This window comes from Falsiphaeobacter marinintestinus (assembly GCF_007923355.1).
GTDB classification, from domain to species: domain Bacteria; phylum Pseudomonadota; class Alphaproteobacteria; order Rhodobacterales; family Rhodobacteraceae; genus Phaeobacter_A; species Phaeobacter_A marinintestinus.
In genome coordinates this window covers 1-56,381 of sequence record NZ_VOGO01000012.1, presented here as the reverse complement: position 1 = coordinate 56,381, position 56,381 = coordinate 1, and the positions used below count along the sequence as shown (strand labels likewise).

The following is a 56,381-nucleotide window of genomic DNA, read 5'->3' as shown; positions in this document are numbered from 1 at the left end:
CGATCCCTGCGGCCCCCACCAGAAATCCGATGTATTTCCACGGGGCTGTATCACGCAGCGCACGATACCCTTGATCCGTGAGCAAACCCGCCACGGCCGGGCCGAGCCAGCGCATCACTGCAAAGCCAATTGCGACGATGATCAGAAAGATCGCGAGAAACTGAAGGTTTCGGGCTGATATGCGGCGGGCATTCTCGGGCCGTTCAAACACCGCCACAATCAGACCGCCAAACCCGATGAACCCGGCGGCCAGAGTCGGGGCAAGCGCATCGCCAATCGTGATCTGGCGGCGGACCTTTTCGATCATGCCGGTGGTGACGTCCGCCGGTACCCAGACACAGGCCACCAGCACCGCCATACCAACTGCACCCAGTCCAAGGATCAGATTTGCACGCTCAAAGGAACGCATGGGGGACCCCGCGTCTTTCGCAAAAGAGAAAGGCCCCGCAACAGGTGCGCGGGGCCTTTGATTTCGGAGTTACTCAGACGCGGCTTGCAACAAAGCGCCAGCGGCTTCGAAATCACTTTGGACAAGCGCCTGGGCATCATCACCGGCGATCACGGCAGCACCGCCGAAAGCCTTGGAAATCATGCCGTTTGACTTCGTGCCTTCGGTCGAGACAACCTCACCCACGGCGGCCGCCAGAGCATCGCGGGCTTCGGTGGGCATGCCGCCCGGGCCGATGATCAGGAAATAGCCGTCGGCGCTGAATGGTACGCCCAGATCGGCAAATGTCGGTGCGTCCGGGGTTTGTTTCAATGGCTCTGACAGGGCTGAAGCAAGGTTCACCAGGTCGCCTGCGGCAACGCCTTTGCCTTGAATGCCGGCCATAAAGCCAAGATCCAGATCTCCGGCGTTGACGCCGTTCATCACGCCCTTGCCGCCTTTGACGTTGACGATGTTGAAATCTACGCCCTGCGCCTTGCCCAACAGATAGGCCAGGTCGGCCAGTTTGGGGCTCATCGCGCCAAAGCGCAGCGATCCTGCTTTGGCTGCGGCGATCATATCATCGAATGTTGCCCAGCCTTTCGAGCTGAGTGAGACGACGCCCATCTGAAATCCGGCGGTGGTGGTTATTGCAGTGAAATCCGACGGGGCCACCCCGGCGTTGGCCACTTTCATGTTATAGCCCAGCGTTTCGGTCACAACGATGCCAATAACAGAGCCATCGTTAGGCTGATCCTTGATCGCCATGGCGAGGTTCATACCGCCCTTGCCGGTGACCTGTTCGGGGATGAATTTCCAACCCAGCTTGGCTTCCAGATCTTCGGCAATCAGTCGGGCCTGCGTGTCGGCCCCGCCCCCGGCTTTGAATGCGATCATGAGTTTGATTGGGCCGGGTGGGGTCCAATCGGACGCGAGCGCGCCAGTGGCAAGTGCCGTCAGTCCAACAGCCGTCACGGCGGCCCTGAGAAAGCGTTTCATGGTATCCTCCCTTATATTTTCCCAAAGTCAGCCACAGTTTTGTTGATCGGTCAACAAAAAAGTTGACGCGACAACTTTCTAGCGGAATGGTGGGGGCAAGGAGACCGATATGACCGCATCGCCAGAACCGTCAGCAGACGTGTCCGCAGCAGTGGGTGACTTGCCATTGCATCAATACCTGACCTTTCGCCTGTCGCGGGTGCAGGCCAAGCTGAATGCTCAGGGCGCGCGCGTTCTGATGAAAGCTGTGGGGCTTACGTTGACGCAATGGCGGGTCGTCGCCCTTGTGGGCGCGGCCGGGGAAACCCGGCTGTCGGACCTGGCGCGCGACGCTGCATTGGACAAAGGGTTACTGAGCCGAAACGTGAAAACCCTTGTTGAACAGGGGGTTGTCATCAGTACTCCGGATGAGGTCGATCACCGGGTTCAGCATCTATCGCTAAGCCCAAAAGGGCAGGACATCTTTGACCGTGCCCTGCCAGTGACACGCAAGCGGCAGAACTGGCTACGTGCCGGGTTGACCGACGATGAAATCACGCTGTTTCGCCGAGTGCTCGACAAACTTGAGATTGCCGCCGAAAAGCAGGATTTTTCCGAATGAGCCAATCCAACCTTCTGATCATCATGTCAGACGAACATCAGGCACGGGCGATGGGATGTGCTGGACATCCGTTTGTGCAAACCCCGCATCTGGATGGGCTGGCCGCGAGGGGGATTCGTTTTACCGACGCCTATACGCCGTCACCTATTTGCGTTCCTGCGCGTGCCAGTTTTGCCTCGGGCCGCCATGTCCATGTGAACCGATTGTGGGACAATGCGATGCCCTATATCGGCACACCCAAGGGCTGGGGGCATCGTCTGCAGGGGGCGGGTGTGCCGGTCGAAAGCATCGGCAAGCTGCATTACCGGTCTGACGAAGATCCGGCTGGCTTTGATGTCGAGCATATGCCGATGCAGGTGGTTAATGGGGTCGGCATGGTCTGGGCGTCGATCCGCAAGGAAGACGAGCGCGTCCCGCCGCCTGGCGGTGGCCGTATGTTGGGAGACTACATCGGCCCGGGTCAGTCGAAATACACCGAATATGATCGAGCCGTGACAGACCGAACTGGTCAGTGGTTTGCTGACCGCGCGGCGTCTGATGATGATCGGCCCTGGTGTCTTTATGTCGGGCTGGTGGCGCCGCATTTCCCGCTGGTCGTACCGCAGGAATTCTATGATCTCTACCCGCTGGACAGCTTGCCACCGGTGAAATTGCACCCCAAGGACGGCCACGCCCGTCACCCGTGGGTCGAAAAGCAAAACGCCGGGATGGACAGCGAAGGACGGTTCCACAATGCCGAGGAACGGCTGAGCGCGATGGCCAGTTATTACGGGCTTTGCAGTTGTCTTGACCATAATGTCGGGCAAATCCTGACGTCGCTTGAAGCGTCCGGTTTTGGCGACACCACCACGGTGATTTATACGTCGGACCATGGCGATAATCTGGGTGCGCGTGGGCTTTGGGGGAAATCGAACCTCTATCAGGAAAGTGTGTCTGTGCCGATGATCATGGCCGGGCCGACGGTGGGCACAGGCACTTGCGACACCCCGGTGTCACTTCTTGATCTGTCGGCCACGATTCCGGATCATTTTGGCATCGCGTTTTCCGGAGATGGTGCGCCGCTTACCGCAATTGCCGATGCACCTGTCGACCCTGAACGCCCGATCCTGAGTGAATATCACGCGGCGGGCGCTGTTTCGGGGGCTTTCATGCTGCGAAAAGGGCGTTGGAAGCTGAACTATTACGTCGGATTTCCGTCCGAGCTTTTTGACATGGTTGATGACCCCGAAGAACTTGTGGACCTTGCGGGACATCCGGATCATGAAAGTGATCTGGCGGATATGGAACAGGCCTTGCGGTTGATTGTTGATCCCGAACGCGCCGACCGTCAGGCGTTTGCTGACCAAGCCGCGCTGATTGCCCGACATGGCGGGCGTGAGGCCGCTTTGAAACTGGGCGCGCCCGGCGCAACCCCCCCACCGGAGGCCAAATCATGAAGCTTACGATCCTTGGGTCCGGTTCGCCCGAAGCTTATGTCCGGCGTGCCTCAAGCGGTTATCTTGTTGAGACAGGCGACGATGTCATCTTGTTTGACTGCGGAGGGGGCGTGTTCGACAACCTTGTTCGATCGGGGCGAAAACCATCGGACATCACGCATCTGTTTTTCACCCATCTGCATACCGATCACATGATGGATTATGCCCGGTTGGTGCATGCGGCATGGGACGAAGGTGCGCCGCCCTTAAAAGTTTTCGGCCCCGCGCCGATTGCGGGCATAACCGAGGGTTTCTTTGGTCTCGACGGGGTCTTGTCGCATGATCTGCGCGCCAGAACCGAATTGTTGCCAAGCCAGGAGGTCTGGAAAGCCCGTGGCGGGACCTTGCCACGACCATGGCCTGCTCCCGATGTGACCGAAATCACCGGTGGCTTTGCATTCGAAGGAGAGGGGTGGCACCTTTCATCCTGCACGGCACCGCATGCTCAACCGGTTCTGGATTGTCTTGGATTTGCCCTGAACGCGGAGGGTCGCAAATTTGTCTATTCCGGCGATACCGGGCTTTGTGACGGGATCGAAACCTTGTGTCGTGGGGCCGATCTTTTGTTGCACTGGTGCTATCGGCTGGATGGTGAAGAAGCACACCCAATGATGGTGCCGCTGACCCCGACGCCTTCTGAAATTGCTGCTATGGCAACCCGGGCCGATGTGAAGCGGCTGCTGTTAAGCCACTTCCGCATTCACATGGACGCCCCCGAACGCCACGCGGCGGCCCTTGGCGTTCTGGAGGCGGGCTTTGCCGGGGAAAGTGCGATTGTAGAAGACCTGGAGACCTATCTGATCTGATGGCCCGGGCGTCAGCCTGTTGGGGTCGAAAGCTCTTTCGCGCATTGCAGATAGTAATGGCGCGTTGGGCAATTGATCTGATCTTCGGCATGGTCCCTCAGGACGTCTGCCTTCAGTGACTTGGCCTTCGCGACATCGTGGCCAGCATAGATCAAACGGTCGATCAATTGCAGCGCCCACTGGTGGTCAGCATCCGCGCGTGCTTTGTGCACGGCCTGAAATACGGCATCCGCGCCACCGGCCAGATCAATAAAGCGTTGCGCTTCGTCATCAGGCGCCAGCGCACCCAACGAGGTCGGGTTGCCGTCAAACCAGCCCATCGTCCCAACGAAATAGGCCCGCACCGCAAAATCCACACGGCCATAGTATTCGCGCAAATGTGGTTTCGCGGCCATGTCCGGGGGGAGTTTGACGCTATGGGCCAGTTGATCGATGGTCCGCCCGGCATCCATCCCGGCGCGGGTTTCAGTCACGACATGGCGAATGGCGTCACGATAGTCGGTCAGAAGCTCTTTGATCTGATCGCCACCGATGACAGCCTTTGTGTGGCCCGGGGCAAGAACCTCGGGGTCAAAGGCCATAAGCTGGTCCATCGTGTCTGCCCAGGTGTCGAAATCGCGGTATTCGGTTCCGCGAATGGCATAGAGGTTCGGGAACGAGCGGTAGAAATTGTCGCCCGAAAACAGGACCTTCTTTTCTGGGTACCAGACGACCATGTGATCCGGAGTTTCACCCGGTGCCATTGCCAATTCCAGATCAACCCCGTGCAGGGTGATTTTCTCGCCCTCGCCGGTAATTCTGCGGGTCGGGGGCAGAATACCGGCCCCCATCCCCTTTAGTGGGCGATTTCCGGGGCCGACACCGATGCCGATGATCTCGTCCGGATAAGACAGCCCGATGCCGAACTGGCGCTTGGTGCGTGCCTGCATGGCTTTGGCCGCTCTTGGGTGTTTCGTCTGCACGATCAGGGGGTCTTCGGATGACCTGTCACTGGCCAGAACCTGCGGAGTTCCACCTTCGGCAAAAACGCTGGCGCCTGAAACGTGATCGCGATGCGAATGGGTGAGGATGATCGTCTTGACCGGCAAATCCGTAATCTTGCGGAACTCTGCCAGTATGTTTTCTGCAGCTGTCGTCGTCTCTGTCGTATCGACAATGATCACGCCATCGTCGCCGACGATCATGTACACATTGGAGGCTGCAAAACCAAAGGCCTGATAGACGTTGTCAGCGAGCTGAACGATTTCCTTTTGGAAGTATTCAGGGTGGGCCTTCAATTCCGGGTGCATTTGCGGGTCCTCCTCTTTGTGCTGGTGTGTGCCGCCAGTCGGGTCATGGCCGTGGATAACAGCGACGGTCTGTTGGTGCTGTGATCAAGCACGCGCCGTCGATCGAGTTGCTCAAGACTTGGCATAAACGGGATCCCAAAATCAAGACTTATCCGAATTTTCGGAACCTTGATCAAATATATTTTGATTTGGGATCCCATTTGTGCAGTATGGTGATGCGTAGCTGATTCTAGGAAATCGCATGGATTCATGATGCTCGCCCCGGGGAGGGGGCGGAACATGACCTTCGGCTCTCGCACTTGGGGGGACAGATGACGCATGAAATATGCACAGGGAGCGGGTCGCGCGCTTCACGGCAGTCGGGCCGCGCATCGGACAAAGGCGGACCCCGTCTGTGCTTGGGTTGCCTGACTAACATGTCGACAGCTGGCTGAGCGGAGTTCGGAGAATGTCACGCAAAAACATCCTTTTCATCATGTGCGACCAGCTGCGGTTCGACTATTTGGGATGTACCGGGCACCCCACGATCAAGACTCCGAACATCGACGCATTGGCCGCGCGCGGCGTTCGGTTCGCTAACACATATTGCCAGTCGCCGATTTGCGGGCCCTCACGGATGAGCACCTATACCGGGCGGTACGTGTCGTCGCATGGGTCACATTCGAACTTTGGCCCGCTGCGCATTGGCGAGCAGAACATTGGCCATCACCTGAACCCGCTTGGCGTGAAGACCGTGCTGGTCGGCAAAACGCATATGAAGGCGGATACAGAAGGTATGGAGCGCCTTGGGGTCGATCCCGATGGCGAAATCGGGGTTCATCACGCGCAGGCCGGATTTGTTCCGTATGAGCGGGATGACGGCATTCACCCGGACACGATGGTACGTCCCGGATTGGCGTATAACGAATATCTGAAGTCAAAAGGTTATACACAGGATGACAACCCCTGGCATTGGGCCGCCAATGCGGTCGACACCGAGACAGGGGTGCGGTCCGGGTTCTTCAATGACCGGGTCGATTTGCCTGCCAGAGTCCCAGACGAGGATTCTGAAACGCCTTACATGACCCGGCGTGCCATGGATTTTCTGGCCGAGGACGATGGTGAAACACCCTGGCTGCTGCATCTGTCCTATATCAAGCCGCATTGGCCCTATGTCGCGCCAGCACCTTACAATGACATGTACGGGGCCAAGGATGTCATTCCTGCGGTGCGCTCGGACAGTGAACGGGATGACCCGAACCCGCTTGTGAAGCATTTCATGGACCGTGTTGCGGGTAAGACATTTTCCCAGGACGAGGCCCGCGAAACGGTCATCCCTGTCTACATGGGGCTGATCACGCAAATCGATGATCAACTTGGCAATTTGTTCGACTTCATGGACAAGCGCGGTTTGCTTGAGGACACGATGATTGTGTTCACGTCGGATCACGGCGATTACCTTGGTGACCATTGGATGGGCGACAAGGACTATTTCCATGATCCGTCGGTGAAGATCCCGCTGATTGTTGTCGATCCGGACAGCCGCGCAGACGGCACCCGCGGAACCGTTGACGAGTCGCTGGTCGAGGCGATTGATCTCTTGCCGACCTTTGTTGAATTCTGCGGCGGCGATGTTCAGCAGAACATTCTGGACGGGCGATCTCTGATGCCGAAGATCCACGGCGAAACGGTCGCGTGGCGTGATTATGTGATCAGCGAATACGACTATTCCTGCCAGGTTTTCCGCCCCGAGACCGAAAAAATGCCATTGGATTGCCGGTCTTACATGGTGGCCAACGACCAGTGGAAATACGTCCATGCGCCGGGATACCCGCCGGTTTTGTTCGATCTTATCAACGACCCTGATGAGCTGATCGATCTTGGGCGCAGTCCCGACCATGCGGATGTCTGCCAGGCCATGTTCAACCATTTGGCCGGATGGTCACTGCAATACCGACAGCGGGAAACATGGAGCGAAGACCACAATATCAAGATGACCGGCATGGAGGAGAAGCTGGGCGTGTTGATTGGATATTGGGATGAAAGTGACGCGCAAGGAAAGGACCCGAAGATCTTGCCTGTGCGACGGCCGTTGGACCCGCGCTGACCTGCGCCAACGGATCCAAACTACCAACCGGAGGAGAAGAAATGTCTTTGAAGACCCTGAAAAACGCGGTGCTGGCGGGCCTGACCTGCGCAGTCCTGTCACCGCTGTCGGCGGCGGCAGAAACGAAAATCCTGTTCAACATTTTTGTGCCGCCCAGCCACTTTTACTGGGACGTGATGAGAGACTGGGCCGGTCAGGTTCACGACAAGTCCGAAGGTCGCCTGACCATCGAATTCACCCCGAAATCGGTGGCGCCGCCGCCTAAAGTCATGGATGCGGTCCGCAAGGGGGCAGCGGATGCCGGGTTCCTTGCCAATATCTATCTTGGCCCCAAAAACCCCGGTGCGCATGTCGGCATGATGCCATGGATGCATCAGGGCGATTCAGAGGCGACATCGGTCGCGCTGTGGAACACCTATCAGAAGTACTTTGCCGACGCCGAAGACTGGCGTGGGGTTCACCTTTTGGGCCTGTATCATTTTGGCGGTGGCGCATTGTGTTCTGTCACTGACGAAAAGATTGAAACTGCCGATGATCTGACATCGCGCAAGGTCTGGTCGCTTAAGGGCAACCTTGACAAGATCCTCAAGAACATGGGTGTTGCGACGGTCAATGGCCCGGCGGTCCAGATCCATGAAATCGTGTCGCGCAATGTCGTCGATGCCTATACCGGCATCACTTATGACTCGGTGCGTCAGTTCAAAATCGACGGCTATACCAAGTCCTGCGTTCAGCTTGAAAAGTCGCTGTTTTCGATCAACTTCAGCCACTTCATCAATCAGCGGGTTTGGGACGGCCTGTCGCCAGAAGATCAGCAGGTTCTGACAGATCTGTCGGGTGAGCATCTGGCCCGCATGATGGGGGCCAAGGTGAATGAACGCGCTTTGCATGGCCGGGACGAACTTGCCAAGACGGTTGAATACCATCCGCCATCAGATGCTCTGATGGCTGCGCTTCAGGAAAACTCGACTCCGGTTGCTGAGGCCTGGATCGCAAAGGTGGGTGGCATGGGCGTCGATGGTCAGGCCGCGCTTGATTTCATGCGTGCCGAGGTCGAACGCCTGAGCACCATAAACGCCAATTAATGGAACGGGCCGGGGCCCAGCTAACGGGGCCCGGCCCGTTTGACACTTTAGGGGACGACACATGTTCGACAAAGTCGTGGATTTTCTCAGCCGGATCGGGCTGATCGTCGGGTCGGTGTTTCTTGCCCTGATGATGCTGATTACCGTTGTCGATGTGTTCATGCGCTATGTGTTTTCCGCCCCGATTTCGGGAAGCGCCGAAATGACACAGATCCTTTTGACGCTGACGGTTTTTGCCGGCTTCATTCTGGTCAGCCGTGATGGCAGCCATGTAGTCGTCTCGATTTTCGAACCGGTTATCAGCCGGTTTTCGCCCAACCTATACCGTCTGGTCTATGCGGTCAGCAACACGGTGGGGACGGCCTTTCTGCTGTGGGTTCTGATCATGGCGGCCCGGGATTCTTACATCTACGAAGACGTGACCGAGGGTCTGGAAATCCCATATTTCTATATCATTTCCGCGCTTGTCCTCTTTGTTGCCGTCTCACTGGTGGCCGGGATCAGGGTGTTTACCAGTGGCCAGATGGGCCACGATTCAGCGGATTAGGGGCACCCATGACCAACGCACTTATCGGATTGGCAGTTGTGCTGTTTCTGAGCTTTATCGGCGTGCCGCTGGGCTTTGCGACGCTTGCAGTCGGCGTTGTCGGGTTTGCGGCTTACCGCGGACTGGATGCATCGATTGCAGTGTCGGGGCAGTGGATCATGGAAATGACCATGAATCTTGGCCTGTCCGTTGTGCCGCTGTTCATCCTGATGGGCACATTCATCCATCGCGCCGGAATATCGGACGAACTTTACGAGGCCTCTTATGCCTGGTTGGGGCGGTTAAAGGGCGGAGTTGCGATGGCCACCGTTTTTGCCTGCGCCGGGTTCGCGGCGGTCAGCGGGTCATCGCTGGCCACGGCCGCAACCATGAGCCGGGTTGCCATGCCCCCCATGCGGCGCTTTGGGTATAATGACGCGCTGTCGACCGGCACCATCGCGGCGGGCGGCACGCTTGGTATCATGATCCCGCCGTCGGTTCCCATGGTGATCTATGGGATCATCGTGGGCGAGGATATCGGCAAGCTGTTCATCGCCGGGATCGTTCCGGGCCTGATGCTGGTCTTGCTGTTTCTGCTTGGTATCGCCATTGTCGTGCGGCTGTTTCCGAACTCCGGCCCTCCGGGGGCGGCAACGACCTGGGCCGAAAAGCTAAGCGCCTCAAAGGCGACCTGGCCCATTGTCTTGCTGTTCATCGTTGTTCTTGGCGGTATCTATACCGGTATTTTCACACCGACGGAATCGGCGGCTGTCGGGGCATTCTTTGCGTTCATTTTCGCGATTTCCCGTGGGCGGTTGCGCAGCTGGCCTGAACTTTTGCATGTCTTTGCCGATACTGTGAAAACGACCGGGATGATCTTTACCATCGTGTTTTGCGGCATGATGCTGGCCCAGTTCGTGAATATCACCGGCATGCCATTTGAGCTGGTCGATATGGTTGAAGGCGACGGCGCCATTTCCGCCACTCAACTGGTTTTGGGGATCTGCGTAATCTGTGTCCTGCTGGGCATGATCTTTGAATCTCTTGGCATCTTGCTGCTGGTCGTGCCGGTGTTTCTGCCATCTTTGGCGGCTTTGAACGTGGATATGATCTGGTTCGGGATCATCATCATACTTGTTGTTGAACTTGGTCTGATCACCCCGCCCATCGGCATGAATGTGTTCACGGTTAAGGCCGTCATCAGTGACGTGGACCTTGCCAAGATGTTCATCGGCGTGACGCCGTTCATATTTTCGATGCTGCTTGGGCTGTTGCTGCTGTTTCTGGTGCCCGAGATCGCGACATGGTTGCCTGATCTGATGCGTTAGGGCGTGTGAGGTGGGGGGCGCGGCGAGGGCCGCGCTATTCGCCCATTACCATCGGTTCGGCCCCGGAATAGGCGATCAGGTCGGCCACCGTCAGGCTGTCGTCTTTACGCTCGAAGGTTCGGATGTAATCGACCATGGTATGCGAATGTTCGCGCATCATGCCCTCTGCCCGGACCTGATCGCCCTTTTCGATGGCTTCGTAAATTACCTGATGCTGGGCGTTTCCAAGGTGCAGGCGGAACAAGCCGCGCTCCATTGAATTGGACGAGTCGGTGATCGATCGATCAAACACCATCGAACCGGCGGCCAGCATGGGTAAATGGCTGATCTGGTCGCAGGTGAAGCCGACATAGTCATTGCCACAGGCTGCCAAAATCGTCGAATGGAACACCTTGTTGGCGGCTTGTGCTTCGCGTTTAGCGGCGTCATCCAGCTTGCCAGCCTTCAACACCTTGCTGATGGTTTCGATTGCACGGGCCATGTGCGGCAGATGCTGCGCGCGTGTTTCAGATTGCGCCATAAGCCGCGCCGCAAGGCTTTCCAGGTGGCCGCGGACCTGAACGGCCTGGAGGATTTCGTCGACCGTGGGGCTGAAAACGACATAGCCGCGCCCTTCGCCACGGCGAATGATCCGTTCGCGCTCCAGCAGGCGCAGGGCCAGTCGGATCGGGGTGCGCGATACCTCGTAAATTTCGCAAAGCCGCGCCTCGGACAGGCGCTCTCCTTCTTTGAAGGCCCCCATGATGATGTCCTGTCGGATTTGTGCGGCGAGTTCGGTGTCGATGGATTCCATTTCTTCATTGATCACGCATGGGATCCCAAAGTCAAGAAGACAGGAGGCGTCGAAATTGAGGCGCGTATCACTGTGGGTTTGGATCCCAAAGTTGATTTGGAGTGCGATAAGGCCCCGTTCGTTCAACTATTATCTTGCTTTGGGATCCCATATATGGTCAACATTTTCATATCAGCGACTCGGCCAGCGAGCTTGGCTTGCCAGCCTTGGGAATGGGATCCCAATGGCGAGGGCCGCGTTAAATGCTTGGGAGGACACCATGAAATTCACGCGTTTCACTCTAACCGCCGCGCTCGCACTCGGGCTTGGCGTTTCCGCACATACCGCGACCAGCGAAGAGCTGAGCGTTGCGACGTTCCTGCCGCCGCAGCATCACACCAATACCGGGATGTTCACATGGTTTGCCGAAGAAATCGAAAAACGCTCGGGCGGATCGTTGACCATGAAGCTTTACCCGGCAGGCCAGCTGGGCGCAGGCCCGGTGCAGCAGTACAAGCGCGCGGTTGAAGGCGTTGCTGACATCACATTTGGTGTGTCCGGTTACACGCCCGCCTTGTTCCCCAAGACGATGCTGGCGATCCTTCCGGGCACGTCGGAAACGGCCGATCAGTCGACGCGCGCGATCTGGGATATCTACGAAGACCACCTTGCCGACGAATATGAGGACGTGAAGGTTCTGGCGGTGGGCACCGTTGCTGGCAACCTGTTTGCGGCAACCCGTGACGTGTCGACAATGGAAGGCATGAAGGGGGTCAAGATCGTCCCGTTCGCGGCCATGACTACGCCGATCATCGAAGCGCTGGGCGCGGTGCCAGTGCAGATGCCGGTGACCGAAATGTATACCGGTCTGTCGACCGGCACGATTGATGCAACCACGGCGTCTTACAACAACATCACGCAACCGTGGAACTTTTGGGATGTGTCCACCTACATCGTCGAGAATGTTCCGTCGACGTTTGCCGTGACCTACGCTGTCATGAACAAAGAGCGTTACATGAGCCTGTCGGACGAACATCGCGCCATCATCGACGAAGTGGCGGGTTTGCCGATGTCGCTGGAACTCGCAAAGTCATTTGATGGTGCTGACGAAAGATCCAAGAAGATCATCGCCGAAACCACCGACAAAAACTATGAGTGGATCGTTGTTTCGGACGAAGAACGCGCCAAGATGGACGCTGCTGTTGCTCAGGGTCTGGACGCGATTTTTGCGGACTACGAAGGGCGTGGCATTGCGAACGTGCGCGACATCTATGGTGCTTTGAACCGCTGACTCCCACGCGCCCCGGAGGCTTTGTGCAGGCGTAACGTCCAGCACGTGTCCGGGGCGCATTTTCAAAGCGCTTCGAAATTCGGTCGCCGGTCGACCCAATCTCCAACCGTTTTCAAGCCATCAAGCACAGGGAAGTTAACGTGGTCGTCATTGTCCCAACAAATAAATCAGTCGAATCCCTCGAAGGGCTTCATCTGTATCACGGTGCGATTTCGAATTGTTCGATGCGGGTGCGCATGACGTTGATCGAAAAGGGGCTGGACTGGACCAGCCATCACATCGATCTGAAAAAGAAAGAGAACATCACGGACGACTATTTCGGGATCAACCCGAACGGTCTTGTTCCGACGTTAATTGATAACGGCGTCGTTCATATCGAATCCAATGACATCATCGATTACCTCGACGAGACCTATCCCGAGCCGTCTTTGCGGGCTGCCGACAACGACGAAATGATGGAGTGGCTGCATCTGGCCGCTGCCATCCACGTCCCGGCCTGCAAGCCGTATGTCTATGCGACCAAGATCGCCGCAAAGATCAAGAAGACCGCGGAAGAGCAGGACAAATACGACACCCTGCAAAAGAACGAGGAGTTGAAGAAATTCCACTCCAAGCATGCAGGCGGCAACGCGTTCAGCACCAGCGACTTTGACAAGGCCAAGGCGATCCTTGGGGCTTGTTTTACCAAGCTGGAGGTCACTTTGGAGGGGCGCGACTGGATCATGGGGGATCAGTTCACCCTGGCCGATATCTCGTGGATCCCGCTTTTCTTCGTGATTGATGGCTGTGGGTTTTCGTTTGAACCCTATCCCAACATTCGACGCTGGGCCGCAGCCTTTGACGGCAAAGACAGCTATCAGCAGGGCGTTCTGCAATGGTGCCCGGACTTTTCGAAAGTCTGAAACACCAAGGAAAAGGACTGATCAATTTGTCGGACAGAACTGAATTGCCCGGAATTATCCGACGTCTGGATACGGTGCTGACATGGGTTGCGCTGATCTGTGGTGGAGTGACCCTGGTGTTCATGACCGGGTTTTCCGTCTGGAACGTTCTGGTCATGCGCAAGGCGTTGAATGCGCCCATCACCGGGGCCGAAGATCTTTTGATCCTGGCGCTTGTGGTGATTGTGGCCTTGTCGATTCCACTGGGTGCGCGCACCGGGGCGCATATCGAAATCGAAGCACTGGAATCGCGCATGTCGGCTGGCTTTGCCAAATGGTCGATGATCGTGATCAAGTGTCTTGCGGTGGTGCTGCTTGGGTTCATGGCGTGGCGGCTGTGGCATGCGGGGGGAACGGCAAGCAAGTTTGGCGAGACCACGCAGCAATTGCTGATTTCCTATGAGCCGTTCTATTACCTTCTGTCGGTTTCGGCGGCTATTTATGGCGTGGTTGTGGTGCTGGATATCTGGCAGCTGCTGCAAGGGGACAAGGTTGTTCTGCTCCGCGTAGGAGGAGGCCAGCTATGATCAGCATGACGGCTCTGGGCCTTTTGGGCCTGCTGGCACTGTTCATTCTTCTGGCCCTGCGGATGCCGGTGGCGCTGTCGATGCTGGGCGTTGGGTTTGTTGGCACGGTGATTGCCAATGCCAACAAGTTTATGCTGATCGGCATGGCCGAAGATCAGGCCTGGGCACGGGGGTGGAAGGTCGCCTATTCCAACATCGCCGGTGAAACGTTCGAGGCGGCGTCAAACTATAACCTGCTGGTGATCCCGATGTTTGTTCTGATGGGCAACCTTGCCGGGGTGTCAGGCATGTCCAACGACCTGTTCGCCGCAGCGTACCGGTGGATGGGGCATTTGCGCGGCGGGCTGGCGTCGGCCACCATTGCGGCCTGTGCCGGGTTTGCGGCCCTGTCGGGGTCGTCGCTGGCTTCGGCTGTTACCATGGGCCGTGTCGCACTGCCCGAGATGAAGAAATACAACTATGCCGACAGCCTTGCTACCGGGTCGGTGGCGGCCGGGGGCACGCTGGGCTTTCTGATTCCGCCGTCGGGTGGGATGATCATCTATGCGGTGCTGACCGAACAATCCATCGGGCGGCTTTTCATGGCGGGTGTCTTTCCCGGCATCATCCTGACCTTGTTGTTCATTATCGCGATCTACTGGGTTGTGTTGCGCAATCCCGATGCCGGGCCGCGTGGAGAACGCTTTCCGCGCCGCGAGAGACTCGCATCGTTGTGGCGGGCGTTGCCGATCCTTGGCGTGGTGCTGGCCACCATCGGCGGGATGTACACCGGGTTCTTCACCCCGGTCGAGGCATCATCAGTTGGCGCGTTTTTCACCTTCCTGGTTGCCGTTTGGCGCCGGTCGCTGAACTGGCAGGCCTCGAAGGCGGTGATTTTGGAGACGATGAATGCGACGGCGACGGTGTTCATGATCATCATCGGGGCCTTTGTGTTCATCCCGTTCATGTCGTTGACCGAACTGCCGGCACAATTGGTGACGATCCTGACGTCGTTGCCCATCGGGGATATCGGCATCCTGTTGGTCATCGTCCTGATCTACATGTTCCTGGGCATGTTTCTTGAGGCGATGGCGATGCTGGTGCTGACCATCCCGGTCGTGATCCCGATTGCCATCGCGCTGGATTGGGATCTGATCTGGTTCGGCATCATCGTGGTGATCGTGCTTGAAATGGGGATGATCAGCCCGCCGGTCGGCATCAACGTGTTCATCGTGAAATCCATCGCCAAAGATGTTCCGATGGCCACGATTTTCCGCGGCATCTGGCCCTTCTGGTTCGCCATGGCGGCGATGATCGGGCTGCTCATCCTATTCCCACAAATCGCACTGTACCTCCCGCAAAAAGTTGTCGGTGGTTAGAAAACAGGAGAGGTCGCATGGACGGCAAAACAGATATCAGAACGCTTCAGCAGTTTATCGGCGGGGACTGGGTCGACGCCGAAAATGGTGCCACGTTCGAGGTGCTGAACCCACTGGACGACAGCCTTTATGCCCATGCGGCCAAGGGCACGGGCGCTGACATGCAGAGGGCGGTTGCTGCGGCCCGGGCGGCGTTCCCGGCCTATAAAGAAACCACGCCAACCCAGCGTGAACGCTGGCTGTTGCGCGTTGCCGAGATCATGGAGGCGCGTCAGGCCGAACTGGTGGATTGTCTGATCGACGAAATCGGATCGCCCATTCAGAAGGCGATGTTCGAATTCACCAAGGGTCTGACGATGATGCGCGCGGCGGCGGGCCTGTGTCGCAACGTGCGCGGCGAAACCATCCCGTCCGACCGACCGGGGACATTTTCGATGTCGATCCGCGAACCGCTGGGCGTGGTTGCGGTGATCACCCCGTTCAATGTGCCGCTGATCAAGACCACACGGCTGGTCGCCAACGCGCTGGCGGTGGGCAACACCGTGGTGCATCTGCCATCTGAAATGGCACCGCATCTGAGCCTGATCTTTGCTGACATCATCGCCGAGGCAGGATTTCCGGCGGGGGCCTATAACGTCGTAACCGGGATCGGGGCCGAGATCGGCGATGATCTGACCGGGCATCGGGATGTTGATTTCGTTACCTTCACAGGGTCATCGGTTGTCGGGCAGCACATCAACGAGATCTGCGCACGCAACAAGACGCCCAACACGCTGGAGTTGGGAGGCAAAAGCCCGACCGTCATACTGGCGGACGCCGATCTTGACACGGTTGTGCCGCTGGCGGCGCGGTCGATCTTCATGTTCGCGGGGCAGGCCTGTATCGGGTCCAGTCGGTTCTATGTCGAACGTCCGCTGTATGACGAATTCGTCAAGCGGTTCACGATGATTGCGGGCAAGGTGGGAATGGGCGATCTGCGTGACCCCGGCACGGTGATTGCCCCGATCATCTCGGATCGTCAACGCGAGCGGGTCAAGGATCACATTGCCGACGCGGTGGCCAAGGGGGCCAAGGTGGTCGCCGGGGGCGCGTGGGAGGGCAACCGGTGCCAGCCGACGCTGTTGACGGATGTTTCAGAAGATATGGCGGTCTGCAGGTCCGAGACTTTCGGCCCCGTGACGGCGATCTATCCGATCGATAGTTATGAGGAAGGGCTGGAAAAGGCCAACGACACTGACTTTGGCCTGTCGTCGTCGATCTTTACCAAGGACATCGACAAGGCGTTTCACTTTGCCCGCAACATTGACGCCGGGATGTGCCACATCAACGGGCCAACCATCCATGACGAAGCCCATGTGCCGTTTGGCGGCAATGGGGAGTCCGGTGTCGGGCGCGAAGGCACCGACGCCGATATGGAAGCCATGACAGAACTGAAATGGGTTACGGTGCAGCTATGACATTCACGCTTTATCATCATGGATCGTCGGTTTGTGCTGCCAAGGTGCGGTTCGCCATGGCCGAAAAAGACCTCGATTGGGATGGGGTCTATATCGACATCCTGAAGGGCGAACAGTTCGATCCGGAATACCAGAAACTGAACCCCAAATCAGTGGTCCCGACGCTGGTACATGACGGCACAGTGATCACCGACAGCACGGTGATCTGCGAATACCTCGACATGCTGGACCCGGAGACCAGCCTGCACCCAACCGACCCATGGGAACGTGCGCAGGTGCGGTATTGGACCAAGGCCGTGGACGAAGACCTGCACCCGGCGTGCGGCGCAGTGACCTTTGTCTGTTCGCACCGGCATACGGTTGCAAAGAACCTTGGGCCTGAGGGGGTGAAGGAATTTCTGGCCTCCACGCCGGAATTCTCGGTCACCGCAGACTGGAATACCAAGAAGAAAATCTTTGTGCGGGACGGTTTTGACGCGCCTGAGGCTCCGGAAAAGGTCAAGCTTTACGACAGCTACCTGCAAAAGATGGAAAAGGCGCTGGAGGGCCATGACTGGCTGGTCGGCAACAAGTTCTCGATCGCCGATGTGGCGATGACGCCTTACGTCAACCGGCTTGCCATGATGTCGATGCGCGGGATGTGGGAAAACGGACGCCTGCCCAATGTGGAAAAATGGTTCACCCGGATCGAGGCGCTGCCCAACTTTAAAAAGTGCTTCATTGACTGGGTGCCAGAAGATCTGACCAATGATCTGCGCGAAAACGGGGCCAAAAGCTGGCCGGAAGTCGCCAAAATTCTTGAAATCGAAATCTGAGTGGAGGAGCGCCCAATGGGACGATTGGAAGGAAAGACTGCCGTCATAACCGGAGCGGCACGCGGTATCGGGGCCGTGATGGCCAAGCGGATGGCGCAGGAGGGGGCCAATGTTGTGGTCACGGATGTGCTGGACACGACCGCAACAGTGGACGCGATCAAGGCCGCCGGCGGATCGGCGATTGGCGTGGCTGTGAACATCACCTCGGATGAGGATCTGGCGACCATGGTCGAAGCAACGGAAACGGCATTCGGCAGCCTGGATATTCTGGTCAACAACGCGTCGATCTTTGCGGCGCTGGACCCCAAGCCATTCATGCAGATCGACAATGACGAATTCGACAAGGTCATGACCGTCAATACACGCGGGGTGCATCAGGCCACCAAAGCGGTTGTCCCGGCGATGATGAAGGCAGGCGGCGGCAAGATCGTCAACATTGCATCCGGCACGTTCTATTATGGTCCGCCGGGCCTGTCGCATTATACGGCCTCCAAGGGGGCCGTGATCGCCCTGACGCGCTGCCACGGGCGTGAACTGGGCGACAAGAACATTCAGGTCAACGCAATCGCCCCCGGTCTGACCGAAAGCGAAGCGCTTCAGGGGCATACAGGGTTCGACCCGGCGCGCGGCCCGACCGTTCAATCCCGCTCGATCAAGCGCGAAATGGTGCCCGAGGATCTTCTGGGGTCGTTGATGTTCCTGATCACGCCCGACAGCGATTTCATGACCGGCCAGACGCTGAACGTGGATGGCGGCAAGGTGAACCTCTGAACAAGGATCGGACAATGGCCAAACGCTATTCCTATGTGCCCGCAGGCGGAGGTCAGGATTACGACTGGTCGGCGGATCATACTTACGTCAAGGTTTCGGCCGCCGACACCGGCGGGCAGTACACGTTGATGGAGGACAACCTGAAAGCCAATTTCAGGTTGGGTCTTCACCTGCACCGCTATCATGCCGAGACGTTTTATATCCTTGAGGGGTCGGTTGATTTCTATGTCGATGGCGACTGGATGACGGCCCAGCCGGGCACGTGCCTGCACATTCCGCCCGGCGTTGAACACGCCTGTGTCCTGACGCAGGGCTGCACGGCCGGTCGGATGCTGATGATCTATCAGCCGTCAGGGTTTGATCAGTATCTGGCCGAACTGGGGCAGATGACCGATGCCGATTTCGAAGACAGCGCCAAAATGGACGCGCTGAACCAGAGATACGACATCATCAATATCGGGCCGGTGCCGGATCGCCCGGCGGGGTGATCCACCGGTCCCAACTTACCCTCGACTGGAGACAACACCATGGCAAAACTTGGCCAGGACATCATCGGCACCAGCGGGTTGCCGCCTTTCTTCAAGGTGGCAAATGCGGATGAGGTGGGTATCGACGCGCCAGAGAACCGCAAAGGCGACGCGTTGCGCACCTGGGTGCGCAGTTTCAGCGGGTTTCAGAAAGAGGCGCTGGTGCGGTCGGCCAAGACCGGCGACACGTGGCGTCTGGTCAGCGACGAGGGCCCCTATCTGAACGGCCATGACGCCGCGCCGTGCCCGCTGGCGTTTCTGTCGACCGGGATGGTCGCCAGCTTTATGAATGAAATCATCGCACTGGCCGACCAACACGGCATTGAGATCCGCAAGCTGAAGCTGATCCAGAACAACTATTACACAATGAAAGGGTCGATGCCGAAGCGCACCATGATCGGCGGAGCCGAGAATATCGAACTTGAGGTTCAGATTGATTGCGATCTGGAGGATGCCGCGCTGAACGAATTCCTGATCAATGCCACCTATGCGTCGCCGTTGAACGGCCTGATGCGCGGTCAGTTGGACAGCCTGTTCAAGCTGGGCAAGAACGGGGTCGAATTGCCCACCGCCAAGGTATCCGAGCTGAACGCCGCTCTGTTTCCCGATCCGGGGAACCATTTTGCAACGGCCACGCCCGAACCCAGCGATTTGACGTTGATGCAGCCGGTTGGCCCGACGCCCAGGAAAGAGGTTGCCAAGGGCACCGCAACCGGCGGGTCGTCGCTGTCGGATGAACAGGACCGGCGGCTGAACATCGGGGCGGTTGCGGTATTGCGCGAGGATGGTCTGAAGGACATCCAGCAGATGCAATATTCGCCCTATGGCACGTCGTTCCGATTTCTCAGCGCGGAAGACGGACGTGCGCCCGACGCCAACACGCTGATCAGCGCGGGCATCGGGTTTTGCTTTATGACCCAGTTCGGGCGCTTCGTGTCGATGCTGAAACTGGATCTGCCGGACTATCGCATTGTGCAGGACACGCATTTCAGCCTTGGTGGCGCGTCGGGCGGAACCGGCAAGGCGGGCGGGGCCGACCCGATTGAAACGCATGTCTATCTGGAGACAGGTGAAAGCGACGAGACCGCGCAAGAGATGCTGGATATATCCGAGCAAACCTGTTTCCTGCACGCTTTCTGCCGCACCGACCTGAAAACAAAACTCAAGGTCGTGCGGGTGTAACGACTTCAAGACCGCGGCCCGATGCCATTTGTCGGTCGGGCTGCAACTGGGGATCACACCATGATGCCGCCCAGAATTGAGGACGACAGTCGTTTTTTCACGATGTCGTTGCGTTTGTGTTGGCGATACGTGAAGGGCATGCAGAGCAAATGAGCAGGCAGCTTTTCTTGATGATCGGTGCGAGGGGCAGATTAGTCCGCACGGCAATTCAAGTGTTCAGTCTCAATGACATCAAGGGAACGTCTTAATCGGGCCGCCCCATCAGCCGGTCGATCGGGGCATAGTCGTCGGTCAGAATTTGACCGCGCGCATCGGCGAGTTGTGACACGATGCCGTTCGAAAGGGCCCCAAAGCGTGTCAGGTCCGGGGCGGGCACGGTGAAGGAATTGACGTGTGTTTCAGATTTGCCGCCAACAACGACAAACACCATGCGCTGACCCGGAGCGGGTTGCACCTGCTGGGTCCAGACCTCGACGACCGGGAAAACCGTTCGCATCGTCGCCACGATCGAGGACAACGCGCGCAACCGATCTTCATGGTCGATCACATTCATCATGAATGTTCCATCAGGCGTCAACCTCGTGGAAGCGAGGCGAAAGAACTCTTGCGTGACGAGATGCACAGGAACCACCACGTCGGTAAACGCATCACCGATGATCGTGTCATAGCGCAGCTCAGGCCGGGTCAACAGCGCGCGCCGTCCATCTTCGTGCAGAACATTGGCGGTTGCGGGATCGAACCAAAACCCCTTGATGGCAAGCGCTGTGACCGCCGGGTCAATCTCGGCAACGGTGATCGCGCCGCTACCCCGCGCCGCAAACGCCCGGGGCACCGCATAATTGCCGCCGCCGATATGGAAACTGGTGAAGTCCGGGCGAGGGGCCCGCAGCATCGACAACTGGTCAAGCATCGCCGTGTGTTCGGTGAACTGGACCTCGGGCAAATCCCGGGCGCTGATGCCGTGCGCCAGATGATCGATCACCATAAGGTGCACCGGCTGGTCCGGGTCGGCTGACACGTCGTCCTGGCGCAGGCAGAAGTACCGGCTTTCCACATCGCAAGGTGATGGGGCAGCAAGTGCCAGTCCGGAAATCCCTGCCACCAGCAAGGTGACCAGAAGCGCGATCCACCGCCCTGCCATCTGTCCAAGCCATAAGAAATACAGCCCTGTCGCGGCATAGACGCCCGAGACCACGACAAGCGTCATCGCCGATCCAAGCCAGGAAATGAAGAAAAACCCCGCCAGAAGTGTTCCCACGATGGCCCCGATCGCCCCGGCGGCAAACATCGCCCCAAGCGCCTGACCCGTGCGCTCGGCGCTGGTCACCGCGATTTTTGTAAGGACCGGAGCGGGCATCCCGGCAAAAAACGAGGGCAGAAAGAAGACCAAAGCCGTCAGACCGGTAATTGACCAGACCGGATCAGACAGGGTTGCCAGCACCGGCCCCGCCAATGCAGGCAACAGAAGTACCGCACCTGACGTGGTCACAGCACCCGCAAGAAGGGCGCCGCCGGTCCAGCCAAGCGACGCGCCTACGGGTTTCTCAGCCAGCCGCCCACCCCACCAGTGACCGGCAGAAAACCCCGCAAGAACCACCGCAATCACAGCTGTCCAAGTGTAAAGTGACATTCCCACGTGGGGCGCCAGCATGCGTCCGGCCACGATCTCAACCACAAGAGACGCGGCACTGATCACACCCTGCAGAAACACCAATTGCCATATCGCAATACTGCGCGTCATCCACGATCCTTCATGTACGGGTGATCCGTGAAACACGCCCCGATTTCTGCGGAATGTAAGGTGTTGCGCCCGTTTCTTTCAACACCTTCTCTCGAAGATCGGGGCGGCCGGTTAAGCCCTGACATCTTCTAGGCATGCGATGGAGATGAAGCTGGACGCGTCATTTTTGAGTCTGAACACGAACTTCGAACCTTCGAACCTTCGAAAGTGCTAAGTGAGCCTGCCGGCCAATACAGGATGAATCCCGACATCAATGCCGGTCGCGAGTTGCCCAAAACTATGTAAGGGGTATCTTTTATGCTGGACGCAATGGAGGATGAGCATTGCAGGTAATCAAAGATTACATTGATTTTTGCAGATGCCGTGGTGCTGCTGGAGAGAATCGAACTCTCGACCTCTCCCTTACCAAGGGAGTGCTCTACCTCTGAGCTACAGCAGCGCCGTGCGCGGGTCATTAGAGGCTATTGCCGGTCCATGCAAGGGCGTTGTGAATGATTTTTTAGAACACTGGCTGTGCGCGGTGTATTGACCGGTCCGGGACCGTGAAACGTTTCGACGTGGGGCGAGGCGGGGCGGGCCTGTGACGGGTGAATCCTCGGTCCTGCACGCGGGTTGTGGCCGTAGTGGGACACTTGGCGCGCCAACGGTCACTGATCCTAAGCCGGGAACCCGCGTTATTCTGGACGCCCCATTTCGCCTCATGTACAGAAAGACATGGCAGATAAGACCAAGAAACCCGCACAAAGCCGCGAAGATCGGCTTAAGGCCCAGTTGAAGGCCAACCTTTCCCGACGCAAAGCGCAGGCGAAGGCACGTGCGGGGGGCGAAACAGATAAAACAGGCAAGTCCGGGGACTAGTAACTATGGATTCGATATTGGTAACGGGAAACGGGCCGCTGCACGGCCAGATCCCGATTGCAGGCGCAAAAAATGCCTGTCTCGCATTGATGCCGGTGACATTGCTCAGCGATGAACCGCTGACCTTGACCAATGCACCGCGGCTTTCAGACATCAAGACCATGACGATGTTGCTGCAGTCGGTTGGCGCCGAGGTGACAGAGATGCAGGATGGCAAGGTCATCGCGCTCACCAGCCACGGGCTGAACAGCCATACCGCGGATTACGAGATCGTGCGTAAGATGCGCGCGTCGAACCTGGTGCTTGGCCCGCTTCTGGCGCGCATGGGCAAGGCAGTGGTGTCGCTGCCGGGCGGTTGTGCCATTGGCGCGCGCCCGATGGATTTGCATGTTGAGGCGCTTGAAGCGCTTGGGGCGCAGATCGAACTGAAGGACGGATATTTGCATGCCGAAGCGCCGGGCGGTCTGAAAGGCGCGGTTCACGAGATGCGGTTTGCGTCGGTCGGGGCGACCGAGAACGTGGTGATGGCGGCCACATTGGCCAAAGGCACGACGGTCCTGAAGAACGCGGCGCGAGAGCCCGAGATTGTCGATTTGGTTCATTGCCTGCGCAAGATGGGGGCCCAGATCGAGGGTGAAGGGACCTCGACCATCACCATAGAGGGGGTCGACCGGTTGCATGGCGCCACTCATCAGGTTGTCACAGACCGGATCGAACTGGGCACATATATGCTGGCCCCGGCGATTTGTGGGGGTGAGGTCGAACTGCTGGGCGGTCGTTTGGATCTGGTTGGAACGTTTTGCGAAAAGCTGGATGCGGCCGGCATCGACGTTCAGGAAACACCAAATGGTCTGAAAGTGTCGCGCAGAAATGACCGTGTGCGCGCTGTGGATGTGACGACCGAGCCGTTTCCCGGCTTTCCGACCGACTTGCAGGCGCAAATGATGGCCTTGCTGGCGACGGCCGATGGCGTCAGTGTTCTTGAAGAGAAGATCTTTGAAAACCGCTTTATGCACGCGCCGGAACTGACCCGCATGGGCGCGAATATTGACGTTCATGGCGGCACGGCCACGGTGACGGGTGTCGAGCGTTTGAAAGGCGCGCCTGTCATGGCAACGGATCTGCGGGCCAGCGTATCGCTGATTCTTGCCGGTCTGGCTGCGGAAGGTGAAACCATCGTCAACCGGGTCTATCATCTGGACCGCGGATACGAGCATGTGGAAGAAAAACTGCAGGCCGTGGGCGCGAAAATCGAACGGATCAAAAGCCAGTGACACAAGACGCAACATTTGAGGACGGCCGCGAGGCGCCCCTGTATCTTGGGGCCGAGGACGGTGACGATCTGCAGGTCGTCTCAACGCTGATCCAGGACGCGGTGTTTCCGGTATCTGAAATGCGCTGGATCGCCGGAGACCGGCGGTTTGCGCTGTTGTTGAACCGGTTCCGCTGGGAAGATGCCGACGCGGCGCGGCAACGGGGTCGCAACGTGGAACGGGTGCAGTCGGTGCTGGCCGTTGACAACGTGCTGAACGTGGCGTCTCAGGGCATCGATCGGAAGGACAGCGATCTGATCCTGTCGCTGTTGTCAGTGGCGTTCGAAGAGGGCGAAGATGGCGCCGGATATGTGTTGTTGACGCTTGCCGGTGACGGCGCGATCCGCCTGTCGGTTGAGGCGCTTGAGGTTTCTCTGAGAGACGTCACACGCCCGTATATCGCACCATCGCGCCAGACGCCCAAGCACGAAGCGTGACCTTGTCCGTACGTGTGCTGGGGGCCGGGGATCAACCCGTCTGGCGCGCGCTGAGGATTGAGGCGCTGGATCGGTTCCCGACCGCTTTTCTGACCACTGGCGCGGAACAGCGAGCCCGCAGTTCGGCGGCTGACATTGCAATGCTGGAGCAGCGGGCGTGGCGCGGCTTGTTTTCTGGCCGTGACCTGATTGGTCAAGCTGCATTGCTTCCCATGGCCTATGCAGCGGCGCGCCATCGGATGGAGATCGGTGGGTTTTATGTGACCCCTGACCATCAGGGCGCAGGTGCGGCCCAGATTCTGCTTGAGGCTTTGGAGGGTGAGGCCGCGTCGCATGGCGCCTTGCAACTAGAGCTTTCGGTTGCTGCGGATAATGCCCGCGCCATCCGGTTCTACGAGCGTAACGGGTTCGAGCGGTTCGGGACACAGCCCCGCGCCATCATTTTCGAAGGTGAGCCGCAGGACGACTATTATTATGTCAAATTTCTGGACCGGTCGGCTGTGTAAGTTGTGTGTGTCGTGCATTGCATCTCATAAACCTTGAGGCTTCGCGATGCCCCGGCTATGTCACCGGGAAGTAAGGAGAGCCCGATGCCGCAGTTTCTGGATACCCGTTCCGCCGACTTTGAAGACCGGTTCACGGCGCTTCTGTCCGCCAAGCGCGAGGACAGCCCGGATGTTGACGACGTGGTGGCCGAGATCATTGCAGAGGTTCAGCGCCGGGGCGACGCTGCGGTACTGGAACTGACAGAAAAATTTGACCGGATGACACTGACCGCGGATCAGTTGGCGATCTCGTCTGACGAAATCAGCGCGGCGATCAAAACGGTCCCGGATGCGGAGCGGGCGGCTTTGGAATTGGCCGCTGACCGCATCCGCGCCTATCACGTCCGTCAGATGCCGGAAGATCAGATGTGGACCGATTCTGAGGGGGCGACCTTGGGCTGGCGCTGGACACCTGTTTCGGCGGCTGGTCTTTATGTGCCTGGTGGATTGGCCTCGTACCCATCATCGGTTCTGATGAACGCAGTGCCCGCCAGGGTCGCTGGCGTCGAGCGGCTGGTGGTCGCCGTGCCAACACCGGATGGGGTGATCAATCCGCTTGTGCTGCTGGCCGCGAAAATCGCCGGAGTCGATGAGATTTACCGCATCGGTGGGGCTCAGGCGATCGCGGCACTTGCCTATGGCACAGACACAATTGCCCCGGTCGACAAGATCACCGGCCCCGGCAACGCGTTTGTTGCAGCCGCGAAACGGCGGGTGTTTGGCAAGGTCGGGATCGACATGATTGCGGGCCCGTCCGAAATTCTGGTGATCGCCGATCAGGATAACGACCCGGATTGGCTGGCACTGGATTTGATGAGCCAGGCCGAACACGACCAAAGCGCCCAGTCGATCCTGATCACGGATAACGAGGCTTTTGGCCAGAAGGTGGCCGAAGCGGTGGCAAAGCGTTTGGAAACGCTTGCACGGCGCGACATCGCAGCCGTCAGTTGGCAGGATTTCGGGGCCGTGATCACGGTGCGAGATCTGGACGAGGCCGCCGACTTGTCCAATCGGATCGCCCCCGAGCATCTGGAAATCTGCGTGGCTGATCCGGATGCAACGTTACACAAGTGCGTCCATGCGGGCGCAATTTTTCTTGGCCAGTACACCCCCGAAGCCATTGGCGATTACGTCGGCGGGCCGAACCACGTATTGCCCACCGCGCGGTCGGCACGGTTTTCGTCGGGGCTGTCTGTCATGGACTTTTTGAAGCGGACGACACTCGCGCGGATGACTCCTGACGCGCTGCGTGCTATTGGCCCCTCTGCCGAAACTCTTGCGCAATCGGAAAGTCTGGAAGCGCATGGGCTGTCGGTTCGGGCCCGTCTTGACCATCTGAACAGGTAAAACGCCGATGTCACATATCATGGATATCGCTCTGGATGATTCAGGGCTTCCCGCCCCGACGCCCGAGATCGAACAAGAACGCAAAGTCGCGATTTTCGACCTTTTGGAAGAAAACAGCTTTGATCTGCCCAAGCGCGACGACCGTTTGGTGCCGGAAGGTCCGTATCGGGTCAAGCTGTCGATCCGCGAGAAACGGTTGGTTTTCGATGTCGAGACTGAAGACAGTCAGAAAGCGGCTGAATTTCATCTGTCGCTGGGGCCGTTTCGCCAGGTCGTGAAGGATTACTTCCAGATCTGCGAAAGCTATTTCAATGCGGTGAAAACCATGCCGCCCAGCCAGATCGAAACCATCGACATGGCGCGGCGCGGGATTCACAACGAAGGCAGCCGGGTTTTGCAAGAGCGTTTGGAAGGCAAGGCAGACATCGACACCGATACCGCCCGGCGTCTGTTCACGTTGATCTGCGTTCTGCATTTTGGGGGCTGACGTGGTGGACGCTCTGCCACAATCCGTTCTGTTTTGTTGCGACCACAATGCGATCCGGTCTCCGATGGCCGAAGCCATCATGAAGAAGCTCTATGGCTTTGATGCATATGTTCAGTCTGTTGGCGTGAACAACGATCTGGAGATCGATGGGTTCAGTATTGCCGTCTGCAAGGAAATCGGGGTCGAATTAAGCCGCCACCGATCCCGCAGTTTCGGTGAGATGGAAGAGTTGGGCGAAGATCTTTCGTCATTTGATCTTGTTGTCGCCCTATCCCCGGCGAGTCGGCAGCGGGCCTTGGAGTTGAGCCGTTTTTATCATCTGGATGTCGAGTACTGGCCGATCATGGATCCGTCAGGGTTCGGGGAAAACCGTGCCGCCAAGCTTGACGCCTATCGTAGAACGCGCGACCAGATTGTGGACAAGCTGACCGAGCGTTGGGGCGCGCCGGACGAGGGTAAGTGAGCGATCAGTCACGCCCATTTCGCAGCGGTCTGCGATCATGTGAGCGGCGCGTATCGCAAACAGTTGGTCGGTCTGGCGATATCCAAATACCAAGCCGGTCTTGGGTATGATGATCTGATTCTCATGCAAGAGTACCGAAAAATCATACAAAACCCAGGCGCCGCTGCCCTATTGAATTCATGATCTCTGACGGCAACAGACCATATCCCCCGTTGGGCTTGATTTTTCGACCACATATGCCGGTCTTTGCTGGCAGCCCCCCTTGAAAATCTGAAATAATGCGCCCATCTATGCGCACGGCCTGCACATATGGCAGGCGAAACCACGATGGAGACAACATGGCCAAGGAAGATACGCTCGAATTTCCCGGTGTCGTTAAGGAACTCCTGCCTAATGCGACGTTTCGGGTCGAGCTGGAAAACGGCCATGAGATCATCGCACACACGGCAGGAAAAATGCGCAAGAACCGCATCCGCGTTCTGGCAGGCGACCGTGTTCAGGTTGAAATGACGCCCTATGATCTGACCAAAGGCCGGATCAACTACCGTTTCAAGTAACGTCCGCTTATGGCGTTTATCCTCGGATCGGGCAGCCCGCGGCGGCTGGACCTGCTGGCTCAGCTTGGTGTGGTGCCGGATGCCGTGCGTCCACCCGATATCGATGAAGACCCCCACAAGGCCGAAATCCCGCGCCCGTATTGCCAACGGATCGCGCGGGAAAAAGTGCGGGCCGTTCAGGCCGAAGCCGACGACATTGTCCTGTGCGCCGATACCACGGTTGCGCTGGGGCGTCGTATTCTGGGCAAACCTGCAGATGCGTCCGAAGCGGCGGAATTCCTGTTTGCCTTGTCCGGTCGACGCCATCGCGTCATCACAGCTGTGGCTGTTCGGCGCGGTGACCGGGTGTGGGAAAAGGATGTCGTGAGCTCGGTCAAGATGAAGACCCTGTCCGATGCCGAAGTGAATTTCTATCTGTCCACAGGCGACTGGCAGGGCAAGGCGGGCGGTTATGCAATACAAGGCCCGGCCGGTGCATTCATTCCCTGGATCAGCGGGTCTTTCACCGGAATTGTCGGTCTGCCGTTGTCGGAAACAGCTGGATTGTTGCAGGCCGCAGGCTATCCGCTGTATCAGGTGACGTCATGAAGGGTACACAGATTATTCTTGACCACATCGGCGACCGTGAAGCCGCAGCGCTGATGGTCGACGGTCGGTTGGACGATTTCCTGATCAGCAGTGACGGCCCGGCGCCGGGCACGATCTACCGCGCGATCGCGCAGCGCCCGATGAAAGGGCAGGGGGGGATGTTTTTGGACACCCCCGATGGCACCGCCTTCCTGCGGCACATCAAAGGTGTTTCGGCCGGCCAACCGTTACTGGTACAGGTCACAGGCTTTGCCGAGCCGGGCAAGGCCATCCCGGTCACCGGTAAGCTGCTGTTCAAAAGCCGCTATGCCATCGTCACGCCCGAAGCGCCTGGCATCAATTTGTCCCGCCAGATCAAAGACGACGAAGAACGCATCCGCATTCTGTCGGCCGCCGAAACCGAACAGGCCGAAGCACTGGGCTATGGTCTGATCCTGCGATCAGCCTGCGCTGGCGCGCCCGATGATGAAATCGCAGCCGATGTCGATACCATGCTGGATCTGGCCGCCAATGTGATGGCTGACGTCGAGGGCCCGGCCGAGACTCTCACCGAAGGCGATACACCGCACCTTTTCGCCTGGCGGGAATGGAGCGATCCGGCAGATGTGATCACCGACCCCGGCGGGTTCGATGACTGCGGCGTCCTGGACGCACTGGACGAAGTACGCAGCCCGCGGGTGGCGCTTGCAGGCGGGGCCTTCGCCTATATCGAACCGACGCGCGCTCTTGTCGCTGTCGACGTCAATACCGGTCCGGACACCTCTCTGGCTGCCGGTCTCAAGGCCAATACGGCGCTGGCCCGGGATCTGCCTCGCCAATTGCGCCTGCGGGGTCTTGGCGGACAGATAACGCTAGATCTGGCTCCGATGCCCAAAAAGGACCGCCGCGGGTTCGAAACTGTTGTGAAAGCAGCGTTTCGGGGGGACAGCGAAGAGACGGTTCTGGCCGGGTGGACGCCGCTTGGTCATTTTGAATTGCAACGCAAACGGGGCCGCGCACCGCTGCCGGACGACCGGACATGAGCTGCCCGATCTGCAAGAAGCCGACCATGCCCGACTGGCGCCCGTTCTGCTCGAAGCGATGCGCTGATATTGACCTCGGGAACTGGTTCGGCGAACGCTATTCTGTCCCATCGGATGACCCCGAAGATGCTGAAAAGGTTCAGGAAGCCACAGAGCCCACGCCGCCCCGCCTGCATTAAGGGCATGAGTGCGAAAAAGCCTCTGGACACCCACGCCCGATGCGCCTAGAACGCCCCCACCCAAAGGCTAGCGCCTGACCCGTGCCCGGGTAGCTCAGGGGTAGAGCAGTGGATTGAAAATCCTCGTGTCGGTGGTTCGATTCCGCCCCCGGGCACCATTCAAACGCTTGATATTGCTCGATATTCATTCTTGAGCCTTTCAGGGTTTGACAGTTTTCTTGAAGGGTTTGACAACTTTTGATCGGCGTTCGTTCTCCTTTTCCAGTGTTTCCATCGTGATCCGGTTGCGGTCCGCCAAGTTGGCAGACCGGGAATAGTGGCGGGCCATCGACGGGGTTTTCTGCCCCAGCAGGTCCGCAATCTGGCGTTCCTCAAGCCCCGCCTCGCGTAGCGTCGTGGCCACGGTATGCCGCAGCCCCTTGAGGGTCAGACCGGGTTGCACGGCTTCCTCCGCTTCCAACTTCTTCTTGAAGCGGTGCCAGACCGTCGAAAAGCCGTTGTAGGTCCAGGGCTTCCCGCTGGACGTGGCAAGGATCGTCACCGCGTCGTGGCCCGGTGCAGCGTCCAGAGCCTTTTGCAGCGTCGGGCCGATAGGAATGGCGACCTCGTGCCCAGTCTTACCCCGGACGCCCCAGATCGTGTTGCCGTCGATCTGGCGACGGGTCAGCTTGAGCGCATCGGACGGATCAAGGCCGGTGTTCATAATCAGCGCGACCGCCACCCGGACGTGGGGCGCGGCCCGATCCAGCACAACGGCGCATTCCTCGACCGTCCAAGGCCGGTTGGCATAGGGCCGATCTTTCGGGCGCGGTTTGGGAATGACGCCCGCCGCATAGTCCCGGTCGATCAAACCTTTCGGAATAGCGTAGCGGAAAACTTGGCTCATGAAGGTGCGCACCATGTTGGCCCGCCGCCAGCCGATCTTGCCCGCCGCCTTGTCATGGATGCCAGAAACAAGGGGCGTCGTGATCGCGGACACGGGCGTGTCGCGGATCGGTTGCAGGAAGTCAGCACACTTGCGATAGTCGCGCTTCGTCGCGTCCGCCAAATTGCCAAAGTGCTCAGTCTGGAAATAGGCGTTGACCAGCCCGCCAAGCGTTCCGGGCTTGGGGGCTTGCGCCTTCTTCGCCTCAGCAATGGCCGCAATGCGGGCGCATTCCGCGAAAAACTCGGCCGATCCCAGCGGGGTCTTTTCAAGGTCGATCTTGTGCCCCGTGGCGCGATGATAGCAGCGCGGTTTCCCGTGCCGGTCATCGAATATCTTGAAGCCCTTTACCCTGATCCGCGTCATTACAGCTTGCCAAGAATGGCGTCTTGCGTTGCCATCTCAGCCCCTTCCTTCATTGCGTCAATCCACTGGTCCAGGTCGCGCTTGTCCCAAAGGATTGAGCCGGGGCGCATCTCGACCGGCTGCACCGGGCAGGTCGCCTTGAAATGCTTGACCGGCAAGCCCGTGTAACCAGCCGCCTCGGACTGGTTCAGCATCCGCTTTTCCGTCACGGTGATATTCAGGCTCGCGCTAGCCATCGGCATCCCCATCGTCCTTCACCCCGAAGATGTGACGCGCCGCGACCTTGGCCGCGCGCCCTTCCTCAGCCGTCATTTCCTCCCAGGTCGAGCCATCGGACTGTTCCAGCCCAAATGGCAACGCCATCTCGGTCAGAGCGTGGTCGGTGAGGCTTCGCGCCGTCTTGATGCCGCGCGACAGCCCCCCGTCCTTGCCGCGCTCTTCCAGATATTCCGGGTTCGTGAAGTGCAGGGCGGTATCGCCAAGCGTCAGGATCGCAACGCGGTTCGGTTCGATGATTTCAAAGTTCATCCCGAGAAGCGTGATGATGATCGGCGGCGCGCCGAACACGCCTTCCATGATCGCTTCCAGCGGGTCGCCAGCATCGACCGTGAACAGTTCGATGGGTTCCGACACTTTGCCGGTGCGGTCTACGGGGTGTTTCCCCGTGGTGATCGTGCCGCCCTTGGCGCAGGGGAGTTCACGATACCAGTTGACCGCCTCGACCGCATCGGACGGACGGTCGGTCGAGCACAGGGCGATCAGTATGCGGGCAAGGTCGCGCGTGGTCATCTCTGGGGCATTCACACCCCTAGCGCCCGAAGTCAGCAGACCCGCAGCCTTCAGGAACCGAACGTAGACACCTACGGTCTTTTCGGGAATCTGCGTCGAATGAGCGACGATTTCAGTGAACGCCTTGTGCTTCATGTCTTTCCGTATGCCATGCATTAAGCGGGTTGTCTAGCCTTAATGCATGGCATACGTTAAGAAGCAGAGACGCCATCAGACAGAAGGACAGAACACATGATCAAGGTTTGCATCGTCATCCGCGAACCGGGACGAACGAATCCGGACTACTCGCTTGATTTCAGCCTCCCTACCTTGCCGCGCAAGGGCGACTACATTTCGGTTCAGCGCCCGGACAAGCCGCGCCCGTGGGGCGAAGACATGATCGTCCGCGAAATCTGGTGGCGGCTCGACCACCCGGAAACCGGCGGCTTCTCGACCGAGCAACCCAAGGCTGGAACCGTCCATGAAATCATGATCGAGTGCGAGCCCGCGACCAGCCCGTATTCCTCTGACAACTGGAAGAAATACGTGGAAGGGCACCGTTCCTCGGATGAAGTCCCGACTTTCGACATTGCCCGACTGGACGTGCGGGAAAGTGATCTCGAATAGCGCGCCGCCGTGTGATAGGTGGTCGAAGACAACTTGAGAGGGATTCCATGTCGATTTTCAATGCTGGCGTTCAATACAATGACTTCAAGGGCACGGTCGCAGCAGACAGAGCCGACGAAATTTCGATGCGCGACTTCCTGATCGAAGAAGGCATTGCAAACGATACAGAGCGAGTGATTGGTTATCGAATCGCTTTCGGCGGAAACCACGGGGCTGAAATCGAAACCCCCGGTGTCGTCATCTACCTGCAAGAGGGTAGCTTTGATGATCCCTCGCGTATCGTCAGGGCAGTAGAAGTTTCGATGACGGCGGCAAAGTTCTTTTCATTCTTCAAGAGGTTTGACCTCGTGATGACGCAGAAAGACCTTTCCCTAGAAGGCGTGGAGGTAGACGGGCCGCACTACGAATAATAGGTGCGGCCCGCCTCAGGCGATTAGCGTTGTCCCCAATCTACCAGCCGCAGCGCGTCGGACGGATCAACGCCCACCTCTTTCGCCAGGGCCAAGGTCTGCACCACCGCGCCAAGCGCCCGTGCCCGTCCGCCAGCGTCGAAGGCTTGTAGGGGCCGCATCACGTCCATTTTTATGGCCAGTCCGAATTTCTCGGATGCTTCCTCCGCGATCATGGTAGCGATGGGTTGCAGCACCCATTGGGCGAGGTGGCGTTGCGCCTCTCTGACCAGCGGCCCGGTCGTGGCCGGTGCCGTCAGACCCGGCAGGATACCGAACGCCATGTTGATGCCATCCCGCGCCGCAGCCAGCGTCTCGCGCGTCATGCTCTTGGACAGGTCGGGGGACAGGTCGTGCGGCTTCCAGTCCTGCACCGGGGCAGGCCCGCCCGCCGCCGCGACGTTGACCGATTCCCGGATCAGCACCTTGCCCCGGTTTCCCCGGAAGCCCCGCGCCATCTGTTCCAAGTCAGTTTGCGGAGCCTCGGGAAAGGGCACGATCATGCTGGCCAGCGGGGCGGTTTCATAGACCTCGGCAAGCGCCTTCTCGACCGCGTTCAGCAGGCCAGCCGTCAACTGCGACCGCTTGAGCGGGGCCGTGCCGTAGTAGGGCGCGGCCACGTCGCAGCCGATCCGAAAGTGCAGCACCTCCGCAGACAGCGCGGTTTCGGAGCGCCCGCCGCCCGCCTCGGAGACGGACACCCGGTAGGCCGTGGGCTTGCCGTCGCGGGTGCGCAGATCCCAATCGGAGCACGGGACAAGGCCCGTCTCGCGGATCAGGAACAGCGCCTCCCCCCGCAGCGCCAGGGACCGGGCCGCAAGCGTCAGGGACCGCTGGTCCAGCAGGTCGGTGCCTTCTACGTCCGCCAGCCCCAAGCCGCCCTCCCAGAGCGTGACCGCCGCCTGCGCCGTGGAAGTCAGTTCGGCCAGCCCGGACGCGCCCGAGATATACGCCTCGCGCGCCGCCATGATCGCGGCAGTGTATCCCGATCCGCTGGACCGGGTTTCGGCAGGTTCGGCCCGCCGCTTGAACAAGTCGAGAATACCCATCTCAGGCCCTCCGTTTGTAGGGGCGCAGAAGGTCCGCCGCCCCGCTGTATTCCAGTGCTCGACCCATCCACGCGGGGTTACGGTCATAGCTTTCCTCGATTGCCCCGCCCATGTTCACGCTGTAGCTGGCCACGCCCGCGCGGTCGGTCTCGTCCGCCAAGTATTCGGCCAACCGCCGGAACGCTTCCATGACAGCCGCAGGCACGTCACCGCCTCCCACGTCCGCCGTGATCCGATACGGCCCGTCACCGGGAAGGTCATAGCCGCCCCAAGGGGACGCCGCCGGGGTGCATTCGGCCCATGCGCCGCCTTCCCAGACCTCGACCGTGTTCAGCGTGGCAGGCGACAAGGGGGCTTCCCATGCGCCTTCCCCCTCGACCGTCCAGACGATTTCGCGCGTGGTCCAGCGCACCCGGCAATAGGCTTCCAGCCGCTGCCAGATCGCATCCGCATTGAGCGCCGCCGCAGCCGTCGAAAGACTGCCGGGTGACGCGGGATAGCTGGCCGGGGTTTCCTCGACCTCTTTCAGTGTCACCGCCATTTCAGTGCCCCCCGCGTCTGGCTGGAAAGGAACACCTGCGCTTGCGGCTCGGGCTTCCAGTTCCGTTCCTCAATTTGGGTTTCGTCATAGGCGGGCCGGGTCACGACGCTCAGTTCATAGAGCAAGGCCGCGAAGATCGTGCGGATCAGGGCCATGCCTTCCGCCGGGTCTTCTTCCTCGACCTTCTCAGCGTTCGGCACCGCCCGTTCCGGCGGGATGCGGAAACCGGGGCTGATCCCGATAATCAGGCCCGCGCGCATCGCCGCTAGGAAGTCGCGCACATAGCTGACCTCCTGCATTTCGTCGGTGATCGTGGCCGCGAAGGACAGCGCGTCGTCACTGTCCGTCAGTTCCAGCGTCCCGGCCCCGCGCGATGCAAGGGGCCGGTCATAGCTGTGGCCGATCAGCAGGTGAATGTCTTCCTCGGGACGCTCCACCCGATAGGAGAACGCCCGCGGTGCAATCACCTCTTTCCGGGGACGCCCGGTCCTGCCCCCATCGGACAGGACCGCGCGCTTGTTGTAGGGGAAGCGGCCATGAAGCGCCAATGCGCCCGACGCCCGCTTGCGCAGCTCTAGGCCGCCTTCATGACCGCCGCAGAGCATTATTGCAGCCCCGTCAGGATGCGGGTCTGCACCGCGCGGGAAATGGTCACGTCCATCGTGGCCAGCGCGGTCAGCCGCAGACCGCCCGATTGCGCGTCCGAATACGGATCGCGGATCAGGTCGATTGCGCCCCAGGTGCCCACGAAGAACGGGGGCACCCCGCCCGCCGTGGTCGTCATCACGGCACTGGTAGCCTCGGGCGAGCCGGTCGGATCGGCCAAGGCGTTGTGGCTCATGGTCACGCTGCCCAGAGCGCTGGTCAGCCGGTCCCATTCGGTGATCCCGCTGCCCGCGTCCCAGATGTCCGCGTCCATCGTGTCCCAGATTTCCGGGCGGATCAGCAGGCGCACGTCGCCGGGGCCGCTGGCCGCGTTGCCGGTGATGAAGCTGACCACCTCGGAACGGAACGCGCCCCAGGTCGGAGCCGCCGCAACGTCTTCCTCGTTGATGCCCCAGGCGGACGCACCCGCGAAAAGGCCCGTGGGTTCGCCGGCCGATCCGCTGCCCAGGAACACGGCCCGGTCAAGGGCTTCCTCGATCGCGCCGTTCATGTCCCGGCGCACCGCCTGTTCCAGCCCGGTGCCGGATTGCTTGAGCGTCTTGCGCGTGATGCGCATCTGAACACCCAAGTTGTGATCCGGTTTCAGGGGCCGGTCCACGGTTGTGTAGGCGCTCGGACCGGTCACGTTGCCGGTCTCGGATGCAGCCCAGCCCGCCGTGACGGCAGAAGTGGCGACGGGGTATTCCTGTTCACCCACGCCCACGTTGACCATCTGGCCACCCATGCGCGCCGCGACGGACCCGGCGAACAGCCTTTCGATGATCGGAGCCGTGCGCAGCGGGTTCGGGGTGCCGCTGGCGACGGTCTCACCGGCTCGGATTTCCAGCGCCTCCCACGGCACCGGCACCCCGCGATAGCCGCCGCGCGACCGCAGTTCGGTGACGATCTCACCCGTGCGGCCATCGAGGGTGCGCCCCTCGTCCAGGGCAAGGGCCACCTGCCGCATCTCGAAACCGGCCATGATCTCGGCCCATTCCCGATCCGACCGGGTTTCCAGATCGGCCCCGGCTTCCCGGCGTTCCTCGTCTTCCGCGATCAGCGCGGCGCGATACCGGGTTTCGTTCGACCGATATTCGCGGTCGAGTTCGTCCATCTGGCGCGTCTCGTCCTCGGTCGGTTGATCCTTGCCGACAATGCCGGAAAGGGTCTGGCGGATTTCGCTTTGCCTCCGTGCGATCTTTACTGAATCAAGCATCTGATTTCCTTTCGTGCTCGATAGGGTTGCGGCCCGTTTCGCGGACCAGTCGTTTCCACGCCTCGCGGGCGGGATTGGGCTGGCCCATGCCAACCTCAATTCGCGTCTTCCGGGCGTGACACCGCCCGCAGAGTGTTTGGAGATTGGCCAGCGAATAGGCCAAGTCGGGCCGATCCTTGACCGGCTCGATATGGTCGATTTCCAGCCGCCGCCGGTCCCCGCATTGGACGCAAGCCCAATCGTCGCGGTCGAGCGCCTGCATCCGCAGAGCCTTCCACCGCTGGCCGCGCGTGACCTTCGCGGAGTGCCGCGCATATTCGCGCCGCCGGTTCATTGCCGCACCTGCAAGTCATAGAAGCGCGGCACCCCGTCAGGCCCCAGCGGGGACACCCTGACGATGGAATATTCGGCGGACCCGATGTGCAGCCGGTCGGAGACGTTCGGGGCAATGTCCAGCCCCTCGACCGACACCAGCACCCGCAGGTCATTCATCTGGATCAGCGTTCCGTCGCGGTGTTCGTTGTCATAGGTTACGACGCCCACCGTGGCGTCATGGTAGGTCGGTTCCCCCGGCGTCGGGTTCCACGGATCGCCACCGGACGGGCCGGGGCGCTCAAAGGTGCCTGCCTGCCCGAACCGCGCGATGATCCGCGATGCCGTTTCAATCATCCCCATGCGATGCGACCTCCTCTATACGCGGGGCGGCCCATCATTCGGGCACCCTCTGCGACCGCCAGAACGGTTGCCGCAGCCGCGTCGATCCGGCCCGTGGATCGGGCCTTTGCCAGTTTCAGATTGTTCGCCGGGTCGCGCAGGCAGACCGCATCCGCGAAGGCGGATCGCAGCAGCAGCGACGGAGCGGTTTTCACCTTGCCGTCATAGGCCGCGCGCCGGAACCGTTCGCAGTCTTCCCCGCCGTCCCGGAACCCTTGGCCGCGCCAGACCAGCGGGGCACGGATGCCCGCCTTGTCGATTGCCTCGCCAAGTTCGGCTTGCTTGTATCGGTCCATCGTGAGCGCCGCGACGGGCACCCCCTCGATATGGGCCATGACTTCCATCAACCACGGGGCCACCGGCACCGTCTGATCGCCCAGTGTCGAGAGTTCGCCCCGGTCCTGCATCTCGACATACCGCCCGGACACCCCGTCATTCTGGCCGCGATCCAGAAGCGACGGCTTGCTGGGGAAGGTGCCCAGAGCCTCAAGCCGCCCGGTCTCGGGCCAGTAGAAGGACGCCGCCGTCATGCTGGCCGATCCGCCCAGGTCGATCCCGACCACCACCTGACCTTGCCGGGGCGGCACGTCCGCCGTCTCGCAGGACAGCCATTCGTCCACGGTAAGCAGCAGGTCGCGGGTTTCGCCGCTGACACGCTCATTCCGGTTGTAGAGCCGGAAGGACGTGAGCGTTGCCCCGCCCCGCGCAATCGCCCGCCGCGCCTGACCTTGCAGCCATTCGAGGCTGGACCCGATGCCATGCGCCGCGCCGGGGTTCGCCTGCTTGAGCGATTCCAGATCGTCCGCAGGAAGGCCGGGGGCGGGCCGGTGCTCCTGACGATAGACGCCCTCCTGATCCTCATCGAGCCAGACAGAGAACGGGTGCGCATCGTCCGCCGCACTGGTCGAGATAATCAAGGCGCGACCGGCCCGCTTGCCCAGACCGGACAGCAGCGCGTGTTCCAGCGCGTCCCCCTGATCCGCCTGCCAGTGGCCGCGTTCGTCCATCAGGACCAGCGTGGGCGCAGACCCGAGAGCCGATTTGCCGTCCGCCGCGATCACCTTAATCAGGTGCCCGTCGCCATACTCGATTTCGAGCCGGGGATTGCGCCGGATCGTGAATCTTTCCTGTTCTTCCTCGGCCAGGTGCTCAATGAACCCGGTCACGAAGTTGAACGCGATCCGCCCTTGGTCGCGCGTCCGGGCCGCGATGATGATTTCCCGCCGGGGCTGATCGTCCCAGACGCCCATGACCGCACCCAGGGCGATGCCAGCCGACAGCGCGGACTTGCCCCCACCTCGCCCCATGCTCAGCGCCGCCACGTTGATCCCGTCCGCCAGAGCGCCCTTGATAAATTGCTTCTGGAACGGGGCCAGCTTGATCGGCTTCCCAGCGTTCGGACCCTCGGGGACTTTCAGGCTTTCGAGGAAGCGGATTGCCTTGGTGGATGCCTTCATGCTCCACCCCCAGACCCTGTGAGTGAGCAGAGATAACCCCGCCCCGCGACACCCCCCCGGCCTCGAAAAGGGGGCATTGGGACCAGATCGTTGCCCCACCCCACGCCAAACAGGTGATGCACGCCCCACCACCCCCGCCCCCCCTTTAGGGGCGGGGTGGTGTGGCACCTGTTTTCAAGGGTGTTTGCCCCACCCTGCCACACCATGCTTTCAGGGGTAGGTGTGGCGCTCATTGGTTTGCCCATTCGCCTACCTCCAAACACGGGCGTTCCATGCGCTTTGCGTCCGGTATCTTGACCTTGTTCAAAGCCCCGGATTTCAACCACGCCTCGATCATTTTCTTGATGCGCTTTCGGTCCGCCGTGGCGTCCAGCCCCAGCGTCTCAGCCACGGTCACGCCTGCCCAATCGTCACCCGCCTGATCGGAATAGCGACAAGACAGCGTGTCTTTGCCGTCCAGAGCGCGTTGCACCGCCAAAAGATCATCGACCGATACGCCGTCGAAAGTGTCGGGCCATTCCCAGACCTCGGCCACGCCCACGCTATCGCCGTTGGCCAGATGCACCGATGCCATTCGCCGCCAGACACGTTCCCCCACGGGGGCTAGGTTTGCCTTGTCGCGGGTTATGGCAAAGTAGGTGGCGGGGTCATCCTGCACCCCAGCCTCAGCTTTCAGATCGTCGCTCATCTTGTTAAGCACTCGACCGGAACGCGCCGCCGCCAGCAGGGCAGATGCGCCGCGCCCGCTTTCGGTCGTCGCTTCCTCGCCATTTGTCTTGCGAGTGTGGTGGACCAGTTCGATTGCGCAGTTGCACCGATCCGCCAGACGCGCCCATTCCTTCGCCACCAGGTCGATTGCGCCGTTGTCGTTTTCGGACGCTTGATGCGATGACACGAAAGGGTCGATCACCAGCACGTCGATTTCACGCGCCTCGATCTCATTGGCCAGCGCGTCCAGTTCCGGCTTGATGATCTGGACGCCTTCACGGGTTTGAATGGCCGTGCTCAGGGCGCGTTCCCGGCCCGTGTCCACATAGAGCCGCCCCGCGATTTCCTCGGGGCTGACGTGGTGGTGCTGCATCGCCGCGATGATGCGACGATCCATTTCGTCGCGCGGGTCTTCCAGGTTGTATAGCCAGAGCTTGAGGCCCTTGGCGGTCCAGTCGCCCAGCAGTTCCCGCCCGGATGCCATCGCCAGCGCCTCACAGATAGTCAGAGAGGATTTGCCGACGCCGCCGGGGGCAACCGTCACCGATACTTGCTTGCGGATCAGGTGACGCCCATAGACCCAAGGGCGCGGGGGAATGCTGGACGGGTCACGCCAGACAAATTCGGTTGGCAAGCGGTCCCCCCGATCACGGGGAAACTCGGCCCGGTGCGCGTCAAGCTGCATCGCCATGTCAGAAAAATCACGCATCACGCCGCTTGCCTCCGCTGCACATGGTCAAGGAAAGCCGCCTGCCGACCGCGCGGCATGGCGTTGAAGCTCGCAAGGCAATAGGCTTCCAGTTCCTCCGGGTCAGCCATATCGGCCCAGAACGCCGCCTGATCCATGAAGCCAAAGAGCGGGGCTTGAGGTTGTCCAGCGCCCGCACAAAGCGCCGCCTCAGCCGTCATCATGGCGTCATCGCGGTCCAGAGCCTTGAGGCCCATGAAGGCCAGTGCCGCGCGTTCCTCGACAGTCAATCGGGCCATGAGCACGGGGACAAGGCCCCACCATGCATCTTGCGTCCCCAAGGTCAGGACATAGCCCAGCATCCGCACCACCTTGAGGTGGGGCCGGTGCATGAGCGCGGAAAACGATGTTTTCTTGCTCATACCAGCGCCCCCCAATGCATTGCCAAGATCGGGAAAAGTGCGGTATACTCGGGCAACGAACAGACGCCTTCCACAACGTCTTTAGCCCCGGTTGCGATTGCCGTCGCGCCGGGGTTTTCGTTTGTCAGATCGGCCCGTGCCGGTTTGACATTTTCCGCGTAAGTATTTGATCCGCCGTCAGGGGTTTGACGTGCCGTGATCCCGTAAGTGCTTGCGTTGCCTTGAATAGCGCCGGATTGAAAATCCTCGTGTCGGTGGTTCGATTCCGCCCCCGGGCACCATTTAACTTACTGGAAATATTTAATACTTTTTGCTTTCAGCGTTCTGCGGACAAAGCACGTCTGTTGATTGGGTTCCGTATGGGTGTCCAATGCCAGTTAGGCTGTGTTTAGCACTGGTTTAAGGACATGATTGCTAGTTTGCTAGCGATTAGGTCGCCCAACCTAGTGGACACTGTACAGCACGCACCTCATTCAACCTTGCGTTGCGGCGATGGCGTGGCCTACGCTGCAATTGTTCAGGCAATTGTATTTTGGGAATATTTTAATGACGGATGCTGCCCCCCCCGAGCAAGAAGAACCGATCAAGCCACTTGTTGTTCGACGGTTGGAAATTACCAACTTTCGCGGGGTTAAGAAGGGAACGGTCGAATTTCACGGAGATACGCTTTTAGTCGGCGGCAATAATGCGGGTAAGTCTACGATATGTGAGGCGTTAGAACTCGTCCTTGGCCCTGAGCGTGGATACCGCAGGCCGATTGTAAACGAGCATGACTTTCATGCTGGGCGATATTTGGATGATGAAGGAAATCCACAACCAATCTTGATCGATGTTGTGTTGCTGAATTTGCCAGACGAAATGGAAAAGAAGCTATTTTCCAAGACACGACCTTGGAGCGACACTAAGGGTGGCTTTCTAGACGTTGACGGCGCGGTCCCAGAGGACACTGACGTTGATGATGTCTGTCGCGCACTTCCTCTAAAGTTCGTGGGTTATTACGACAGACAGGAAGATGATTTCGTTGGGGCTACCTACTTTTCTCACCCTGTCGAGGAAGTTGCTGAGGACGACGAGAATTTCGGCAAACCCCAAACTGGACTGACATTCTTCAATCGGGAGTGGAAACTGCGGTGTGGTTTCATATATCTGCGAACTCTTCGTACTGGGCGGCGTGCACTTAGCCTCCAGCGTGGCTCTCTACTGGATACAATTCTTCGCTTAGGTGACACAGGGAAAGAGTCCATGTGGGAAAGCACCTTGAAGCAATTAAGCTCGCTAGACCCAGCAATCGGTGACATCCCTCAATTGGAGAGCATTCAGGATCAGGTTCGGGATAGGATGGGTCGTTTCGTCGGGTTGTCACACGACGATGATGCCACCGGTTTCTTTGCTTCTGATCTTACACGGGATAATCTGCGCGAGGTTGTCCAACTCTTTCTGAAATCCTCCGAAAGCAATCATCCAGTTCCGTTTGACAGACTCGGAACAGGTTCAGTGAATGCGCTCGTTTTTGCGCTTCTGACTCACATTGCTGATCTACGCGGTAGCAACGCGATCATTTTTGCCATGGAAGAACCAGAGATCGCTCTTCCCCCTCACGCTCAACGCAGAATTGCCAAATACCTTCTCCGTAACATGGGACAGGCCATCATAACTTCCCACTCGCCATACGTGATTGAAGAGTTTGATTTAAAGGCAGTGACATCAATTACTCGGAAAGATGGTGAACTTTCATCCGACCGCATAGACGTCGACAAAGTGAAGGCTAGCGCGCTGAGAATGAACCGCAGGCAGCTAGCAGAAGCTGTCTTGGCGCGAGGGGTAGTGGTCGCAGAGGGGGATACCGAAGCGAAGATGTTGCTCGCGGCCAGCTACGTGTACGAGGCTGTGGATACGACGGGAAAGTACGTTCCCTTAGATTTAATAGGTGTGAGCGTTTTTGATGCTACTAGCCAATCGAGTGTCCCTAAGTGGGGTCCGTTTTTTGAGACGCTGAACAAAGTGAGCTTCGCATTTCATGACAAACCGAAGAAGGCATGGACTGAAAGTCAGCAAGAGGCCTTGGGAACATATCAAATAAATTTTGAGAGCGACTATTCCGGTTCGGAAGAATTGTTGGTTGCAGAACTGCCGAACCATGTTTTGAAAAGGTTCCTTGAAGCAGCGGCTTCTCATGCTGAGTATCCAACCGACAAGGGCTACCTCAGCAATGAACCTAGTGAAGCGGAGGTCTCAGAACTAGCTAGGAAGGTTTTGTTTCACAAAAAGGGGTCTGGGTTTGCCGCGCTGGCGATTGAGCAATGCCAAGCGCTCGACGAATTGCCAGTTACGATAAAGGAGTTTTTGGATCAGGTCGGGGCAACAATGGCCCTGCCCAGTCTGGATACTGAACCAGAGAGTGACGACATAGAGGAAGGCGATGGCGAAGGAGATGACGACCCATTGGCTGACATCGACCTAGACGATATTCTATAGCTATGGCGTTCGAGATTTGCGAAAAGCGCCAATCCGTTATTGATGCTCGGGAGCACGCCTTGGTGGTCGGTGGGCCGGGGTCCGGCAAAACGACACTCGCCCTTTTGAAATGCAAGGCATTGATCCCAGAACTAACGCCTGGACAAGGTATCCTGTTTCTCAGTTTCTCAAGGGCGGCTGTCCAACAGATTCTGCGGCGCTGTAGGGAAATTCTTTCAAAAGAAGAAATGAAGTGCATCGACGTCCGAACGTATCACTCATTTTGTTGGGATGTCCTTCACAGTCACGGCGGATTGCTAGGAGGCAAGCGATTGCTGATGATGTCTCCTTCAGACGAAGGGGCATTACGTACGCAATTCGATGGGAACTGGACCGATGAAAGTCATCGCCTCCTCGAACAAGACGGCCGCGTGTGTTTCGATTTGTTTGCTTCGGCCGTGAAGGACCTGTTTGAGCGTAGTAATCATCTTCGCGACTGGATGGGGCGCCTCTTTCCCCTCGTTATTCTAGACGAGTTTCAAGATTCAGACGACGAACAGTGGGGATTTGTGCGCCAGCTTTGCGATGTTACGCAGACCCTTTTCTTGGCTGACACTGAACAACGCATTTTTGAAGGTTCTTTCCGACCCGGCGTAAGGGCTGATCGCCTCGACATTCTCAAGTCCGATGTCGCAATTAAAGAGGTCGATTTAATCGATGATAATTATCGTAGCGCAGACAGCGAGATCCTTGCATATGCCAATGCAGTCTTGTCCGGGAACGGTCCGCTTCCAAAAACAAGCGACGTTAAAAGACTCTTATATTCTTATGCTGGCGAAAATTTCAGATCATCGGTCCACTTCGCAGTTGCTGCGACGTTGGGAGAACTTCGAAAGCGAGGCAAAGAACAACCGACTGTAGCGGTTCTCGCCCGTGGCAACGAATTAATAGCGGAAATTTCTGACTCACTCCAAGTTTCCCACAATTTCAAGGGTCGAGAATGGAAACCTATTCCACATGATATCGTGTGGGATCAGGTCCTATCTGCGACAGCGGGAGAGGCAATTGCATCGGCGCTTGAATTCAAATCGGAGCCGAACCAAGCGACTCGTCGCATGATGCACTTCAAAATTAGGGCCTACTTTCTCGTTAAGAAAGACTTTTGCGAACGCTATGGAGGGCGGGGCGCTTCAACAGCAGGTGATCGTGTCAGTCGTTTTGAGCGTGCGATAGCTTGCTCGGATGAAGGAAAAGCTCTGCGCGCTGGCTCACCGAAAACTCTTGAGCAAGCGCTGTTTGATGCAGCTACCCTGATTGGTGACCCGGTGGCAGATTGGAAACTCGTTCGGGCGGCGTTTAGCTCACACGCTGACCTAAGGGGCATTTTCCAAGATGCTAGAATGGTTCGATTGTATCGCGCATCCGACGCGCTATCTTCTTCGTTGTCAAATCTTTGGGTGTCTCAAGCAAACTATGTTGGCGCTGCACGTGTTTTGAAAGTTGTGTTGGATCAAGAGCGCTTGATGGGAATGGATCGTGATCCAGAAGGCGTCACGCTCATGACCATTCACAAGTCGAAAGGAAAAGAATTTGATGGTGTCGTGCTAGTCGAAGGGTTGCATTCTAGTCCCTTCTTTATGGCACATGAAGCACCAGCTTATGCGGCTTCTAGGAGACTGCTTCGCGTAGGTATTTCACGCGCCCGAAGTTTTGTTGTGCTCGTTCGCCCGAAGAAGGCTCGCGCACTAGTGGACGAGTAATGCTGCGCTGCCGTTATCGACTGGACTGTTTCATGTACTCAATAGCATCAAAACAGCCTTCTTTGGCTTCTCGTAGCGTCTTGTATGTTTTCTTGCCCCAAGTCGGGTCGGCTGACCAAGGAGCGGTGATCCCGACTGTAAAACCGGACCTGCGATTTGAGACAATGCAGTGATACCCTTCCACTTTGATATGGGGATTGCCTTTGGCTGAAACTTTCCAGCCCTTTCGATCTGGGAATTTCTGCCGCCGTGCGGCCCTTCTTTTCATACTGGAGTCGCGCTCTTGTGCCCGCTTCTTGTTTCCTTCCATGTAACCGGCACAGTCGCACCCACAGTCTAATTCTTTATGGTAGTCTGGGTGCCTCATCGTATGAACAAAACGAATGGTCTGTGCCTCACACATCTCACAAGTCACGTATTCTTCTTCTTCTTCGCGAAGGTCGCGTGTAGAAATGCACAACCACCCCTTGTGGGGCACCCCAGATTGGGACCATTTCCCACGGCGTATTTGCGGCGCCTTTTCATCCATAAGTTGAGTCTACGATTTGCACCGGATTGGAGCAAGGACTGCGTGTGCAAAAGGAAAAAGCTACACAGCGTTCACACCTTACACTTGATGTAATTGCCTAATTGGACAAGGCACGCCTAGCTTCCTTCTCAGCGCTCGAACCTTTTACCCATTGCCATGGTGTGCGTGGCTTGCGGGCCATAGCAAGTTCTGGGTTCACCTTTGCGTCACCGATAGCGGCGCGTAGCTTCTCGCGGGCCTCGCGTGGGTCGATCTTGAGTTCTTCGCACAGGGATTTCAGCGTGATGATGTCGGACATGTTGCTCTCCTAGGTTTCTGATGCAGATCGATAAGACGATGGCTGCAAGCATGTCAGGGACAAACCCACAACAAATCCCTAGAGCATAGGGCGTTAAGCGCGCGTGGCCGCGTTACATTGAGCCAGAAGGCCATGTGGCCGTCACGAACGACGTGTTGCGACGAAAGCGCCGTTGACGCCAGTGCTGGCCCCTGTGGGCTGCGCAGACGCTCATTGATCTAGGAATTACCCTGACGCCCACAACTGCACGATCTTATTGCGCTGTTGCAACCGCAACCAGCAAAGGAGACCACAATGGTCATTCGGGCAACATGGAAATTCAATGGGCAGGAGAAAGTCATACTCGGAAACTGGCACCGATTGTGGTGTCTGCTATTCGGGCCGCTGTATTATTTGTTCAAGGGGATGTGGTTGTGGGCCATCTTGTCGCTGATTACGGCCAACGGCCTGTGGATCGGCTTTCCCCTGTACAACCGCGCCATCGTAATGCGCCACTTCTATCGCAAAGGTTGGGAGCAAAACTGATGCCGCAAGCGCGCAACAAGGCGACATCCGTTCACCCAAGCGGCACCCAAAACCTTGATGGTGATCTAACGTCAATAAGAGCCAACGCCGCTTGGCCCATCCATATGAACGGACCGATGAGAAAACGGCACAATGGACACTCTAGCCGATGAGTAAACCCACCCACACGTCACCCAAATCGGCGAATGCAGACAGCGCTGAATGCGGACCAATTGAAAAGACTCAGATATTTGGGTCCGCCTTGCCTCCAACAGCCTGATCAATAGTCCGCGTGTCGGTCTCGGACGATATGGTCAGGACATACACCGGGCGACCACAGGGGGATGGGGGGAGGTGTTTTTTTAACACGTTGCGCCCAATCGGCAGGCAAGCGGTAATACTGACTTCCAAGTTTTTGGGTCCTGAGCCGATTTTGCGCCGCTGCCAGCAATGTCAGAATGCCACAACGCCACAATGTCATATTGAACCGTGGCATCCTGAGAAATGCGCCAGAACGCCAACATGATATATGGCAAAGTGGCATTGTGGCAATCTGGGTCATGTCGGTGGTCGTGACCAAACCCAGTGCCCACGCTTCTGTTCTGCTTTGACCTTCAACCGAGTTCGCGCCCTTGCTAGTGTGCGTTCACTGATGCCTACTTGTTTAGCCAGTACCAGCATTTCTTGAGCTTTACGTGGGCCATCGCGCAGTTCGCGTTTTAGGAATTCCTCGGCAGCATCTTTTGGCCGCGCGTTCGTATTTCCGACTGCGGCATTCAGTTCATTGACCGAGATTTCTTCTTCTCCAATAAATTCCAAACGCGGCACGCCTCCTTCCTTGGTTGGGATTTGCATCATGTAAACCCAGCTTGGACCTTTGGGGCCGACGTTGTGTTTCAGGTGAGCCATAACCCTGTGGTCTGGATTGTCGGGATGCTGGCCGATGCGGATCGCTGAACGCGCTGCTGCAATCATGTCCACGGTCCCACCGCCTTGATAGAGGGCATTATCCTGCTTCATCTTCGTCAGGTGTCGGATCAAAACAACCGCACAGCCATAGTCTTTAGCAACGCTTTCCACTTTGTCGATCAACGCTCGGATCGAATTGGAGTCCTTTACACGGGTATCAGGCGGGATGAACGAAACCCACGGGTCAATTATGATCAGGTCCGGTTCATACTCATCCAATTCGGCCCGTAGCACCTTCAAGCCCTCGTCATCAAAGGCAAGTCGGCCATTGAGGACTCGGATTCTCTCAGGATCGCCCCCCATCGCGTCAATGCGCGGGCGTGTCGTGTACGACGGATCATCTTCGGCGCTGATGTATAGAACATTGCCTTGGTCGAGGTCGCCCCCGTCCGGTAGATGACCACCGCGCGAAATCTCGGACGCCAAGAACATGGACAAGAAGGATTTCCCCAAGCCGGGGTCGCCCTCCAAAATCGTGATCATCCCGAAGGGAATATATGGCTCCCAGAGCCACTGGACCTTCCGTGCCTTCACGGATGACAGGGTTACAAATGTTGGTTTATCATCCATGTCAGCCTCCAGTCTTATTGATGATGTTAGATATCTGCCGTTCCAGCGCCTTTCGGTTCTGACCATATTTGTCGAGAAAATATGGGCTATCCCAAATTACGCTGGCGATCTCGTCTAGCGTCGCACCGGTCTCGCAAAGTTCAGTGACCATGACGAATATCCACTTTGACCGATCTGGTGCCAGCACACGACTATGACGGATCACTGTCCGCGCCGAAACGCTCAGTTTCGAACGATACTTGCGCCAAACATCTAAGCGCTTGTGGGCGTTCGGGTTCATGTCCAGCGACAGCGTTGCCATATCATGTAATCGCCGCTTTTCTGAAACGAGCTTTGGACGCTTGGCTGTTCTTTTCCAGTCTTGCGACACCATCCTGACGAAGGGTTCCTCGTAGTGCGGCTTGTGATTGATTGAACCGGGAATGCGCAACATTTTGGTGACGGTCCAACCCGAGTCGCCGCCATGATTGTCAGCCAGTGAACGGGAAAACCGCTCGGCGTCTTCGACTTCATACTTGGAGTCCCATAACCACAACGCTTGAAATCTATCAGGCGACGTTTCCCATAGAAGATTGGGCTGTGGTAGATATGCGTCTGGATCGCTGTCATCCATATCGCACCAACCTAGCGATGAAGGCAGCGCATGTTCTTTCAAGCGTCGATCCTGCGAAAATGGGTTCACGCCAAAGTACAAGTTGTGATCCCAACGCGAATACTTGCGCAAAAACCTGTTCACGTCAGCCTTCACCTTGCTAGTGCGCACAACATGTTCACGCCATTTACTGCCATCTGGGCTGGTCGTGGCCAGAAACAAGAAACTGTCTTTGGGTGCGTCATCCCAGATGCAGCAAAGGAAACCCACCATACTGCGGCGGATGTTTTTGTCGTCATTGTAGTCCGTGAAGGCATCTGTATGCCGTTCATTTGGACGTACTGGTTTACTCACGCGATTTCGCATGTTGTGTCCTTTCAAAATGTCTAATGACGGTGACGGGGCGCTTAACGCCCCTGCCCAAACTTCAGTGCTCTCGAGGTTTGGGCGGCAAGCGCCAGCGATAGAGTGCCAACCAGTCTACGATTTCATCAGCGTCCCAAAGCAAAGGGACTGGTTGTTTGGGGAAGAGGCCAAGTTCTCCAAGCTCAATTAACTCATGGTATTCATAGTAAACGCCCATGCAAACAAGGTTTTCATAAGTATATCCGGGCCGAAGAATTATGGGTTTCATCAGCTTGGGTCCGCATACTGCCAAGTCGCACGCTCGGATTTTCTAGCTTGGAGCCACGCGTTTACTTCTGCTCGATCCCAACAAACAGTTGCTGCCGAAATTCTTAATCTGCGAGGGAATGCACCACGCGCTTCGGCACGAAGTAAACTGCTATTTGAGAGCTTGATGCCCATGCATTGTAGGTCCGTGCGGGTGAGCAGAATCTTTGCTTGAGCGCTGGCTGCGTTCTTATCGTTGGGAGTGGGTTCCTGTGCCATTTTGGCCTCCTAAAGTTGCGAAAGAGGCCTCTCATCTATACTGAAAATGTCAGTCCGTATCGGGATTTAAATCGTCCATTTCGGTCCTGAACAGTGATTTTGAAGGAATTCCAATGGCTTCTAAATCGGCGAGAATACGTTGCAAGCGTTCAGCTTTTGGAGAGTCTCCAGAAACTAAACCTTCGAGGTCAGCCATGTCAGTTGAAGTGAAGGACAATCCCCCAATGATCTTTCGCAACCAATCTTCTATGCTTTTTTGTTCGGTCATTTCTCGGGAGAATTTAGGTGCAAATTTCTTCGCTATTCCAGTCTCAGAAGCGTATCCCTCTTCAAGCTGTTCCTTCCATTCTTCTTGGATTTCATAATCTTGGACAGCGAGAAGTACGCGTTTCATGATGTCGTGCTCAGCCCGAAATGCAGCTTGATAGACAGGAAATAGCTGCAGGTCATCTTTTATGGATTTTCTTCCACGTGAGTTTGGTTCTCCGAGCAACGCCTCTCGGGCTCGTGCAAGGCGCGTTTCATCTTTTACTGTCGGGTCGTGGTGTGGATTAGCCCTGATAATTGCAGTCAGCAATAAATTGATAAGCCGATCCCGAGAACGTTGCTTTTGTTCAACCCTAGGAAGATGAGGATGCAGTGATTTTTTCGACATGGTTAGCCCATTGCTCCAGCGCATCGCGTTTTTCGTTCAAGTACGTATAGCGATTGTAGGTTGCACCGACGCCTGAGACGACTCCTGATTTGTGGTTGGTCACAGCATCGATCACATGAGGTGCCACGCCGATCTTTGCCATTCCCGTCGAGGCCGTGCGTCTGAAGTCATGGAAACGCCAATCGGGTGTGTTCTCTGGCAGCGTCGCCTCGATACGTTCCTTGAGGCGTCCGAACCCAGATATCGCTGAGCGCCCAGTCGTCGTGAACACGAAGTCGCTGTCGAAGAACCTGTGCAGGGATCGCAGTATGTCCACGGCCTGTGGAGGCAGAGGCACGATATGCAGGCGCGCGTTTTTCACACGGCTCGCTGGAAGCTCCCAAACTCCCTCATCAAGAATGAGTTCAGACCAGCGCATGTCAGACACTTCTGCCCGTCGCTGCCCCGTCATCATCAGCAGCTTGAGAAATGGGCCAAAGGGATAGCCCTCGACATCGCTCTGATGCCAGATCGTTCGAATTTCATCATCACTAAGTACACGATCACGCGGAATTTCGCGCGTAGGCGGCCTGAGGAGAGCCACAGGCGATGTTTCGATGTCGCCACGCATAACACACCAGTTCATGAGCTTTTTGATCGCTGAGAGCGCCCGGTTTGCGCGTGTTGGCGTCCCGTTGGCGATAATGCCGTCTAGCACTTTGCTAACATCCTGCCGTTTGATCTGGTCGATGGGCCGATCTTTCAATCCGTCGAACTTGCGCAGAACGCTTTCGGTGCGTTTCCAATCCTTGGTGTTAGGCTTTGCATGAAGCTCAATGAACTTGGGGATTGTCTCACCCAGCGTCGACGTGGATGCCTCTGAAGCCTCAGGGGCCTTATCAAACTCGCCCAACTCGACGTCACGGGCGATTTCCATGGCGCGGCGTCTAGCGTCGGCGAGGGAGACCACAGGGTAAGGGCCGATTTTGATACGCTTGCGTGATCCGTTCGGGCGCACCATCGTGTAGAACACTTTGGCACCTGTGGTCGACACGCGAACATGCAGGCCGTTTACTTTCTGGTCGCGCACCTCGTACCGTTTTGTGGTCGCCGGTGGCATCGCATCGAGAGATTTGGTTGTCAGCATCTGTTTCATGCAGACATCGTAAGACACCCAGAATCCGCGTGTCAGGGTATGATCTGGAATACTCCGCAAAGGCGTGAATGAGCCTGTTGCCGCATGGAGCAACATGAGCCGCGAGTTAATCAGAAAAAACGCCACAAGACCATAGAGGAGTGGGTTTTCAATGCGCGTCATGGTGGGTTAAGCTATTGATAACATAGAAACCAAAACGAGCTGTTCTGGGCCTGTGCTAGATTTGAGCATAGACACGCGTATCACTTGGTTTGGATGACAACGTTTACACTTCTGGGCTGAGATCCAACCAGATGCTCATGAAAGGTCTTCTTGGCCAAAAGTAACCAGCGCGAACGAAAAACCGCTGCGCACTTTCAGGTCAATCACTGGTCAACAGTGAACATAGCATTGGAGATATTTGAGAGTCGACCATAAACCAAGGAGGTCGACTATGTTTCACAAACTGCACATTGCACTTGCAATCGGCGAGCTGAGCTATGTTATTGTCAACTATGGCATTTCAAATCTTAACCCATTCCACTACTGCATCGCTTGCCTCATTATCGTCAACATTTTCAAAATGGTAAGGTAGCCAAGTAAGCGTCACCACTGGCAACATACTATGAGGCCCTCATTGACCAGCGAGATAGTGGGAGGCACGTCTGGTTTACACGCGACAGCGTTGAAGTGAAAGAGAAGTTGTGCGACCATGACAAAACCAAAATATGAGGTGGAAAATGGAAGAAATAGCACGAGTAATGTTCGGTGTAGGCGGCCTGATTGTTAACGCCAAGACCAGGAAAATACTGGTATTGAAGCGATCGTCAACTCACTCAGATTTCAATCAAGAAAAGTGGGAATTGCTCTTCGGCAGAAAAAACGAACACGAAGGCATTGTAGACGCTTTGCATCGTGAAGCAAAAGAAGAAATCGGGATTGAAAACCTAGTTGTTGGAAGTGCACTTCGTATTTGGCATTTTTATAGAGGGCCAAACAGTGCAGCCAACGAGATAATTGGAATAACTTTTGTTTGCGAGACGGAAACCAATGAGCCAATTCTAAGTGCTGAACACTCTGAATTTAGATGGGTTGGCCCAGATGAGGCACTTGAGCTAATTAACGTTCCGGGAATTCGAGAGGACATCAGCCTTTATAAGGCTGGTAAAGCGGCCTCTGAAATTTGGGTGTCTGAGATGAATGCTTCTTTGCAGCGTTACCCTGCGGATTAAGGCGAGCTGTCGTAAAAATGCACAAATCGAGTGACTGGGAGTCCTTAAAAACTAATCTGGAATTCTGTGAAACCGTTGCCACATTGGTTAAGAATCATCGGAAAAAGGGCGTTCAAGAGAATGGAAAGTTTCTTCGAAAATACACCCAAGAACTCTTGCATCACGACTTACAAAAGAATGGAGCTGGAGTTTCGTTATCTACGTTAAGACGTTGCGAGCAGGGGCGTTTGGAGCTTGTCGGTGCCGATAATGTTCAAAGAATACTGAGTGGTTTGGGATGGGAACTCGATATAGCTCAACGAAAAATTGTAGGTGCTGAAACCTATCATTTCCATGACAGAACGGAAAAGTATGCTTATAGCATCTTGGAAACAGAGTTTTCCGCAGAAGCTGAAGCGGAAATATCGGCATTACCTGCCTTTGCACCAACGTTGTACGATGCGGGTTCGTTTGGTTGGATGCGAGACAACGCACTCAACGACTTCAAGATCAAAACACTTAAGAAACAAAGTACCTTGGAAATTGATCCGAGCGTCCGGGCCAATTTCCAATTATCGGGCGCGAATGTGGTTATCGCTGACGACGGGCGAGGGAAATCGACATTTCTTAGGACCATTGGTATCGACATGGCACGTTCCCTTGTTGACCAAACTGGCCATGCAGTACCCATATTCGGAACAGCCCGGAATTGTGAGCCGATATTTGAAAGGGTGAGTACCCTACAAAAGACGGTTACGGAAAGTCCCGTTTGCCTCCTTATTGACGGACTAGATGAAATCGATGCAGCAAGTCAGCGAGCATTGTTGGCGCGTCTCTTCGAGACCGCCTCTACTAACTGCAGCTTTATTATATCATGTCGCCGCAATGTTTTTGAGAGGATTATTATCGAGGATCCCAAAATTTATTCTCGAGTATCTGAAATATTTGAAATTCAAGAATGGTCTTATGAATCCGACGTAGTGGATTATGTCAGAAACGTTTCGGTACGCATCGGCGATCAGGCACTGACTGCTCGTTTCATGGAATTGGCCAAGAAAATTCAGGATTACCAAACGGTCATGACCAGGCCGTTTTTTATTCAAGTTGCAATTTATGCTCTAAAATCTGGGAGCCGGAGCCAACGCGTTGGCGATGATCACGTTACTATCTACGACCTGTTTTCATTCTTCTACGAAACCTGGGTGCACACCGAGCTGACAAGACAAACTGAAATTGAGAGTGCCGCGTTAGAAGTGATGAAGTCTGAAGTCTCAATGGCGCATGATAGCATCGCCCTTTCGCTTCTCAAGAGTTTCGGTCATTCGCTAAAAATTCCAGACCTTGATAACGGCTCAAAGGTTTTTCCAATCCTGGTTGAAAATGCAACATTTAGCATTTTGGATGTGCGGAAGCGTGGTCCAAGCGAAGCAGGTGTCATTGAAGGGTTTTTGGACGATTCACTAGGAAATTTTCTGGCCGCCCGTGCCTATATACAGGGGTTTCTTAAGTCAGACGAGCTTACTTATGAGATGTTGCAAACCGAAACAACAAATGCAGTAAACGTCTTCATACGCGCTTGGTTGAGTCAGGTTGATCCCAAGGTTAGGGTCTCCGTGGTTGGCAGGCTCGAGAGAGTGTTTGAAAAGGCGTCCATCGCAAATAATTTCTTAGTCAGCGAACAATCCGTGTATTTTCTCGGCCGCACTGACAGCATGGTTGAGCCCCAAGTTCTTAAGGCAATATTTTACGATGACAATGTCGATTTCCAGATCAGGAGATCTGCCGCATTGGGCGCGATATTATTTGCAAACGAAGAGCTAGAAGTAGATTTTATTTCGGAAATTCGATCAAACGAAGCAAAGGCCGCGATCAATCGTAGTATCCAACTGCAGTATTTTGGTGATGTAGGTCACAGATTGTTCGCATTTTCTGATGATACGGGGATCACGTGGGACAAAACGCGCAAAGCAACATTCAAGCGTCTTTCCGAAACAGACACGCGTGCGCGAAGGCTTAGGTTGTGGGATATTGAAACCGTTCGTTCTTTTCTCTTCAGCCGTGCAGAATCGAAACTTACTTCGCGGGAAGGGAAAATATTAAGAGATCTTTCTCATGCAACCGAAGCAACTACGGGACGAAATGGTCTTGTTTCTGCGACGACTAAGGAAATTTTGACATCAATCAAAGTGCAAGAGCCACTATGACTAAATGAATCATGCGCTTCCTAATCCGACCAATTTTTGGGGCCTCGAATGATACACCACAACAATGTCAAACCGCGCGTACTTCTGCTGGGCCTTTTCAGCCGTCACTATCCAGCAGTCGGCGAAACACATGCACTGTCTGTTCTCGCTGGCGAGCTTATCCATGCCGGAGTTGACCCGGCATCAATTGATATTCTGGATATGAGCCTAGAGGCACGTGAAAGCTATGAAAAAATTTCGAGTTTTTCCTCAAAGGGAGATTACCATCTGGTGGGGGTGTCGACCGGTTACGGGACGTTCAGTAAACTGGCTTATGTTCGGCAGATCTTGTTAGAATCCTACCCCAATGCACTAAGATTATACGGTGGTGCTACCGCGACTTACTGTTGGAAAGATATTCTTACTGAGATAGATCAACAAGGTGTAGTCGTTGTAGGGGAGGGCGAAAACTCAATTGTCGACTTGTTTTCAAACAAAGAAGACAGAAGCAAGTGGAGCAGTTTTGATAATATTTGTTTTTTCAGAGATGGCGATATTGTTCGCACAGACAGACGTCTGACGGTTGCACCGTTATCCAAGTCTCCCCACCGGGAACACATTCGCCCTTACCTGGGAAATGCCCCACAGATATTTGCAGAATACTCTCGCGGATGCTCTTGGGCAGCATGCAGCTTCTGCCTGCGAGGTTTACTCGATATCAAGGGAACCAAGAAGGAATATAGACGGTTCACTCACAGCCGAGTCTTAGAGGACCTTAAAAAACTGGCTGCGCTTGGTATTCGAGAGTTCACATTTGCCGATGAGGATTTCGTTGGAAGGGGTGAAAGTGATTGGACAGATGTACATGAGCTTTCGATGGCGATAATTTCAGAATTTGGAGAAAGCGCATTTTCTTTTGATGTGAGCGCCTTGCCGGGGTCGTTGAGCTTTTCTGATATGTCAGAAGACTCTTTGGAAGCCCGCTCCATGGCCCTAGTTTCCCTAAAAGCCTCAGGGCTAAGGAAGGTCTTTTTAGGAATTGAGTCAGGTTCAGAGGATCAACTCAAAAGATTTAGAAAATCTCATAACCCTAGGATCGCCTCGGAGGTCGCTCATTTTTTGATAAAATTTGGCTTTGAGGTTGATGTTGGGTGGATTCTATTCGATCCCTTTGTTTCTTTGAAAGAAATTCACGAAAGTCTATTATTTTTAAGAGACCACAAACTTGAACATAGTGTATCATTCATTTTTAATAAATTGCGATTGCAAACAGAGTCCCGACTTCTCACTGAAGTGCAAAGATATGAGGAGAAGAATGGAATAAAGTTGGTTCAAGAAGATTACGATCGCGACACGTTGAGTTTTGAGTATACATATTTTCATCCAGGAGTCTCTGAATTTGAAGATGTGATTCTTAAAGTGGTTTCAAAGACTCGCCGCATTCACTATGTCCTAAAGTCTCTTACACGACATGGTTCAGCTGGAATGAACGCTCAGGCATATGATGCAATGTTGAGTGCGGTTTGGGAAATGCGCGAAGAGTACGTTGAGATGGGAATTCAAGTTGCTGAGGAGCAGATGCGTTCGTCCAGCGATACCCTTATAGTCAGCGACCACATTGCCAGAATGCGTCTAATTCTTCTGGCACTTGTTAAGTCACTTGAGGAAGTGCCGAGTATTCCTGATCACCCGCTAATTTCTGACCTTCAAGAAAATCTTAGGGTCTTTTTTGCAGAAACCTCTTGTCATCCTGCCTGAATCATTTTCCCAGCTGAATTGCTCTTCAGCAACATACAAAAATACAAATTTGCCGTACCTTTGCCCTACCAACTTCGTTTCCTTGATAATCAAAAAACGGTCGCTCCCCTCGCCAGGTGGCAACATAACAAAAACAGCTCTCCGATAGGAAAGCGTTATGTTTCAGTCATTTGGTGGAGGACGAATGAAACAAGCAAAAATATTATGTTGTCGGATATGTAGAGCGGCAGGAATTGTGCCCACCAGAGTGTGCTTGGGGTGCCATCTGGGTGTTCAAAGCGGCGGGCTAGAAAGACTGGATCTGGTTCGTCTTGCGATGGGTTGAAGATTGCAGAGCATTGAAGCCAAAGTCTTTTAGCGTCAGACTGAAGCCCTTTGGTGAGGGTTGAATGGGAACCTAAGAAAATTGAAAATCCTCGTGTCGGTGGTTCGGTAATCCCCCCTAAAAATAGTGGTGTTCAAAAGTAGAATTTTCTCGGCAAGATATCTGAGGAGATTTTGAATGAAGAACGGACGAT

General features: G+C 56.8%; 57 protein-coding genes and 2 tRNA genes (1 of these 59 running past the window's edge). 35 read left to right on the top strand and 24 right to left on the bottom strand.

Going from position 1 to position 56,381, the window contains the following annotated elements; translation table 11 throughout:
• Positions 1 to 409, bottom strand: partial view of a hypothetical protein gene (locus tag FOY56_RS19955; protein WP_146347916.1) — the 5' portion only. Its footprint begins 140 nt before the window's first position; only the first 409 of its 549 coding nucleotides appear in the window; it begins with the start codon at positions 407 to 409; its stop codon lies off the left edge, out of view.
• A 69-nt stretch (positions 410 to 478) separates the two neighbouring features.
• Positions 479 to 1,426: a Bug family tripartite tricarboxylate transporter substrate binding protein gene (locus FOY56_RS19950; RefSeq protein WP_146347915.1), complete on the bottom strand. Its 948-nt coding sequence runs from the start codon at positions 1,424 to 1,426 to the stop codon at positions 479 to 481.
• 109 nt (positions 1,427 to 1,535) lie between these two features.
• Between FOY56_RS19950 and FOY56_RS19945 the strand changes: the two genes are divergently transcribed.
• Genes FOY56_RS19945 through FOY56_RS19935 form a run of 3 tightly spaced genes read left to right on the top strand, consistent with a single transcriptional unit; the run spans position 1,536 to position 4,308 of the window.
• A complete protein-coding gene (locus tag FOY56_RS19945; protein WP_146347914.1) occupies positions 1,536 to 2,027 on the top strand; it encodes a MarR family winged helix-turn-helix transcriptional regulator in 492 nt (163 codons plus the stop codon).
• Positions 2,024 to 3,463, top strand: a complete 1,440-nt coding sequence (locus FOY56_RS19940; protein WP_146347913.1) for a sulfatase family protein — start codon at positions 2,024 to 2,026, stop codon at positions 3,461 to 3,463. Before FOY56_RS19945 ends, FOY56_RS19940 begins: the two co-directional genes overlap by 4 nt.
• Positions 3,460 to 4,308 carry an MBL fold metallo-hydrolase gene (locus FOY56_RS19935; protein ID WP_146347912.1) on the top strand — a complete coding sequence of 283 codons (849 nt, stop codon included), beginning with the start codon at positions 3,460 to 3,462 and terminating at the stop codon, positions 4,306 to 4,308. Before FOY56_RS19940 ends, FOY56_RS19935 begins: the two co-directional genes overlap by 4 nt.
• Positions 4,309 to 4,319: 11 nt before the next feature.
• Here FOY56_RS19935 and FOY56_RS19930 read toward each other — a convergent pair whose 3' ends face one another.
• Positions 4,320 to 5,597, bottom strand: coding sequence for an alkyl/aryl-sulfatase (locus tag FOY56_RS19930; protein WP_146347911.1), 1,278 nt, complete (start codon positions 5,595 to 5,597; stop codon positions 4,320 to 4,322).
• A 448-nt stretch (positions 5,598 to 6,045) separates the two neighbouring features.
• Between FOY56_RS19930 and FOY56_RS19925 the strand changes: the two genes are divergently transcribed.
• The 4 genes from FOY56_RS19925 to FOY56_RS19910 all read left to right on the top strand — a co-directional run bounded on the left by FOY56_RS19925 (position 6,046) and on the right by FOY56_RS19910 (position 10,622).
• A complete protein-coding gene (locus tag FOY56_RS19925) occupies positions 6,046 to 7,683 on the top strand; it encodes a sulfatase-like hydrolase/transferase (protein ID WP_146347910.1) in 1,638 nt (545 codons plus the stop codon).
• Positions 7,684 to 7,724: 41 nt separating this feature from the next.
• A complete protein-coding gene (gene dctP / locus FOY56_RS19920; RefSeq protein ID WP_146347909.1) occupies positions 7,725 to 8,768 on the top strand; it encodes a TRAP transporter substrate-binding protein DctP in 1,044 nt (347 codons plus the stop codon).
• 61 nt (positions 8,769 to 8,829) lie between these two features.
• Complete coding sequence (locus FOY56_RS19915) at positions 8,830 to 9,315, top strand: TRAP transporter small permease (RefSeq protein ID WP_146347908.1); 486 nt, start codon at positions 8,830 to 8,832, stop codon at positions 9,313 to 9,315.
• Positions 9,316 to 9,323: 8 nt separating this feature from the next.
• A complete protein-coding gene (locus FOY56_RS19910; RefSeq protein ID WP_146347907.1) occupies positions 9,324 to 10,622 on the top strand; it encodes a TRAP transporter large permease in 1,299 nt (432 codons plus the stop codon).
• Positions 10,623 to 10,656: 34 nt separating this feature from the next.
• Here FOY56_RS19910 and FOY56_RS19905 read toward each other — a convergent pair whose 3' ends face one another.
• Positions 10,657 to 11,430 carry a GntR family transcriptional regulator gene (locus tag FOY56_RS19905; protein WP_146347906.1) on the bottom strand — a complete coding sequence of 258 codons (774 nt, stop codon included), beginning with the start codon at positions 11,428 to 11,430 and terminating at the stop codon, positions 10,657 to 10,659.
• Between the two features lie 244 nt (positions 11,431 to 11,674).
• On the opposite strand from FOY56_RS19905, the gene FOY56_RS19900 reads away from it, so the two are divergent.
• The 9 genes from FOY56_RS19900 (at position 11,675) to FOY56_RS19860 (ending at position 20,263) form a co-directional block, all read left to right on the top strand.
• Entirely contained in the window at positions 11,675 to 12,685 is a 1,011-nt protein-coding gene (locus tag FOY56_RS19900) for a TRAP transporter substrate-binding protein (protein WP_186766405.1), read from the top strand.
• A gap of 140 nt (positions 12,686 to 12,825) precedes the next feature.
• Complete coding sequence (locus FOY56_RS19895) at positions 12,826 to 13,587, top strand: glutathione S-transferase family protein (protein ID WP_146347904.1); 762 nt, start codon at positions 12,826 to 12,828, stop codon at positions 13,585 to 13,587.
• 26 nt (positions 13,588 to 13,613) lie between these two features.
• The gene (locus tag FOY56_RS19890; RefSeq protein WP_186766404.1) at positions 13,614 to 14,153 is read left to right on the top strand and encodes a TRAP transporter small permease; all 540 of its coding nucleotides are present in this window, start codon (positions 13,614 to 13,616) and stop codon (positions 14,151 to 14,153) included.
• Positions 14,150 to 15,511, top strand: coding sequence for a TRAP transporter large permease (locus tag FOY56_RS19885; protein ID WP_146347902.1), 1,362 nt, complete (start codon positions 14,150 to 14,152; stop codon positions 15,509 to 15,511). Before FOY56_RS19890 ends, FOY56_RS19885 begins: the two co-directional genes overlap by 4 nt.
• A gap of 17 nt (positions 15,512 to 15,528) precedes the next feature.
• Positions 15,529 to 16,968 carry an aldehyde dehydrogenase family protein gene (locus tag FOY56_RS19880; protein ID WP_146347901.1) on the top strand — a complete coding sequence of 480 codons (1,440 nt, stop codon included), beginning with the start codon at positions 15,529 to 15,531 and terminating at the stop codon, positions 16,966 to 16,968.
• Complete coding sequence (locus FOY56_RS19875; RefSeq protein ID WP_246139546.1) at positions 16,965 to 17,783, top strand: glutathione S-transferase family protein; 819 nt, start codon at positions 16,965 to 16,967, stop codon at positions 17,781 to 17,783. The genes FOY56_RS19880 and FOY56_RS19875 overlap by 4 nt, the downstream gene beginning before the upstream one ends.
• Before the next feature lie 15 nt (positions 17,784 to 17,798).
• Entirely contained in the window at positions 17,799 to 18,554 is a 756-nt protein-coding gene (locus tag FOY56_RS19870) for an SDR family NAD(P)-dependent oxidoreductase (RefSeq protein ID WP_146347899.1), read from the top strand.
• 14 nt (positions 18,555 to 18,568) lie between these two features.
• The gene (locus FOY56_RS19865; protein WP_146347898.1) at positions 18,569 to 19,042 is read left to right on the top strand and encodes a cupin domain-containing protein; all 474 of its coding nucleotides are present in this window, start codon (positions 18,569 to 18,571) and stop codon (positions 19,040 to 19,042) included.
• A 39-nt stretch (positions 19,043 to 19,081) separates the two neighbouring features.
• Positions 19,082 to 20,263: an OsmC family protein gene (locus FOY56_RS19860; RefSeq protein ID WP_146347897.1), complete on the top strand. Its 1,182-nt coding sequence runs from the start codon at positions 19,082 to 19,084 to the stop codon at positions 20,261 to 20,263.
• 244 nt (positions 20,264 to 20,507) lie between these two features.
• Here FOY56_RS19860 and FOY56_RS19855 read toward each other — a convergent pair whose 3' ends face one another.
• Both FOY56_RS19855 and FOY56_RS19850 read right to left on the bottom strand, forming a co-directional pair.
• A complete protein-coding gene (locus FOY56_RS19855) occupies positions 20,508 to 22,004 on the bottom strand; it encodes a fused MFS/spermidine synthase (protein ID WP_146347896.1) in 1,497 nt (498 codons plus the stop codon).
• A gap of 364 nt (positions 22,005 to 22,368) precedes the next feature.
• Positions 22,369 to 22,443, bottom strand: a tRNA-Thr gene (locus FOY56_RS19850).
• A gap of 424 nt (positions 22,444 to 22,867) precedes the next feature.
• Here FOY56_RS19850 and murA point away from each other — a divergent pair.
• The 11 genes from murA (at position 22,868) to FOY56_RS19795 (ending at position 29,958) form a co-directional block, all read left to right on the top strand.
• On the top strand, positions 22,868 to 24,136 hold the full coding sequence (gene murA, locus FOY56_RS19845) for a UDP-N-acetylglucosamine 1-carboxyvinyltransferase (protein ID WP_146347895.1): 1,269 nt from the start codon (positions 22,868 to 22,870) through the stop codon (positions 24,134 to 24,136).
• On the top strand, positions 24,133 to 24,612 hold the full coding sequence (locus tag FOY56_RS19840) for a DUF2948 family protein (protein WP_146347894.1): 480 nt from the start codon (positions 24,133 to 24,135) through the stop codon (positions 24,610 to 24,612). The genes murA and FOY56_RS19840 overlap by 4 nt, the downstream gene beginning before the upstream one ends.
• On the top strand, positions 24,609 to 25,118 hold the full coding sequence (locus tag FOY56_RS19835) for a GNAT family N-acetyltransferase (RefSeq protein WP_146347893.1): 510 nt from the start codon (positions 24,609 to 24,611) through the stop codon (positions 25,116 to 25,118). Before FOY56_RS19840 ends, FOY56_RS19835 begins: the two co-directional genes overlap by 4 nt.
• Positions 25,119 to 25,202: 84 nt before the next feature.
• Entirely contained in the window at positions 25,203 to 26,504 is a 1,302-nt protein-coding gene (hisD, locus tag FOY56_RS19830; protein WP_146347892.1) for a histidinol dehydrogenase, read from the top strand.
• A 7-nt stretch (positions 26,505 to 26,511) separates the two neighbouring features.
• A complete protein-coding gene (locus tag FOY56_RS19825) occupies positions 26,512 to 26,991 on the top strand; it encodes a UPF0262 family protein (RefSeq protein ID WP_146347891.1) in 480 nt (159 codons plus the stop codon).
• Between the two features lie 4 nt (positions 26,992 to 26,995).
• On the top strand, positions 26,996 to 27,454 hold the full coding sequence (locus FOY56_RS19820) for an arsenate-mycothiol transferase ArsC (RefSeq protein WP_146347964.1): 459 nt from the start codon (positions 26,996 to 26,998) through the stop codon (positions 27,452 to 27,454).
• 338 nt (positions 27,455 to 27,792) lie between these two features.
• Positions 27,793 to 28,011 carry a translation initiation factor IF-1 gene (gene infA, locus FOY56_RS19815; protein WP_005620785.1) on the top strand — a complete coding sequence of 73 codons (219 nt, stop codon included), beginning with the start codon at positions 27,793 to 27,795 and terminating at the stop codon, positions 28,009 to 28,011.
• A 9-nt stretch (positions 28,012 to 28,020) separates the two neighbouring features.
• Positions 28,021 to 28,599, top strand: a complete 579-nt coding sequence (locus tag FOY56_RS19810; protein ID WP_146347890.1) for a Maf family protein — start codon at positions 28,021 to 28,023, stop codon at positions 28,597 to 28,599.
• Positions 28,596 to 29,621 (top strand): ribonuclease E/G, encoded by a 1,026-nt coding sequence (locus tag FOY56_RS19805; protein WP_146347889.1) that lies wholly within the window; start codon positions 28,596 to 28,598, stop codon positions 29,619 to 29,621. The genes FOY56_RS19810 and FOY56_RS19805 overlap by 4 nt, the downstream gene beginning before the upstream one ends.
• Positions 29,618 to 29,800, top strand: coding sequence for a DNA gyrase inhibitor YacG (locus FOY56_RS19800; RefSeq protein ID WP_146347888.1), 183 nt, complete (start codon positions 29,618 to 29,620; stop codon positions 29,798 to 29,800). Before FOY56_RS19805 ends, FOY56_RS19800 begins: the two co-directional genes overlap by 4 nt.
• 83 nt (positions 29,801 to 29,883) lie before the next feature.
• Positions 29,884 to 29,958, top strand: a tRNA-Phe gene (locus tag FOY56_RS19795).
• Between the two features lie 41 nt (positions 29,959 to 29,999).
• On the opposite strand, the gene FOY56_RS19790 is transcribed toward FOY56_RS19795, so the two are convergent.
• From FOY56_RS19790 to FOY56_RS19780, 3 genes are read right to left on the bottom strand one after another with little or no spacing between them, the layout of a single operon-like run.
• A complete protein-coding gene (locus FOY56_RS19790) occupies positions 30,000 to 31,091 on the bottom strand; it encodes a tyrosine-type recombinase/integrase (RefSeq protein ID WP_146347887.1) in 1,092 nt (363 codons plus the stop codon).
• A complete protein-coding gene (locus FOY56_RS19785; RefSeq protein WP_146347886.1) occupies positions 31,091 to 31,327 on the bottom strand; it encodes a hypothetical protein in 237 nt (78 codons plus the stop codon). Before FOY56_RS19785 ends, FOY56_RS19790 begins: the two co-directional genes overlap by 1 nt.
• A complete protein-coding gene (locus FOY56_RS19780; RefSeq protein WP_146347885.1) occupies positions 31,320 to 32,015 on the bottom strand; it encodes a hypothetical protein in 696 nt (231 codons plus the stop codon). Before FOY56_RS19780 ends, FOY56_RS19785 begins: the two co-directional genes overlap by 8 nt.
• Positions 32,016 to 32,111: 96 nt before the next feature.
• Here FOY56_RS19780 and FOY56_RS19775 point away from each other — a divergent pair, with 96 nt between their 5' ends.
• Together FOY56_RS19775 and FOY56_RS19770 are read left to right on the top strand one after the other, a co-directional pair.
• The gene (locus tag FOY56_RS19775; RefSeq protein WP_146347884.1) at positions 32,112 to 32,486 is read left to right on the top strand and encodes a hypothetical protein; all 375 of its coding nucleotides are present in this window, start codon (positions 32,112 to 32,114) and stop codon (positions 32,484 to 32,486) included.
• A gap of 47 nt (positions 32,487 to 32,533) precedes the next feature.
• Positions 32,534 to 32,896: a hypothetical protein gene (locus FOY56_RS19770; protein WP_146347883.1), complete on the top strand. Its 363-nt coding sequence runs from the start codon at positions 32,534 to 32,536 to the stop codon at positions 32,894 to 32,896.
• Between the two features lie 23 nt (positions 32,897 to 32,919).
• Here FOY56_RS19770 and FOY56_RS19765 read toward each other — a convergent pair whose 3' ends face one another.
• The 9 genes from FOY56_RS19765 to FOY56_RS19725 form a co-directional block, all read right to left on the bottom strand.
• Entirely contained in the window at positions 32,920 to 33,984 is a 1,065-nt protein-coding gene (locus FOY56_RS19765; protein ID WP_146347882.1) for a phage portal protein, read from the bottom strand.
• Between the two features lies 1 nt (position 33,985).
• Positions 33,986 to 34,525: a hypothetical protein gene (locus FOY56_RS19760; RefSeq protein ID WP_146347881.1), complete on the bottom strand. Its 540-nt coding sequence runs from the start codon at positions 34,523 to 34,525 to the stop codon at positions 33,986 to 33,988.
• Complete coding sequence (locus tag FOY56_RS19755) at positions 34,516 to 35,130, bottom strand: HK97 family phage prohead protease (protein WP_146347880.1); 615 nt, start codon at positions 35,128 to 35,130, stop codon at positions 34,516 to 34,518. The genes FOY56_RS19760 and FOY56_RS19755 overlap by 10 nt, the downstream gene beginning before the upstream one ends.
• Entirely contained in the window at positions 35,130 to 36,386 is a 1,257-nt protein-coding gene (locus FOY56_RS19750) for a phage major capsid protein (protein WP_146347879.1), read from the bottom strand. Before FOY56_RS19750 ends, FOY56_RS19755 begins: the two co-directional genes overlap by 1 nt.
• Entirely contained in the window at positions 36,379 to 36,720 is a 342-nt protein-coding gene (locus FOY56_RS19745; RefSeq protein ID WP_146347878.1) for an HNH endonuclease, read from the bottom strand. The genes FOY56_RS19750 and FOY56_RS19745 overlap by 8 nt, the downstream gene beginning before the upstream one ends.
• Positions 36,717 to 37,061 carry a hypothetical protein gene (locus FOY56_RS19740; protein ID WP_146347877.1) on the bottom strand — a complete coding sequence of 115 codons (345 nt, stop codon included), beginning with the start codon at positions 37,059 to 37,061 and terminating at the stop codon, positions 36,717 to 36,719. Before FOY56_RS19740 ends, FOY56_RS19745 begins: the two co-directional genes overlap by 4 nt.
• Entirely contained in the window at positions 37,052 to 38,557 is a 1,506-nt protein-coding gene (locus tag FOY56_RS19735; RefSeq protein ID WP_146347876.1) for a terminase TerL endonuclease subunit, read from the bottom strand. The genes FOY56_RS19740 and FOY56_RS19735 overlap by 10 nt, the downstream gene beginning before the upstream one ends.
• A gap of 229 nt (positions 38,558 to 38,786) precedes the next feature.
• The gene (locus FOY56_RS19730) at positions 38,787 to 39,974 is read right to left on the bottom strand and encodes an AAA family ATPase (protein ID WP_146347875.1); all 1,188 of its coding nucleotides are present in this window, start codon (positions 39,972 to 39,974) and stop codon (positions 38,787 to 38,789) included.
• The gene (locus FOY56_RS19725) at positions 39,974 to 40,375 is read right to left on the bottom strand and encodes a hypothetical protein (protein WP_146347874.1); all 402 of its coding nucleotides are present in this window, start codon (positions 40,373 to 40,375) and stop codon (positions 39,974 to 39,976) included. The genes FOY56_RS19730 and FOY56_RS19725 overlap by 1 nt, the downstream gene beginning before the upstream one ends.
• A gap of 546 nt (positions 40,376 to 40,921) precedes the next feature.
• On the opposite strand from FOY56_RS19725, the gene FOY56_RS19720 reads away from it, so the two are divergent.
• Both FOY56_RS19720 and FOY56_RS19715 read left to right on the top strand, forming a co-directional pair.
• Positions 40,922 to 42,850: an ATP-dependent nuclease gene (locus FOY56_RS19720; RefSeq protein WP_146347873.1), complete on the top strand. Its 1,929-nt coding sequence runs from the start codon at positions 40,922 to 40,924 to the stop codon at positions 42,848 to 42,850.
• 2 nt (positions 42,851 to 42,852) lie between these two features.
• Complete coding sequence (locus FOY56_RS19715) at positions 42,853 to 44,589, top strand: UvrD-helicase domain-containing protein (protein WP_146347872.1); 1,737 nt, start codon at positions 42,853 to 42,855, stop codon at positions 44,587 to 44,589.
• A gap of 626 nt (positions 44,590 to 45,215) precedes the next feature.
• Here FOY56_RS19715 and FOY56_RS19710 read toward each other — a convergent pair.
• Positions 45,216 to 45,416, bottom strand: coding sequence for a hypothetical protein (locus tag FOY56_RS19710; protein ID WP_146347871.1), 201 nt, complete (start codon positions 45,414 to 45,416; stop codon positions 45,216 to 45,218).
• Between the two features lie 294 nt (positions 45,417 to 45,710).
• On the opposite strand from FOY56_RS19710, the gene FOY56_RS19705 reads away from it, so the two are divergent.
• The gene (locus FOY56_RS19705; RefSeq protein WP_142854522.1) at positions 45,711 to 45,941 is read left to right on the top strand and encodes a hypothetical protein; all 231 of its coding nucleotides are present in this window, start codon (positions 45,711 to 45,713) and stop codon (positions 45,939 to 45,941) included.
• Positions 45,942 to 46,478: 537 nt separating this feature from the next.
• Here the strand turns inward: FOY56_RS19705 and FOY56_RS19700 are convergent.
• From FOY56_RS19700 to FOY56_RS19680, 5 genes are all read right to left on the bottom strand, one after another.
• Positions 46,479 to 47,459: an AAA family ATPase gene (locus FOY56_RS19700; RefSeq protein WP_186766403.1), complete on the bottom strand. Its 981-nt coding sequence runs from the start codon at positions 47,457 to 47,459 to the stop codon at positions 46,479 to 46,481.
• Position 47,460: 1 nt separating this feature from the next.
• Positions 47,461 to 48,417, bottom strand: a complete 957-nt coding sequence (locus FOY56_RS19695) for a DNA-primase RepB domain-containing protein (RefSeq protein ID WP_146347869.1) — start codon at positions 48,415 to 48,417, stop codon at positions 47,461 to 47,463.
• Between the two features lie 267 nt (positions 48,418 to 48,684).
• A complete protein-coding gene (locus FOY56_RS19690) occupies positions 48,685 to 48,858 on the bottom strand; it encodes a helix-turn-helix transcriptional regulator (protein WP_246139547.1) in 174 nt (57 codons plus the stop codon).
• 133 nt (positions 48,859 to 48,991) lie between these two features.
• Positions 48,992 to 49,597, bottom strand: coding sequence for a hypothetical protein (locus FOY56_RS19685; protein ID WP_146347867.1), 606 nt, complete (start codon positions 49,595 to 49,597; stop codon positions 48,992 to 48,994).
• Complete coding sequence (locus FOY56_RS19680) at positions 49,563 to 50,894, bottom strand: tyrosine-type recombinase/integrase (RefSeq protein ID WP_246139545.1); 1,332 nt, start codon at positions 50,892 to 50,894, stop codon at positions 49,563 to 49,565. Before FOY56_RS19680 ends, FOY56_RS19685 begins: the two co-directional genes overlap by 35 nt.
• A 557-nt stretch (positions 50,895 to 51,451) precedes the next feature.
• Between FOY56_RS19680 and FOY56_RS19675 the strand changes: the two genes are divergently transcribed.
• From FOY56_RS19675 to FOY56_RS19665, 3 genes are read left to right on the top strand one after another with little or no spacing between them, the layout of a single operon-like run.
• Complete coding sequence (locus tag FOY56_RS19675) at positions 51,452 to 51,943, top strand: NUDIX domain-containing protein (protein ID WP_186766402.1); 492 nt, start codon at positions 51,452 to 51,454, stop codon at positions 51,941 to 51,943.
• A 17-nt stretch (positions 51,944 to 51,960) separates the two neighbouring features.
• The gene (locus tag FOY56_RS19670) at positions 51,961 to 54,126 is read left to right on the top strand and encodes an NACHT domain-containing protein (RefSeq protein ID WP_146347865.1); all 2,166 of its coding nucleotides are present in this window, start codon (positions 51,961 to 51,963) and stop codon (positions 54,124 to 54,126) included.
• A 48-nt stretch (positions 54,127 to 54,174) separates the two neighbouring features.
• On the top strand, positions 54,175 to 55,863 hold the full coding sequence (locus FOY56_RS19665; protein WP_146347864.1) for a B12-binding domain-containing radical SAM protein: 1,689 nt from the start codon (positions 54,175 to 54,177) through the stop codon (positions 55,861 to 55,863).
• Positions 55,864 to 56,381: the final 518 nt, after the last annotated feature.

Coding starts and splice junctions, on each gene's coding strand:
- FOY56_RS19670 (WP_146347865.1), top strand. CDS start 51,961: ATGCACAAATCGAGTGACTGGGAGTCCTTAAAAACTAATCTGGAATTC.
- FOY56_RS19800 (WP_146347888.1), top strand. CDS start 29,618: ATGAGCTGCCCGATCTGCAAGAAGCCGACCATGCCCGACTGGCGCCCG.
- FOY56_RS19940 (WP_146347913.1), top strand. CDS start 2,024: ATGAGCCAATCCAACCTTCTGATCATCATGTCAGACGAACATCAGGCA.
- FOY56_RS19755 (WP_146347880.1), bottom strand. CDS start 35,130: ATGCTCTGCGGCGGTCATGAAGGCGGCCTAGAGCTGCGCAAGCGGGCG.
- FOY56_RS19760 (WP_146347881.1), bottom strand. CDS start 34,525: ATGGCGGTGACACTGAAAGAGGTCGAGGAAACCCCGGCCAGCTATCCC.
- FOY56_RS19700 (WP_186766403.1), bottom strand. CDS start 47,459: ATGGATGATAAACCAACATTTGTAACCCTGTCATCCGTGAAGGCACGG.
- FOY56_RS19885 (WP_146347902.1), top strand. CDS start 14,150: ATGATCAGCATGACGGCTCTGGGCCTTTTGGGCCTGCTGGCACTGTTC.
- FOY56_RS19785 (WP_146347886.1), bottom strand. CDS start 31,327: ATGGCTAGCGCGAGCCTGAATATCACCGTGACGGAAAAGCGGATGCTG.
- FOY56_RS19715 (WP_146347872.1), top strand. CDS start 42,853: ATGGCGTTCGAGATTTGCGAAAAGCGCCAATCCGTTATTGATGCTCGG.
- FOY56_RS19695 (WP_146347869.1), bottom strand. CDS start 48,417: ATGCGAAATCGCGTGAGTAAACCAGTACGTCCAAATGAACGGCATACA.
- FOY56_RS19930 (WP_146347911.1), bottom strand. CDS start 5,597: ATGCACCCGGAATTGAAGGCCCACCCTGAATACTTCCAAAAGGAAATC.
- FOY56_RS19870 (WP_146347899.1), top strand. CDS start 17,799: ATGGGACGATTGGAAGGAAAGACTGCCGTCATAACCGGAGCGGCACGC.
- FOY56_RS19745 (WP_146347878.1), bottom strand. CDS start 36,720: ATGAACCGGCGGCGCGAATATGCGCGGCACTCCGCGAAGGTCACGCGC.
- FOY56_RS19735 (WP_146347876.1), bottom strand. CDS start 38,557: ATGAAGGCATCCACCAAGGCAATCCGCTTCCTCGAAAGCCTGAAAGTC.
- FOY56_RS19710 (WP_146347871.1), bottom strand. CDS start 45,416: ATGTCCGACATCATCACGCTGAAATCCCTGTGCGAAGAACTCAAGATC.
- FOY56_RS19935 (WP_146347912.1), top strand. CDS start 3,460: ATGAAGCTTACGATCCTTGGGTCCGGTTCGCCCGAAGCTTATGTCCGG.
- FOY56_RS19750 (WP_146347879.1), bottom strand. CDS start 36,386: ATGCTTGATTCAGTAAAGATCGCACGGAGGCAAAGCGAAATCCGCCAG.
- infA (WP_005620785.1), top strand. CDS start 27,793: ATGGCCAAGGAAGATACGCTCGAATTTCCCGGTGTCGTTAAGGAACTC.
- FOY56_RS19805 (WP_146347889.1), top strand. CDS start 28,596: ATGAAGGGTACACAGATTATTCTTGACCACATCGGCGACCGTGAAGCC.
- FOY56_RS19780 (WP_146347885.1), bottom strand. CDS start 32,015: ATGAAGCACAAGGCGTTCACTGAAATCGTCGCTCATTCGACGCAGATT.
- FOY56_RS19740 (WP_146347877.1), bottom strand. CDS start 37,061: ATGGGGATGATTGAAACGGCATCGCGGATCATCGCGCGGTTCGGGCAG.
- FOY56_RS19950 (WP_146347915.1), bottom strand. CDS start 1,426: ATGAAACGCTTTCTCAGGGCCGCCGTGACGGCTGTTGGACTGACGGCA.
- FOY56_RS19790 (WP_146347887.1), bottom strand. CDS start 31,091: ATGACGCGGATCAGGGTAAAGGGCTTCAAGATATTCGATGACCGGCAC.
- FOY56_RS19720 (WP_146347873.1), top strand. CDS start 40,922: ATGACGGATGCTGCCCCCCCCGAGCAAGAAGAACCGATCAAGCCACTT.
- FOY56_RS19685 (WP_146347867.1), bottom strand. CDS start 49,597: ATGTCGAAAAAATCACTGCATCCTCATCTTCCTAGGGTTGAACAAAAG.
- FOY56_RS19705 (WP_142854522.1), top strand. CDS start 45,711: ATGGTCATTCGGGCAACATGGAAATTCAATGGGCAGGAGAAAGTCATA.
- FOY56_RS19730 (WP_146347875.1), bottom strand. CDS start 39,974: ATGCGTGATTTTTCTGACATGGCGATGCAGCTTGACGCGCACCGGGCC.
- FOY56_RS19860 (WP_146347897.1), top strand. CDS start 19,082: ATGGCAAAACTTGGCCAGGACATCATCGGCACCAGCGGGTTGCCGCCT.
- FOY56_RS19690 (WP_246139547.1), bottom strand. CDS start 48,858: ATGGGCATCAAGCTCTCAAATAGCAGTTTACTTCGTGCCGAAGCGCGT.
- FOY56_RS19865 (WP_146347898.1), top strand. CDS start 18,569: ATGGCCAAACGCTATTCCTATGTGCCCGCAGGCGGAGGTCAGGATTAC.
- FOY56_RS19725 (WP_146347874.1), bottom strand. CDS start 40,375: ATGAGCAAGAAAACATCGTTTTCCGCGCTCATGCACCGGCCCCACCTC.
- FOY56_RS19770 (WP_146347883.1), top strand. CDS start 32,534: ATGTCGATTTTCAATGCTGGCGTTCAATACAATGACTTCAAGGGCACG.
- FOY56_RS19810 (WP_146347890.1), top strand. CDS start 28,021: ATGGCGTTTATCCTCGGATCGGGCAGCCCGCGGCGGCTGGACCTGCTG.
- FOY56_RS19900 (WP_186766405.1), top strand. CDS start 11,675: ATGAAATTCACGCGTTTCACTCTAACCGCCGCGCTCGCACTCGGGCTT.
- FOY56_RS19825 (WP_146347891.1), top strand. CDS start 26,512: ATGTCACATATCATGGATATCGCTCTGGATGATTCAGGGCTTCCCGCC.
- FOY56_RS19915 (WP_146347908.1), top strand. CDS start 8,830: ATGTTCGACAAAGTCGTGGATTTTCTCAGCCGGATCGGGCTGATCGTC.
- FOY56_RS19665 (WP_146347864.1), top strand. CDS start 54,175: ATGATACACCACAACAATGTCAAACCGCGCGTACTTCTGCTGGGCCTT.
- FOY56_RS19680 (WP_246139545.1), bottom strand. CDS start 50,894: ATGACGCGCATTGAAAACCCACTCCTCTATGGTCTTGTGGCGTTTTTT.
- FOY56_RS19855 (WP_146347896.1), bottom strand. CDS start 22,004: ATGACGCGCAGTATTGCGATATGGCAATTGGTGTTTCTGCAGGGTGTG.
- hisD (WP_146347892.1), top strand. CDS start 25,203: ATGCCGCAGTTTCTGGATACCCGTTCCGCCGACTTTGAAGACCGGTTC.
- murA (WP_146347895.1), top strand. CDS start 22,868: ATGGATTCGATATTGGTAACGGGAAACGGGCCGCTGCACGGCCAGATC.
- FOY56_RS19925 (WP_146347910.1), top strand. CDS start 6,046: ATGTCACGCAAAAACATCCTTTTCATCATGTGCGACCAGCTGCGGTTC.
- FOY56_RS19875 (WP_246139546.1), top strand. CDS start 16,965: ATGACATTCACGCTTTATCATCATGGATCGTCGGTTTGTGCTGCCAAG.
- FOY56_RS19765 (WP_146347882.1), bottom strand. CDS start 33,984: ATGGGTATTCTCGACTTGTTCAAGCGGCGGGCCGAACCTGCCGAAACC.
- FOY56_RS19775 (WP_146347884.1), top strand. CDS start 32,112: ATGATCAAGGTTTGCATCGTCATCCGCGAACCGGGACGAACGAATCCG.
- dctP (WP_146347909.1), top strand. CDS start 7,725: ATGTCTTTGAAGACCCTGAAAAACGCGGTGCTGGCGGGCCTGACCTGC.
- FOY56_RS19910 (WP_146347907.1), top strand. CDS start 9,324: ATGACCAACGCACTTATCGGATTGGCAGTTGTGCTGTTTCTGAGCTTT.
- FOY56_RS19880 (WP_146347901.1), top strand. CDS start 15,529: ATGGACGGCAAAACAGATATCAGAACGCTTCAGCAGTTTATCGGCGGG.
- FOY56_RS19945 (WP_146347914.1), top strand. CDS start 1,536: ATGACCGCATCGCCAGAACCGTCAGCAGACGTGTCCGCAGCAGTGGGT.
- FOY56_RS19675 (WP_186766402.1), top strand. CDS start 51,452: ATGGAAGAAATAGCACGAGTAATGTTCGGTGTAGGCGGCCTGATTGTT.